This is a genomic window from Streptomyces sp. NPDC042371 (assembly GCF_056437465.1).
Window position 1 is genome coordinate 449,827 of sequence record NZ_JBWKAP010000008.1, and the last position, 57,127, is coordinate 506,953.

49 protein-coding genes and 1 tRNA gene (2 of these 50 running past the window's edge) are annotated in these 57,127 nt (G+C 70.5%); 26 read left to right on the plus strand and 24 right to left on the minus strand.

All coding sequences use genetic code 11. The features are described 5' to 3' along the window. From AC068B_RS26360 to AC068B_RS26395, 8 genes are all read right to left on the minus strand, one after another. A protein-coding gene (locus AC068B_RS26360) for a GntR family transcriptional regulator (protein ID WP_478674107.1) crosses the window boundary here: on the minus strand, positions 1-783 show its 5' portion. Its footprint begins 6 nt before the window's first position; 783 of the gene's 789 nt are visible here — the first part of the coding sequence; its start codon is at positions 781-783; its stop codon lies beyond the left edge, outside the window. Positions 784-1,177: 394 nt separating this feature from the next. Further along, positions 1,178-5,329, minus strand: a complete 4,152-nt coding sequence (locus AC068B_RS26365) for an nSTAND1 domain-containing NTPase (protein ID WP_478674108.1) — start codon at positions 5,327-5,329, stop codon at positions 1,178-1,180. Between the two features lie 771 nt (positions 5,330-6,100). After that, the gene (locus tag AC068B_RS26370) at positions 6,101-6,478 is read right to left on the minus strand and encodes an STAS domain-containing protein (RefSeq protein ID WP_478674109.1); all 378 of its coding nucleotides are present in this window, start codon (positions 6,476-6,478) and stop codon (positions 6,101-6,103) included. A gap of 870 nt (positions 6,479-7,348) precedes the next feature. Beyond that, positions 7,349-7,801: a DUF5994 family protein gene (locus AC068B_RS26375; RefSeq protein WP_478674110.1), complete on the minus strand. Its 453-nt coding sequence runs from the start codon at positions 7,799-7,801 to the stop codon at positions 7,349-7,351. A gap of 36 nt (positions 7,802-7,837) precedes the next feature. After that, positions 7,838-8,842 carry an acyl-CoA desaturase gene (locus tag AC068B_RS26380; RefSeq protein ID WP_478674111.1) on the minus strand — a complete coding sequence of 335 codons (1,005 nt, stop codon included), beginning with the start codon at positions 8,840-8,842 and terminating at the stop codon, positions 7,838-7,840. A 78-nt stretch (positions 8,843-8,920) separates the two neighbouring features. Next, the gene (locus AC068B_RS26385) at positions 8,921-9,271 is read right to left on the minus strand and encodes a hypothetical protein (RefSeq protein WP_478674112.1); all 351 of its coding nucleotides are present in this window, start codon (positions 9,269-9,271) and stop codon (positions 8,921-8,923) included. 278 nt (positions 9,272-9,549) lie between these two features. Then, positions 9,550-10,122, minus strand: a complete 573-nt coding sequence (locus tag AC068B_RS26390; protein ID WP_478674113.1) for a DUF5994 family protein — start codon at positions 10,120-10,122, stop codon at positions 9,550-9,552. Positions 10,123-11,319: 1,197 nt separating this feature from the next. Next, the gene (locus AC068B_RS26395; RefSeq protein WP_478674114.1) at positions 11,320-11,769 is read right to left on the minus strand and encodes an STAS domain-containing protein; all 450 of its coding nucleotides are present in this window, start codon (positions 11,767-11,769) and stop codon (positions 11,320-11,322) included. A gap of 457 nt (positions 11,770-12,226) precedes the next feature. Here AC068B_RS26395 and AC068B_RS26400 point away from each other — a divergent pair, with 457 nt between their 5' ends. After that, positions 12,227-12,943: a LuxR C-terminal-related transcriptional regulator gene (locus AC068B_RS26400; RefSeq protein WP_478674115.1), complete on the plus strand. Its 717-nt coding sequence runs from the start codon at positions 12,227-12,229 to the stop codon at positions 12,941-12,943. A gap of 219 nt (positions 12,944-13,162) precedes the next feature. Here AC068B_RS26400 and AC068B_RS26405 read toward each other — a convergent pair. The 3 genes from AC068B_RS26405 to AC068B_RS26415 form a co-directional block, all read right to left on the minus strand. After that, positions 13,163-13,236: transfer RNA gene (locus AC068B_RS26405), tRNA-Pro, on the minus strand. Positions 13,237-13,287: 51 nt separating this feature from the next. After that, positions 13,288-14,034, minus strand: coding sequence for a Pr6Pr family membrane protein (locus AC068B_RS26410; RefSeq protein WP_478674116.1), 747 nt, complete (start codon positions 14,032-14,034; stop codon positions 13,288-13,290). A gap of 69 nt (positions 14,035-14,103) precedes the next feature. Further along, positions 14,104-15,030, minus strand: coding sequence for a metallophosphoesterase (locus AC068B_RS26415; RefSeq protein ID WP_478674117.1), 927 nt, complete (start codon positions 15,028-15,030; stop codon positions 14,104-14,106). A gap of 160 nt (positions 15,031-15,190) precedes the next feature. Between AC068B_RS26415 and AC068B_RS26420 the strand changes: the two genes are divergently transcribed. Further along, positions 15,191-15,655, plus strand: a complete 465-nt coding sequence (locus AC068B_RS26420; RefSeq protein WP_478674118.1) for a GatB/YqeY domain-containing protein — start codon at positions 15,191-15,193, stop codon at positions 15,653-15,655. Between the two features lie 99 nt (positions 15,656-15,754). Here the strand turns inward: AC068B_RS26420 and AC068B_RS26425 are convergent, their stop codons facing one another. After that, the gene (locus AC068B_RS26425) at positions 15,755-18,049 is read right to left on the minus strand and encodes a transglycosylase domain-containing protein (RefSeq protein WP_478674119.1); all 2,295 of its coding nucleotides are present in this window, start codon (positions 18,047-18,049) and stop codon (positions 15,755-15,757) included. A gap of 384 nt (positions 18,050-18,433) precedes the next feature. On the opposite strand from AC068B_RS26425, the gene AC068B_RS26430 reads away from it, so the two are divergent. Beyond that, positions 18,434-18,778, plus strand: coding sequence for a WhiB family transcriptional regulator (locus AC068B_RS26430; protein ID WP_030782081.1), 345 nt, complete (start codon positions 18,434-18,436; stop codon positions 18,776-18,778). Positions 18,779-18,858: 80 nt separating this feature from the next. Here the strand turns inward: AC068B_RS26430 and bagB are convergent, their stop codons facing one another. Together bagB and bagA are read right to left on the minus strand one after the other, a co-directional pair. Continuing rightward, the gene (gene bagB, locus AC068B_RS26435) at positions 18,859-20,229 is read right to left on the minus strand and encodes an ATPase BagB (protein ID WP_478674120.1); all 1,371 of its coding nucleotides are present in this window, start codon (positions 20,227-20,229) and stop codon (positions 18,859-18,861) included. Further along, on the minus strand, positions 20,226-21,206 hold the full coding sequence (bagA, locus tag AC068B_RS26440) for an ATPase BagA (RefSeq protein ID WP_356260258.1): 981 nt from the start codon (positions 21,204-21,206) through the stop codon (positions 20,226-20,228). Before bagA ends, bagB begins: the two co-directional genes overlap by 4 nt. Positions 21,207-21,288: 82 nt before the next feature. On the opposite strand from bagA, the gene AC068B_RS26445 reads away from it, so the two are divergent. From AC068B_RS26445 to AC068B_RS26460, 4 genes are all read left to right on the plus strand, one after another. Then, a complete protein-coding gene (locus AC068B_RS26445; protein WP_003975360.1) occupies positions 21,289-21,450 on the plus strand; it encodes a Sp36 family protein in 162 nt (53 codons plus the stop codon). Further along, positions 21,447-21,917, plus strand: a complete 471-nt coding sequence (locus AC068B_RS26450) for a RidA family protein (protein ID WP_365359804.1) — start codon at positions 21,447-21,449, stop codon at positions 21,915-21,917. Before AC068B_RS26445 ends, AC068B_RS26450 begins: the two co-directional genes overlap by 4 nt. A 140-nt stretch (positions 21,918-22,057) precedes the next feature. Continuing rightward, a complete protein-coding gene (locus AC068B_RS26455; RefSeq protein WP_478674121.1) occupies positions 22,058-22,942 on the plus strand; it encodes an NUDIX hydrolase in 885 nt (294 codons plus the stop codon). 583 nt (positions 22,943-23,525) lie between these two features. Then, entirely contained in the window at positions 23,526-24,356 is an 831-nt protein-coding gene (locus AC068B_RS26460) for an MBL fold metallo-hydrolase (protein WP_478674122.1), read from the plus strand. Positions 24,357-24,450: 94 nt separating this feature from the next. Here the strand turns inward: AC068B_RS26460 and AC068B_RS26465 are convergent, their stop codons facing one another. Further along, entirely contained in the window at positions 24,451-25,125 is a 675-nt protein-coding gene (locus AC068B_RS26465; RefSeq protein ID WP_055553109.1) for a Crp/Fnr family transcriptional regulator, read from the minus strand. Between the two features lie 359 nt (positions 25,126-25,484). Between AC068B_RS26465 and nth the strand changes: the two genes are divergently transcribed. The 3 genes from nth (at position 25,485) to AC068B_RS26480 (ending at position 28,723) form a co-directional block, all read left to right on the plus strand. Next, on the plus strand, positions 25,485-26,594 hold the full coding sequence (gene nth, locus AC068B_RS26470; RefSeq protein ID WP_478674123.1) for an endonuclease III: 1,110 nt from the start codon (positions 25,485-25,487) through the stop codon (positions 26,592-26,594). Between the two features lie 100 nt (positions 26,595-26,694). Next, complete coding sequence (locus AC068B_RS26475; protein WP_478674175.1) at positions 26,695-27,468, plus strand: NUDIX hydrolase; 774 nt, start codon at positions 26,695-26,697, stop codon at positions 27,466-27,468. A gap of 49 nt (positions 27,469-27,517) precedes the next feature. Then, positions 27,518-28,723: a MarP family serine protease gene (locus tag AC068B_RS26480; protein WP_478674124.1), complete on the plus strand. Its 1,206-nt coding sequence runs from the start codon at positions 27,518-27,520 to the stop codon at positions 28,721-28,723. 30 nt (positions 28,724-28,753) lie between these two features. On the opposite strand, the gene AC068B_RS26485 is transcribed toward AC068B_RS26480, so the two are convergent. From AC068B_RS26485 to AC068B_RS26510, 6 genes are all read right to left on the minus strand, one after another. Beyond that, the gene (locus AC068B_RS26485) at positions 28,754-28,942 is read right to left on the minus strand and encodes a hypothetical protein (RefSeq protein ID WP_079075134.1); all 189 of its coding nucleotides are present in this window, start codon (positions 28,940-28,942) and stop codon (positions 28,754-28,756) included. 356 nt (positions 28,943-29,298) lie between these two features. Continuing rightward, a complete protein-coding gene (locus AC068B_RS26490; protein WP_356266340.1) occupies positions 29,299-30,240 on the minus strand; it encodes an alpha/beta fold hydrolase in 942 nt (313 codons plus the stop codon). Then, complete coding sequence (locus AC068B_RS26495; RefSeq protein WP_356266338.1) at positions 30,237-30,734, minus strand: phage holin family protein; 498 nt, start codon at positions 30,732-30,734, stop codon at positions 30,237-30,239. Before AC068B_RS26495 ends, AC068B_RS26490 begins: the two co-directional genes overlap by 4 nt. Before the next feature lie 52 nt (positions 30,735-30,786). Then, positions 30,787-32,193, minus strand: a complete 1,407-nt coding sequence (gene nhaA / locus AC068B_RS26500) for a Na+/H+ antiporter NhaA (protein ID WP_478674125.1) — start codon at positions 32,191-32,193, stop codon at positions 30,787-30,789. Between the two features lie 237 nt (positions 32,194-32,430). Continuing rightward, complete coding sequence (gene acs, locus AC068B_RS26505; protein WP_478674126.1) at positions 32,431-34,389, minus strand: acetate--CoA ligase; 1,959 nt, start codon at positions 34,387-34,389, stop codon at positions 32,431-32,433. 108 nt (positions 34,390-34,497) lie between these two features. Beyond that, the gene (locus AC068B_RS26510; RefSeq protein WP_478674127.1) at positions 34,498-36,888 is read right to left on the minus strand and encodes a bifunctional SulP family inorganic anion transporter/carbonic anhydrase; all 2,391 of its coding nucleotides are present in this window, start codon (positions 36,886-36,888) and stop codon (positions 34,498-34,500) included. Between the two features lie 296 nt (positions 36,889-37,184). Between AC068B_RS26510 and AC068B_RS26515 the strand changes: the two genes are divergently transcribed. After that, complete coding sequence (locus tag AC068B_RS26515) at positions 37,185-38,456, plus strand: polysaccharide deacetylase family protein (RefSeq protein ID WP_478674128.1); 1,272 nt, start codon at positions 37,185-37,187, stop codon at positions 38,454-38,456. Between the two features lie 15 nt (positions 38,457-38,471). Here the strand turns inward: AC068B_RS26515 and AC068B_RS26520 are convergent, their stop codons facing one another. After that, entirely contained in the window at positions 38,472-39,452 is a 981-nt protein-coding gene (locus AC068B_RS26520; protein ID WP_478674129.1) for an ATP-binding protein, read from the minus strand. Positions 39,453-39,553: 101 nt separating this feature from the next. Here AC068B_RS26520 and AC068B_RS26525 point away from each other — a divergent pair, with 101 nt between their 5' ends. Then, a complete protein-coding gene (locus AC068B_RS26525; protein WP_478674130.1) occupies positions 39,554-40,390 on the plus strand; it encodes a Fic family protein in 837 nt (278 codons plus the stop codon). A 387-nt stretch (positions 40,391-40,777) separates the two neighbouring features. Here AC068B_RS26525 and AC068B_RS26530 read toward each other — a convergent pair whose 3' ends face one another. Continuing rightward, positions 40,778-41,602, minus strand: coding sequence for an HAD family hydrolase (locus AC068B_RS26530; RefSeq protein ID WP_478674131.1), 825 nt, complete (start codon positions 41,600-41,602; stop codon positions 40,778-40,780). Between the two features lie 531 nt (positions 41,603-42,133). On the opposite strand from AC068B_RS26530, the gene ssd reads away from it, so the two are divergent. The 7 genes from ssd to AC068B_RS26565 all read left to right on the plus strand — a co-directional run bounded on the left by ssd (position 42,134) and on the right by AC068B_RS26565 (position 47,195). Beyond that, on the plus strand, positions 42,134-43,246 hold the full coding sequence (gene ssd / locus AC068B_RS26535; RefSeq protein WP_478674132.1) for a septum site-determining protein Ssd: 1,113 nt from the start codon (positions 42,134-42,136) through the stop codon (positions 43,244-43,246). Further along, complete coding sequence (locus AC068B_RS26540; protein WP_478674133.1) at positions 43,243-44,418, plus strand: TadA family conjugal transfer-associated ATPase; 1,176 nt, start codon at positions 43,243-43,245, stop codon at positions 44,416-44,418. Before ssd ends, AC068B_RS26540 begins: the two co-directional genes overlap by 4 nt. Then, entirely contained in the window at positions 44,418-45,284 is an 867-nt protein-coding gene (locus tag AC068B_RS26545) for a type II secretion system F family protein (RefSeq protein WP_478674176.1), read from the plus strand. The genes AC068B_RS26540 and AC068B_RS26545 overlap by 1 nt, the downstream gene beginning before the upstream one ends. Then, positions 45,281-46,075, plus strand: a complete 795-nt coding sequence (locus AC068B_RS26550) for a type II secretion system F family protein (RefSeq protein ID WP_478674134.1) — start codon at positions 45,281-45,283, stop codon at positions 46,073-46,075. Before AC068B_RS26545 ends, AC068B_RS26550 begins: the two co-directional genes overlap by 4 nt. Before the next feature lie 130 nt (positions 46,076-46,205). Then, complete coding sequence (locus AC068B_RS26555; RefSeq protein ID WP_244177928.1) at positions 46,206-46,343, plus strand: DUF4244 domain-containing protein; 138 nt, start codon at positions 46,206-46,208, stop codon at positions 46,341-46,343. Then, positions 46,330-46,737 (plus strand): TadE family type IV pilus minor pilin, encoded by a 408-nt coding sequence (locus AC068B_RS26560; protein ID WP_478674135.1) that lies wholly within the window; start codon positions 46,330-46,332, stop codon positions 46,735-46,737. The genes AC068B_RS26555 and AC068B_RS26560 overlap by 14 nt, the downstream gene beginning before the upstream one ends. Further along, positions 46,734-47,195 carry an Rv3654c family TadE-like protein gene (locus AC068B_RS26565; protein WP_478674136.1) on the plus strand — a complete coding sequence of 154 codons (462 nt, stop codon included), beginning with the start codon at positions 46,734-46,736 and terminating at the stop codon, positions 47,193-47,195. The genes AC068B_RS26560 and AC068B_RS26565 overlap by 4 nt, the downstream gene beginning before the upstream one ends. 188 nt (positions 47,196-47,383) lie before the next feature. On the opposite strand, the gene AC068B_RS26570 is transcribed toward AC068B_RS26565, so the two are convergent. Continuing rightward, positions 47,384-49,837, minus strand: a complete 2,454-nt coding sequence (locus AC068B_RS26570; RefSeq protein WP_478674137.1) for a DEAD/DEAH box helicase — start codon at positions 49,835-49,837, stop codon at positions 47,384-47,386. An 80-nt stretch (positions 49,838-49,917) separates the two neighbouring features. On the opposite strand from AC068B_RS26570, the gene bldG reads away from it, so the two are divergent. The 7 genes from bldG to topA form a co-directional block, all read left to right on the plus strand. Beyond that, entirely contained in the window at positions 49,918-50,259 is a 342-nt protein-coding gene (bldG, locus tag AC068B_RS26575) for an anti-sigma factor antagonist BldG (RefSeq protein WP_003975386.1), read from the plus strand. Positions 50,260-50,391: 132 nt separating this feature from the next. After that, positions 50,392-50,832, plus strand: coding sequence for an ATP-binding protein (locus AC068B_RS26580; protein ID WP_478674138.1), 441 nt, complete (start codon positions 50,392-50,394; stop codon positions 50,830-50,832). 512 nt (positions 50,833-51,344) lie between these two features. Further along, positions 51,345-53,747 carry a sodium-translocating pyrophosphatase gene (locus AC068B_RS26585; RefSeq protein WP_478674139.1) on the plus strand — a complete coding sequence of 801 codons (2,403 nt, stop codon included), beginning with the start codon at positions 51,345-51,347 and terminating at the stop codon, positions 53,745-53,747. A 232-nt stretch (positions 53,748-53,979) separates the two neighbouring features. After that, positions 53,980-54,564, plus strand: a complete 585-nt coding sequence (locus AC068B_RS26590; protein WP_478674140.1) for a small secreted protein — start codon at positions 53,980-53,982, stop codon at positions 54,562-54,564. A 159-nt stretch (positions 54,565-54,723) separates the two neighbouring features. Next, positions 54,724-56,238 carry a DUF7059 domain-containing protein gene (locus AC068B_RS26595; protein WP_478674141.1) on the plus strand — a complete coding sequence of 505 codons (1,515 nt, stop codon included), beginning with the start codon at positions 54,724-54,726 and terminating at the stop codon, positions 56,236-56,238. 173 nt (positions 56,239-56,411) lie between these two features. Beyond that, the gene (locus AC068B_RS26600) at positions 56,412-56,609 is read left to right on the plus strand and encodes a hypothetical protein (protein WP_055567456.1); all 198 of its coding nucleotides are present in this window, start codon (positions 56,412-56,414) and stop codon (positions 56,607-56,609) included. A gap of 442 nt (positions 56,610-57,051) precedes the next feature. After that, positions 57,052-57,127, plus strand: partial view of a type I DNA topoisomerase gene (gene topA, locus AC068B_RS26605; RefSeq protein WP_478674142.1) — the 5' portion only. The gene runs 2,750 nt beyond the window's last position; 76 of the gene's 2,826 nt are visible here — the first part of the coding sequence; the start codon lies at positions 57,052-57,054; its stop codon lies beyond the right edge, outside the window.

A 57,127-nucleotide genomic window follows, 5' to 3' on the forward strand; every position in this document is an offset into this window, starting at 1 on the left:
CCTTTCCAGTGGAGTGGTGAAGACGGCTTCCGTGCGGTCGCCGGGCAGGGTGACGTGGGCGATCTCGACGACGCGGCCGTCCGTGGCGTACGACGTCTTGCGGAGCAGCAGCACGGAGGTGCCGGGCGGCAGCTCAAGCTCCGCGGCCTCCTCCGGCGTGGGCGGCCGGGCGGTGAGGCGCTCCTCGACGCGGTCCAGCTCGATGCCCACGGTGGACAGCTGGTTCTGCGTGCCGCCGGGCCACGGCTCCTTGGTGTCGTCCAGGAGGTCCGGGTTCCGGGCCACCAGGTCGCGGAGCAGGTAGGAGGTCGCCAGGTTGAAGGGGGCGCTCTCGGCGGCGTACCGCGTCCGGTAGGAACGCTCGATCAGGGGCGTCCCCTCGGGGACGGCGAAGGCCGACGCGAGGTGTTCGTCCGCGCGGATCTCGCGGTACGCGGCGTGGAAGACGAGGTCCTGCAGTTCGAGCCCGGTGTCCCGCTCGGTGGCCCCGGTGCGCGCCCTGCGCTGCTGCGGCTGGTGCACGCGGCTCTTCTCCCACTGGTGGCGGGAGTTGTCGCGGACGACGCCCGCGCGGGGTCTGCGGACGAAGTTGCCGCGACCGTGTTCCTTCTCGATCAGCCCTTCCTCGCGCAGGAGGCGGAGCGCGTCGCGGAGCGTCGGAACGCTGCGCCGGTACTGCTCGGCGAGCTTCGTCTCGGCGGGCAGCCGCTCTCCTGGCCGCAGCAGGCCCGCGCGGATCGAGCGGCGGATGTCGTCCGCTATCTGCTCGTATGCCTTCGGCATCGCGCTCACCATCCGTCGTCGGGGCCCGAGGCCACACCCTACGACTCCTAAAGAGGAGTTGACGAGCTCGACGGAAAGTTTCGGTACGAAACGATCTCGCGCGTTAAAGGTGGAGAGCTGAAAGGGGCAGAGCGATCACCCGGGGAAAGCGCCGAGGCAAGCCTTCACAAATGGAAGGGCCCGATCGCTGGCGACGGGGGATGCACCAGCGATCGGGCTCTGTTCCAAGAGTAACAAGACTGAATGCATAGTGGGAGTCAACTCCGCGAGTAAAGTATGGAGTTGTGATCGGGATCACGTAGCCCGTCGGACGGACGACAAGGCAGGCAGCGTGCCCGAACGGGCAAGTCCCTGGCCGGAAAGGGGTCGGCCGGGGGCGGAAACGGGCGGCCCGTTACTCGTCGCACGGCGGCTCGTACGAGAGGCGGGGCAGATACTCATCCCATTTCTCCCGCGTCAGAACACCTCTAGTGGTCGAGCAAATGCGGTTAACGGCATCCTCGGTGTCCAAGTTCCACAACCGGACGGTATCGGTGCCGCTCGCCACTCCCAGCATCTGGCTGTGCGGGCTGAACGACAGGAAACTGCCCATCTTGGTGTTGGGGCTCATCGACTGGCCGATGGGAGAGGCGTCGGTGGGGTCGGAGACGTTCCAGAGGCGGACCGTGTTGTCGTTGCCGCCGGTGGCCAGGGTGTGCCCGTCCGCGGAGAACGACAGCGACACGACCGCGTCGGTGTGGCCCGCCAGGGAGGCGTCGAGCCTGGCAGGACCACCGGGATCCTCGATGTTCCAGAGCCGGACCGTGCCGTCGTCGCTGCCACTGGCCAGCGTGCGGCCGTCCGGGCTGTAGACGACCGTGTTCACGGGACCCTGATGTCCCTTGAGGGGCGCACGGAACGGGGTGGCGCGCCGTGGATCGCTCACGTTCCAGAGCCGGACGGTGCCGTCCGCACTGCCGCTGACCAGCGTGCGCCTGTCCTTGCCGAACGCGAGCGAGTTGACGTACCCCTGGTGCCCGGTGAGCGGCGTGCCCAGCCTGTGCGGGCGGGCGGGCGAGGTGACGTCCCACAGCTGGATGGTGCGGTCGGTGTAGGGGGTCGCGAGCGTGCGCCCGTCCCTGCTGAAGGCCAGCGCGGCCGCGAACCGCGTCCGCAGCCGGACGGGCGGCCCGTAGGGGACGGGGTGCTTGGGGTCGGCGACGTTCCACAACTGCACGGCACGGTTGCCCGTGAGCATCGCGAGCGTCCGGCCGTCCGGTGAGAACACCGGCGCCCGGGCGTTGCCCTCCGCGGGCTGGAACGGCTTGCCCAGCGGCACCGGACGGTCGGGCCGCGCCACGTTCCACAGCCGGACCTTCTCGTCCCGCGAGCCCGTGGCGAGCACCTTCCCGTCGGGGCGGAACGCGCCGATGCGGCCGAGCATGTCCCCCGCGGAAATCGACCACAGCCGGACCTTGTTGTCGCCGCTCCCGGTGGCGAGGGTCCGTCCGTCGGGGCTGAACCCGAGTGCGTACATCTCCCCGCTGCTGCCCGCGAGGGGCTCGCCGACCTGCGAAGGATGCTCGGGGTCGCGGATGTTCCACAGGCTCGCCGTGCTGTCCGCGCTCGCGGCCGCGAGCATGGTGCCCGCCGGATTGAAGGCCACCGACCACAGCGGCCCGGTGTGCCCGGTCAGCGGGGTGCCGAGCGCCTTGCCGCGCGCCGGTTCTGAGACGTCCCAGAGCCGGATCGTGTTGTCCGCGCCGCCACTGGCGAGCGTGGCGTCGTCGGGGCTGAAGGCCACGGAGTGGACCGTGGTCGAGTGCCCCGTCAGCACCTTCTTGACGGGCTCGGGCCGACGCGGATCGGCCGTGCTCCACAGCCTGATCGTGCCGTCGTCCCCGCCCGCGGCCAGCGTCCGTCCGTCGTGGCTGAACGCCACCGAGCGCACGGCTTCGGTGTGCCCCTTCAGCGTGGCGATCCGCTTCGGCCGCCGCGGCTCGTCCACGTCCCACAGCCGCACGGTCCGGTCCTCGTTGGCGGCGGCCAGCGTGCGCCCGTCCGGACTGAAGGCGAGCAGATAGATGGCCCCGCCCTCCCCGGTCACGGGGCTGCCGAGGAGCCGCGGATGGCGCGGGTCCCGCACGTTCCACAGCCGGATCGTGCCGTCGTCCGACGCGCTGGCCAGCGTGTTGCCGTCCGGGCTGAAGACCGCGGTGCTCACCCAGCTCTTGTGGCCGGTGAGGGGCTTGCCCAGCGGCTCGGGGCGCGCCGGGTCCGAGAGGTCCCACAGGCGTACGGTCCGGTCGTAGCTGGCGGTCGCCAGGACCCGTCCGTTCGGGCTGAACGAGGTGAGGTAGACGGCGCCCTTGTGGCCGAGGAGCGGTGTGGCGAGCGGCGCGTTCACGATGGAGATCAGCCGGTTCTGCGTGCCCTTGTCGCCGGGCCGCAGGTGGTGCGCCACCAGGTCGAGTTGCGCGGAGAGGGACGGGTCCGTGTGCTGGGCGCGGTCCGCCTCGGCGACCACCTGCTCGAACACCGCGTCGTCCCGCTGCTGCCTGGCGACCACCGCCGACACGACGGCCACCATCGCCAGGACGACCAGGGTCGCCACCGCGCCCCGGCTGATCCAGACCATGCGCCTGCGCAGCCTCGCCGAAGCGGCCAGGAACTCCATGGCGCTCCGGGTCAGATACGTGTCTCCCGCGCCCCCCGCCCAGGAGCGGGCCTGCTCAAGCCGGGAGCCCCGGTAGAGCAGCGACGAGTCGCGCTCCGAGTCCTCCCAGGACTTGCCGTCCTCCTCGAGCCGCTGCCGCAGCAGATGGTCGTTCCTGTCCTCGTCGATCCAGTCCCGCAGGCGCGGCCAGGCGTGCAGCAGCGCCTCGTGCGTGATCTCCACGGTCTCCGCGTCGAGGGTCACGAGCCGGGCGCGGACCAGCGCTTCGAGGGACTCCTCCGTCTTGTGCGGGTCGGTCGACTCCTCCGCAAGCTGTCGTCGTGTGCCCCGGCGCCGGGTGGCCTGCGTGTCCTCGCCCAGCCGGACGAGCCGCAGCAGGAGCAGCCTCGCGGCGGTGCGGGCCGCCGGGTCGAGCCCGGACCAGGCGCGCTCGGCGGTCGCCGCCACCGCGCCCTGGATGCCGCCCGCCGCGCGGTACCCGGCCAGGGTCAGCCGTCCCGTCTTCCGCCGCTGCCAGGTGGCGAGCAGGGCGTGCGACAGCAGCGGAAGCACTCCCGCGTCGTGCGCCCCGCGGGGTCCGTCCGTGCTCACTTCCCGGACGATCAGCTCGGCGAGCCCGGGTTCGAGTTCGAGCCCCACGGCCTTCGCGGGCCCGGTCACGGCCTTGCGCAGCTCCGAGGTGGTCAGCGGGCCGAGCACCATGTGCCGGTGCTGCAGCGCGTCGGCCAGCTCGGGATAGGAGAGGCACTCCTCGTAGAAGTCGGCGCGTATCCCGAGGACGACGAGCGCGGGGGCCCGGGTGTCGCCGTCGGCGGGGGAGCAGGCGGCGTGGAGCACGTGGATGAAGGCGCGCCGGTCGGCTTCGTCGGGGCAGAGAGTGAAGGTCTCTTCGAACTGGTCGACGATTATTACGGGGCGGGTGGGGTGTACGGGGCGTATGGGGCGTACGGAATGGTCGTCCTGTACAGATTCGCCAGGTTGGTCGGATGTGCTGGATCGGTCAGGCTGATCGGAGGGACGACCGGAGTCGACTCTCTCGCCCGCCGAGCGCTCCCCCCAAGCGGCGATGGCGTCGCGCACGGCCCGCGCGCACGTGTCACCCTCGGCCGCCTCCTCCCCGGCGGGGACGACGCGCGCGAGCTCGGGGATGTGCCGGGTGAGCTCCGTGAGGGGATCGGCGCCGGGCACGAGCTGAAGGACGGGCCCGGCACCCCAGTCGTCGCCGCTCTCCTCGTCCCCGGTGAGGAGAGCACCGTTCTGAAGGGTGGGCACAAGACCGGCGTTGAGCAGGGAGGACTTCCCCGCGCCGGACGCGCCCACGAGCATGACCAGACCGCCCGACTCCGCGGCACGCAGCTGGGCGACGAGGGCGTCGGTGCTCCGCTCCCGCCCGAAGAACCACTGGGCGTCCTGCTGCCGGTACGAGGCGAGCCCCCGGTACGGACAGACGCTCGGAACGGCCGTCGCGTCACTCCCGGCCCCGTCCCCGCTGCTCCCCTTCGGGTCCCGGTTCTCCGGGGCGCCGTCGGCGCCTGCCGTCCGGACGCCGACGGGATCGGCCACCGCGCGCTCCCACAGGCGGTGCCACTGGGCCATGTCGTAAAGACCCGCGGACACCGGCGCGGGCCGCTCGCGCCGCGCTTCGGGGATGAGGACGTGGAGCACCGCGGCGAGTGCGGCGAACTGGGCGGGCACGTTCTTGGCCCGTCGCCAGTCGCTGATCCGCTGGGCGGACACGCGTACAGGTCGGCCGCGCTCGTCGACTCGCTGGAGGCGGACGACCGCTTCGGCGACACGCTTGAGGGGCGGGTTGCCGGCTTCCTTGTACAGCAGCGCGAGACGTTCCGCGAAGCTCGTGCGTGCCCCTGAGTCGGAACTCAAGGCCTCCACCCCTTACTTCCGCCGCACTTGGTCATCCGGACCGGAAAACTCACTTTATACGGCTGACCTGCGGCGAAGGAGTCCGGACGGATCCGGAACCTCCTCCGAGGGACCCTCAGCTGGCAGGATCTCATCGCAGTAGCGAACCAACCACGCAGCGTCCTGGCTGGTCACCGGCTCACGGCTCGCCGAGGCGGCGCACAGCACCGATCGTTCTGAGCCTGGCTGTGCCGGGGTGACGACAGGATCGTCGTGTGGGTCCCGAAGACTCGTGCAGACGGCCATACCCGGACCGCATTCACATCGAACGCGGATCCGGATTTTCCCTGATCCGCGCCGATACGCGGGAGCACCACGCGTCGGCGCCGTCCGCGTCGATCGGTGCCGGTCCCCACGAGGGGAGGGACCGGCACCGATACGACGCGGAGTACCGCCGGATCACGAGCCTCCTCGCGTTTGTGGAGTGAGGCCCGATCGGGCTCGGAACTCCGCCCGCATCGCCCGCACCGCCCGCACCGCTCGTATCGTCCGCATCGCGCGCTACGCCTCGGCCACCGTCCGGGCGACGATCGTTGCCGCAGGCGGATCCTCACGGACCAGCCCGGCGGACTGCCCCGCATAGAGCGCCATCGTGTCCACATCGCCTGTCATGCCGACCAGCGGTACGGCGTCCTCGTACGGCCTGAGCCCCGAGGGCGAGCGCCGCGGCCGGCCCCCGGCCGTCGGAGATCCCTCCGGCGGCGGTCGAGGAGGTCCGCGTGCGCGTCGGATGCGCGCCGGTCAGGCTGCTGCCTTCGGTGGTACGGGTACGGGTACGGGTTCTGGCAGCCGGTTCAGGATGTCGAAGCCCGGTCCTAGGCAGGGGTGGTTGAGCAGGCGAAGGGTCCAGGGGTGGGTGCAGACCAGGCGCAGGCGTCCGTGTCGGTGCCCGGTTCGGTCGCGGGCGCGGTTGAGGAGTCGTACGGCGGTGCCGTCGATGAACTCCACGGCGCGCAGGTCGATCAGCAGGTCGGCATCGCCGGTGTGGGTGAGGGCGTCGAGGTGCCGGGTGATGTCGGGGGCGGTGTGGATGTCGATTTCTCCGCACAGGACCACGAGGGTGCAGTCTCCGTGGGGGCGGACTTCTCGGACGCAGACCATTGCGGCGGGCGGGGGCATGGCGACCCTCTTCTCCGGAGGCGGATGTCCATCAGGACCGGGACCAACGGGATCTGGGTCGGCACTTCAAGGTAATGGGCTGTATCGGCCTGCCGATGGGTTGTGCCGAAGAGGCGCGGGCGTGTGGGCCTTGCTGCTAAAGAGCCTGTGCTGAACGTCGGTAGCCGTGGGGCGGGGCGGCTGCCGGAGCGGCCTGCCCGGATGACGCTGTGAGAGGAATCCCGCCACGGTGCGGCGCATGCCGGGGGCTTAGTCCACTCGGGCCGGGGAGAGTGGAAGCACGGGCCGGTTTCGGCCCGCTGGCTCTGCACGGTCTCTGGTGGATGCGCCATCCGCCGATGACCGGCGCACACCCTTGATGCCTCTGGACTCCGTGTCCACCATTCGACTCTCGCGGGAGGGAGCCGAGCACCCTGTGCTGAGCGGGGAGTGCTGGCACTGGCAGGGCATGGAGCACGGCTGGCGCCGCAGGCCGGGCGCCCGGTGTAGGCCGTGCGCGTGAGTACGCGGCTCCGGCCACTCGGCAGGCGCGGTTGCCGCGTACCTCACCACGACCGGTGCGCCCGCCCAGCTCCAACGGGCGGCCACACTCCGGACGCCACCGCTCCACCGGCGGGCCGACGTACCTGGACACACCACCCTCAGACGTGCCGGGCGGTGCTGTCCCCGTCGTCGTCCAGGTGCAGCCGCCGGGCCAGCACGGCATGGGCGACGGCCAGGGGGCCGGGCTGACCCCGGAACGGGTTCAGAGCCCGATCACCTGGTCACCTGGTCACCTGGTCACCTGCCGAGACAGCGGCGGAGAGCGCCGTCGTGTGGTGTCCACGAATTCCGCGGGGGCAACCCTTTGCGGCCCGTGTGGCGATGCGATCACGGTGGCGTGGGCATCGAGCCTGCGGTGGCCGACGCCGTGTCGTGGTGCGGCAGAGGCGGCAGGGCGGTGGCGGAGGCCATCAGGCGCAGTGCCTCGGCCTCTTCGGTTTGCGGAGGTACGACCACGAGGTCCCACCTGCCCATGCCGGGCGCGAGCAGGCAGGCCGTGGGTGGGGCTTGTGAGGAGGTCGAGTGATGCAGATGCAGTACGTGATTGGCGACGAGCATCCGTCCGGGGAAGGCGGACCACAGGGTGCCGTTCACCGTGACGTGGATGATCCGCGACCAGGCGTGCGGCAACGCCGGGAGCAGATCGGGCAGTTCGACGGTCAGGTCGTCCGTGCGGGGCCACCAGGCACCGTCGATCCGGTGAGGGCCGCCGTCGGATGGGGTCAGGCGCAGACGCGTGCTTGGCAGGGGCAGGTCGGGGGTGCCGAGCGCGATGGTCATGGGGATCTCCTGCGTGGGGTCTGGGTACTTGTGACTTCAGGCGCGCCGTGTGGCGACGCGGTCGGGGGTGGGCCAGCGCACGTCCCTTACCCAGCCGACGTGTTCGAGGAGACGGATGACGGCGGCGGAGGGGTCGATCTGGCCGCGGTCGACGCCGTGGCGTGCGCTCGTCGGGTCCGCGTGGTGGAGGTTGTGCCAGCTTTCGCCGAAGGAGATCAGGGCCAGGGGCCACAGGTTGGTGGCCCGGTCGTGGCGCCGGGTGCGGAAGGGGCGCTCGCCGACCAGGTGGCACAGGGAGTTGACGCTCCACGTCACGTGGTGGAGCAGGGCAATGCGCACAAGTCCTGCCCACAGCAGGGCCGTTGTCGCGTGAACCCAGGTTCCGCCGATGGCCCACCCGAGGCCGAAGGGCAGGGCCAGCGTGAGGAGGCACAGGGCCGGGAAGGCGCGGGAGACCGCGCGGATGTCCGGGTCGGCCAGCAGGTCGGGCGCGTACCGTTCCGCCGGTGTGGGGTCGTCGCGGAACAGCCAGCCGACATGGGAGTGGGCCAGCCCGCGGAGCTGGCCGCGCAGATGGGTGCCGTAACGGTAGGGCGAGTGGGGGTCGCCGGGACGGTCGGTGAAGGCGTGGTGGCGGCGGTGCGTGGCGACCCAGCCGATGACGTCCCCCTGGAAGCTCATCGACCCGGCCACGGTCAGCGCGATGCGCACGGGGCGTGCGGCCGTGTAGCCGCCGTGGGTGAGGCCGCGGTGGAACCCGACGGAGATGCCCAGGCCCGTGACCGTGTAGAGGATGAGGGCGAGCGCGACGTCGGCGGGGTGTATGAGGCTTCCCCACAACAGCCAGACGCCGAGGCCGAGTGCGAGGAAGGGGAGGGTGACGATCGCGCCGGTGACGGCCACGTACAGCCGGTCGCCGCCGCTGCGCGCCGTCGCCGGGCCGTCGTCGGCGGGGAAGGGCGCCGATCCGTCGTACGCGTCGGACGCGGCGGCGTCCCGCGGCGCGGTCAGGGTGCGGTGGACGGTGGAACTGGGGTGCATGCGGGGCTCCTTGACCTCGGTCTCGATGGAGACGGCCGGGGTCACGGGCCGGTTGAGCATGCGATGCGAGGCCGGGGGTCAGCCGGTCTCGTCGGGGTGCGTACGTCGTGCCTGCGAGTGGCTGTCGGCCAGCCAGGTCCGGGGAGTCGGCGTGGGCGTGCGCGTGCGCAGGGTGTCGACGGTCAGGTGGAGGCGGGTGCCGCCTGCCTCGTCGTCCGCCGGGTAGCTGCGGGGCTCGTCACAGACGAGGGCCCGGCTCAGGACCTGTGCGACCTGCCTGGCCGCATCGGGGTCCGCGGCGACGATGCGGACCTCGACGCGGCCGTCGGGCGACGGCCGCGCGCTGTCCCCGGCACCCGGTGAGGTTCCGGTCGGGCTCTGGGCGCGTCCGGCACGGTCGGGCGCCGGCGTCGCCGCACTCTCTGTCATGCCTTCCGGCCCTTCGTGGCCCTGGTGCTCCTGCGTCGCGGGCGGAGGCGCCCGCGGCCTCCATCCCGGTGGTCACGGCGGCTGATCCCGCCCTGCGGAGCAGCGGTGACGGGCTGTGACCGCGTGCCGGTGGGGGCACGGCGGCCGGGCGGACGACGGCTGTACTGGCGTGCCGCGGTCCGGTCGGTGTGCGGGTCATTGAGGAGACGGGGCATCAGCGCTCCCAGAGCGATCATCGAGAGTACGACGGAGAGAGCGGTGGTCGTGTTCATGGCCCGTCACCACCCGGCGGTCATGCCGACGGGCAGGGCCACGGCGCCGCCCTCCGACTCCCAGGCCTCTGCCTGGGTTCGGGCCGGTGGGTCCGCCGCGGCCGGGGCTGCGGGATGGCGCTCCAGCTCGTCGGCGATGAGCGCACTGCCCGTACGGACGATCCGCAGGTCGCAGGCGGCGGCCATGAGTCGCGCGGCAGCTGCGGCGCTGGTCTCCGGAGGGATGATCAGCAGGTCCCAGCGCCCGACGTGGTAGGAGAGCAGCAGCAGTTGGTGCGGGTCCTGCTCGGCGCGGAACCAACCCACCTTGACCACGCGGCCGTTGACGGGGACCTTGCGCGGTACGACCGGCCAGTGCGTCGGGTTGATCGTGACTCGCGTGATGCGACCCCACAGGGGATCCAACGCTTCGGTCAGAGCGGGAAGTTCACGGGCGAAGTCACGGGAGCGCGGCCACCAGGCTCCGTCGAGCAACCCGGTGCGCGGGCCCGGAGGTTTGACGGACAGTCGCAACGGCGGGTGGCCGGGAGGCTTGGCGATGGACGCGGGCGGCGGGGGTCGTGCGATGAGCACCGTCATGGTGTCGACCTGTCCCCGGGTCTGCGGCGCTCGGCCCGGTGCTGACGAACCGAGAGAGATACCGGCATGGAAGCCGGTCAAGGAATGCTCTCGATACGGCCGAGCGTACTCCTGCGGCAGCCCCGACCGCGACCACCTGGACGCTCCCTATGCCTACGCCTACGGTGCGGTCAAGGCCGGGGGTCGTCCGTCAACGGACCGGAACCATAGGGCGGGGGAGGCTGATCGGACGAGGCCGCTGGGGAGAACGGAGCCTCGCCGGGGGCTTCGGCCACCGCATGCGGAGGCAGTACGCGGTCCTCCCACCAGGCCAGGCCCATGACGGCGCACAGCAGAATGAAGGGTACGAGGAGGACCAGCGCGTACATGGACATCGCCTGCCGTCGGGCACCTGCGAGAGGGGGCGAGCAGCGGATCGTTGCCCGCACGGGGCACATGGAGACGGAGCCGGGCTCGCACGGCGACGGCGGGCCGGCGCACTCGTGACGCGGTGGGATTGCGGAGCCGATACGCAGGAGGCGCCCTTCGAGGAGCGCGCCGACTGCTCGACACCACCGGGGGCCGGGGCGGCACGGCGGACACTAGTCCCCGGCGCTGGTCCTGGACAGGCGCCAAACGGCCATCTGCGCCGGGCCGTACGCGTTGGCGTCGGACGGGCCGGGCACCTTGGTCCACCACGGGACGCGGTCTTCGGGGGAAGAGCAGCTCCCAGGATTCTCTCAGCGCCGGATGCTGCGACTCCCGAACTGGTGCGAAGAGCGCTCGGAAATCGGGCCGTTCGCTGACTCTCACCCGCTGACCTGCCGGTCTTGAGCCTTTCGTCTTGCGGATCAGTTCCAGTGCGGAGGTGAAGGGGTGGTGGGCGCTGTCCGAAGGTGCCGTCCACCGTTCTGGGGTGGGCAGGCATGTGAAGCCGGGGCCGGGAGGCGATGAAGCGGCGGCCGCCACCGCTTCGTCGGCGAGGGTGGCGGCCGCCGGTGCGAGGAATCGCGCTCTCCCTAGGGCGCGAGTTCTCGCTGGGATGGTCCTCGGGCCACCTGGGGCGAGCGGGAGTTCGCCCCACTCGGGCGGGCTTGAGGACGGGGCTGGGGGCTGCGGATCGGTCGCGGGCTTTGTGGCCTGGTCGCCTTCGGGCTGCTGCCGGTGCCCTGGGGCGTTGTGCTCGGGGGTCTGCACGTAGGCGCCTTGGTGATCTCCTCAGGCCGTCAGGTGCGGTGGAAGGGTTTCGAGCAGGCAGAAGTCGGTTCCGGTGCCGGTGAGTCGCAGGATTCTGCCGACCTGATGGGTGTCGGGCAGGACGCGCAGGGTGCCGCCGCGCTCCAGGACGCGGACCCGGATCCGCAGGAGCAGTTGCAGCCCGCATACGTCCACGAAGGTCACCTCGCTCAGGTCCATGACGATGGACGGCCGCTCGACGGGGGTCAGCAGGTCCATCTGCGGTGTCAGCCGGGTGTACGCCACGAGGTCCAGTTCCCCGTGGAGTTCGACGACGTGCACGTCGTTCACCGCTCGTATCCGCATCCCGAAGAGCTCCGGCTGACGACCCGTGGCGCCCCGGCCTTCCGCTGCGGCGCAGATGCCGTCGCCGAACGCGAGGGGCCGCCGGAGCAGATCCCCCTGCCGGTGGCTTCCGTGCGCCGCGTTCACCGCACCACCCAGGCTGTGAGCCGCACGGGCCGACGCGTATCTGTCCCGGAGCGACCGGGCCTCGGAGGGTGTGCAGGAAGGACCGGAGCGACTGACCAGGACAAGGCTTCTCCTTTGGCGGGCGGTGGCGCGCATCTGCGGCTCCGTCCCTCAAGCCCGAACGTGGCAGGAACCCTGTCAGTGAATCCTTTCCCCGCGACTGGCCGGTATGGGGCGGACCTGGGGATTCAGCGGGGTGTGCGCCCGCCCTCCATTCGGGGGGGGGTGCCCTCTACATGCCGCCGTGGAGGCCCAGTTCGCCCAGGTCGGCCCGTGAGATCGGCCCGGGTGCGGGCCCTACGGAGTAGAGTCGAACCCCGAGACCTTTGACGTGTCCGGCGGTTGCCCTGGCTTGGGAAAGCCTCCGTCGCAACCGGCCATCTCCGAGATCTGCCGCCCTCCAGCCAGGAGTCCGGACATGGCACCCGACACCACACCCGTCACCACACCCCTCACCGTCGTCCTCGCCACCGACAGCTTCCTGATCGGGGACGGCCTCGCCGCGCTGCTCGCCGACGCCCCCGACATCAAGATCGTGGGCCGGGTCCGCCACCCCGACGACCTGGTGGCCGAGGTCGAGGGCCATGAACCGGACGCGGTCATCATCAGTCTGCGCACACCCGTCGTCACCACCATGGCCACCCTCGAAGCGGCCCGCCGCCTGCGCACCGACCATCCGGGTGTCGGCATCGTCGTCATCTCCGACCGCGGCAACGGCTTCGCCCTGGAGCTCCTGCGCGGCGGCGCCTCACGTATCGCCTACCTCCTGGATGACCGGATCCCGGGCATCGACACCGTGCTCGGCGCGTTGCGGGACATCCGTGCCGGCCAGACCGTCCTGGACCCGAGCATCGTGGACTCCCTGGTGACGCGCCGGGACGGCATCGCCATCGACGACCTGACCCTGCGCGAGATCGACGTCCTGGAGCACATCTCCCACGGGCTGTCCAACCGGGGTATCGCCGCCGCGCTCTTCATCTCGGTCAAGGCCGTCGAGAAGTACGTCAGCGGCATCTTCCGCAAGCTCGGACTCACCGACCAGCTCCTGGTCGACCGTCGGGTCACCGCGGCGCTCACTTTCCTGAGTGCCCAGAACGACGGAGGCTCCATGCCCCAGCGGACACCGATCCACTGATCCGCTGCCCCCGCGGTGGTGGTTCAAGGCTAGACGTGGCCACTGACGGTGAGCCCGCGTTTCCGTACGAAGCATCGTTGCGGGGGTGGCCGACGCCAGACGGTCGGGTGGGGAGCCGCATCTCGAAGTCGGCTCCCAGAGCTCCCAAACTGGTCCCCCAACGCAAACCAGGCCCGGTACTGATTTCTCAGTACCGGGCCTGACCTGGTATTTCAGCTGTCGGGGTGGCGGGATTTGAACCCACGACCTCTTCGTCCCGAACGAAGCGCGCTGCCAAGCTGCGCTACACCCCGATGTCGTTGCTCCACTGGCCTGCCGGGCAGGTCGTGGCGACATCGATTACTTTAGCGGACCGGCGCCCGGAGACGAAATCCGGTTTTCGGGGGACCGCTCCCGCGGCCCCGTGGGTCGGGTCGGACGCGGTCGAGGCCGACGAGCAGGAGGGCCAGCGCGTAGAAGGCCAGGCCGAAGATGACGGAGTTGCCGAGGACCCCGGCGTAGCCGTGCAGGTCGACGTCGAGGAACGGGTAGGGGTAGCGGGCCGTCGAGCCGGGGGTCATGATCGCGCCGCGGGCGAGGGCGAAGCCGAGGTAGGCGAGTGGGTAGAGCAGCCACAGCCCCGCGTCGCGGGGTCGCAGGCCGCCCGGCCTGGTCAGCAGCAGCCAGTCCAGGGCCACGGCGATCGGCGTCACCGTGTGCAGGAGCTGGTTGGAGAGGGAGTGCCAGCCCGAGAGGGCGGTGCCCTCGGTCATCGAAAAGCCGCTCGCGTCGTTGGCCAGCACGAAGTGGTAGACGAGACCGGTGATCGCGATGAAGAGGAGCGTGCCGCCCGTCACCCGTGGCGGCAGCGGCGGCCGCCCCTCCCGGGCCCGCCACGCCGAAAGACCGAGCACCACCGCCACCAGCACATTGCTCTGGACCGTGAAGTAGCTGAGGACGCGCAGCGGGCTGCCGGTGGCGAGGTCGATGACGACCCCCGTCACCGCGGCGAGCACGATCAGCGCGCGGAAGACGGCCACGAAGGGACGGCGTACGGGCGGTACGACCGCCTCCGCAGGGACCCCCGTGGAAGAAGAAGTCGGCGCGATCATGCTTCCACGGTAAACACGCCCCCGGTCAGTCGCGCGCCGTCAGCGTCGCCTCGCGCCCTCAGCCCCGCCTCAGCCCCGCGCCGTCAGCGTCAGCAACGTCACTTCCGGCGGGCACGCGAACCGCATCGGCGTGTAGCGGTTCGCCCCGCACCCGGCCGACACGTGGAGGTACGAGGTCCGTCCCTCGGCCTCATGCCTGGAGAGGCCCTTCACGCGGTCCGTGTCCAGGTCGCAGTTGGTGACCAGGGCGCCGTAGAAGGGGATGCAGATCTGCCCGCCGTGCGTGTGGCCCGCGAGGATCAGCGGGTAGCCGTCGGCCGTGAAGGCGTCCAGCGAGCGCAGGTACGGGGCGTGCACGATGCCCATCGAGAAGTCCGCGCCCGCCTCCGGGCCGCCCGCCACGTCCGCGTACCGGTCGCGCTTGATGTGCGGGTCGTCCACGCCGGTGAACGCGATCTCGTAGCCGTCGATCTTCAGCGAGCCCCGCGTGTTCGTGAGGTTCAGCCAGCCCGCCGCGTCGAAGCCGTCGCGCAGGCCCTCCCAGGGGTTGCGAGGGACGCCGACGGCGGGTGCGTTGCCGTTCAGGCCGTGCTTGCCCTGGACCTTCTCGACCAGATAGCGGCCGGGGTTGCGCGGCTTCGGGCCGTAGTAGTCGTTCGAACCGAACACGTACGCCCCGGGGAACTCCATCAGGGGCCCGAGCGCGTCCAGCGTCTCCGGGACGCCCTCCGGGTCGGACAGGTTGTCGCCCGTGTTGATCACGAAGTCGGGCCGCAGGCCCGCCAGCGAGCGCAGCCACCGCTGCTTCTTGCGCTGCCCGGACACCATGTGGATGTCGGAGACCTGGAGGACCCGCAAGGAACGCATCCCCGGCGGCAGCACGGGCACCATGACCCGCCTCACCCGGAAGGAACGGGGCTCGATGCCCACCGAGTAGGCGAGGCCTGCCGCGGCCGTCGCCGTGATGCCGAGGGGTACTGCGTATCGCGCGCGCATCCCCCCATCGTGTCAGACCCCCGGCCCCCGCAATCCGCCAGGCGTTGGGGGGGCGCCCCGGGGCAACCGGCCGCAGCCGACGGGCAATCAGCGGGCAACCAGCCCGCACCCCAAGGAAATCCGTGGGCGGAGGATCGTCCGCACCTGCCACAATCAACCCATGACCACGCTCAAGTCGAAGCTGCAGGAAGACCTCACCGCCGCGATCCGGGGGCGCGACGAGCTGCGCTCCTCGACGCTCCGGCTGACCCTCACCGCGATCACGAAGGAGGAGGTCTCGGGCAAGACGGCCCGCGAGCTCTCCGACGACGAGGTGCAGAAGGTGATCGCCCGCGAGGCCAAGAAGCGCCGTGAGGCCGCGGAGGCCTTCGCCGACGGCGGCCGCGCCGAGCAGGCTGCGAAGGAGAAGGCGGAGGGCGAGATCCTCGCCGAGTACCTGCCGAAGCAGCTCACCGACGACGAGCTCCACGAGATCGTGGCCCAGGCCGTCCAGGAGGCCAAGGCCGCCGGTGCCGAGGGCCCGCGCGCCATGGGCCAGGTCATGAAGATCGTGAACCCGAAGGTCGCGGGCCTGGCTGAGGGCGGCCGCGTCGCCGCCACGGTCAAGAAGCTCCTCGCGGGCTGAAAGCCCGCCACCACGGCAGTACGTAGATGAGGGCGCCCCCTGAAGCAGGGGGCGCCCTCATCTACGTACTGGAGGAACCAGAGAGGAACCAGCAGCGCGCTACCGCGGCCAGCCGCCGCCGATCCCGCCACCGTTCCCGTTCCCCCCGTTTCCGTTCCCACCGTTCCCGTTCCCGCCGAGGACGTCCGGCGGGATCGTGATGTCGGGCCACGGGTTGTCGTCGTGGCCGCCGCCACCGTTTCCGTTGCCGCCGCCGTCACCGCCCGGCCTGCCGTCGTCGTCCCCGCCGTCGTCCCCGCCGTGGTCCCGGTCCCGGTCACGGCCCTTGCCCTTGTCCCCGCCGGGGATGTGGACGGTGTTGAAGTTCGGCGCAGGCTTGCCCGCGAGGGCGCCGCTCATCGCGTCGCGCCAGATCGGGCCCGGCACCTCGCCACCGAAGACCTTGCCGTAGGGGACTCCGCCAATGGTGATGTCGACCATCTGCCGCTTGTGCATCGGGTCGCCGACCCAGACCGCGCCCGACATGTTCGGGGTGTAGCCCACGAACCAGGCGGCGTAGCGGAAGTCGGTCGTACCGGTCTTGCCCGCGCTGGAGCGGGAGCCGAGACCGGCCTGCTTGCCCGTACCGTCCTCGACCACGCCCTTCAGGAGCGTGTTGATGGTGTCGGCGGTCCGCTCGGACATCGCGCGCGAGCACGTCGACTTCGGCACCGGCAGCGACTTGCCGCCGAGCGTCGCGATCGACTCGATGGCGATCGGCGTGCAGTACGTGCCGCGCGAGGCGAACGTCGCGTACGCGCCCGCCATCGTCAGCGGCGACATCTCCTGCGTGCCCAGCGCGATCGACGGCGCCTGGATCATCTCCTTGCCGTCGGCGCGCTCGACGCCCATCTTGGCGGCGAGCTTCGTCACCGGGCAGATGCCGATGTCGCCGATGAGCTGCACGTAGTAGGTGTTGACCGACTTCGCGGTCGCTTCCCGCATGCCGTACGGACCGACCTCGGTCTCGTTCTCGTTGGTCAGCTTCGCGCCGCCCGAGTTCACCCAGTCCTTGCCGTCGCACGCGGCGACGCGCTGCGGATAGGGCATCTCGTACGGGGACGAGTAGCTCTGACCGGCCGACTTGCCGCCTTCCAGGGCGGCCGCCGCGACGATCGGCTTGAACGTCGAACCGGGCTGATAGCCCGCGCCGCCGCCCATGGAGTCGTCCACGGAGAGGTTGATCGTGGTCTCGTCCTTCTTGAAGCCGTAGGGACGGGACTGGCCCATGCCCAGGATCTTGCCCGTGCCCGGCTCGACGATGGTGGCGGCGGTCGCCACGTCGTCGGTCTTGTTCACGTGATTCTTTATCGACGCCTGCACCGAGTCCTGCGCCTGCGGATCCAGCGTCGTACGGACCTTCAGACCGCCCCGGTTCCAGACCTTGGCCCGGTCCTCCTTGGTCTTGCCGAAGACCGGGTCGTTGAGGAACACCTCGCGCACGTAGTCACAGAAGAAGCCCGCGCCGCTGACCGAGGTGATGCAGCCGTTCTTGGGGCGGCTCACCTTCAGCCCGAGCTCGGTCTTCTTGGCCTCGTCGGCCTGGCCCTGCGAGATGTCGTGCGTGTCGGCCATCCGCTGCAGCACCACGTTGCGCCGCTTGGTGGCCTCGGCCGCGTCGTTCACCGGGTCGTACCTGCTGGGCGACTGCACGATGCCCGCGAGGAGCGCGGCCTCCTGGACCTTCAGGTCCTTGGCGTGCTTGGAGAAGTACCGCTGGGCCGCGGCCTCGATGCCGTACGCCTGCTGACCGAAGTAGGTGATGTTCAGGTAGTTCTTGAGGATGCGCTTCTTGCCCAGCTTGTCCTCGACCTGAATCGCGTACTTCAGCTCGCGGACCTTGCGGCCGATCGTCTGCTGGGTGGCCTCGGCGACCTTCGTCGGGTCGTCACCGGCCTCCTCCACGAAGACGTTCTTCACGTACTGCTGCGTGAGCGTGGACGCGCCCTGCGAGACGCCGCCGCTCTGCGCGTTCTGGTTGACCGCGCGGAGGATGCCCTTGAGGTCGACCGCGCCGTGCTCGTAGAAGCGGGCGTCCTCGATCGCGACGATCGCCTTCTGCATGTACGGCGAGATGTCCTTGAGCGGGACGACCGTACGGTCACGCGAGTAGACCGTGGCGATCGATCCGCCCTTGTTGTCCAGGATCGTGGTGCGCTGACTGAGCGGCGGCTGCTTGAGGTTGGCGGGGATCTCGTCGAACCCCTCGACCGAGCCCTTGGCCGCGAGGCCCAGCGCTCCGGCCGCGGGCAGGGCGATCCCGGCCAGCACCGCACCCGCCAGGACGCTGACTCCGAGGAACTTCGCGGCCTGCTGAGTTGGTGACAGACCACCGCCCGAGCGCTTCTTTCCCATGGGGGCAGCCTACGTTCTGATTCGCCGGACAGGCCTTAATGCCTTGGCCTAAGCTGCTCCCAACTGTCACAGCAGTGTGGTTCGGCAACAAGCCCTGCATCGCTCCCGAATCCGACGGAATCATGTCCGAATTCGCCTCATGTGGCGCTCGGCGTCCGTTGTGACTCAACTGAACTGTCCCGGAATGCCGGGTTCCTCACGGATGTCGCCCGCTCACTCCGTCGGGTGATCTGCCGCTTACGCATAGTCCGTTCGGGCCATCCAAGATTGGGCCCGAAGGGGGTGTTGCGCTGTGCCCACCTTCCGTAACGTCCTCAACTGGCGGCGGTGCATATGCCGCTGCCGCCGTGGGGGAGCCTCGATTCGGGAGAGGACGGCGCCGGTATGGGCTGGGTAACCGACTGGAGTGCGCAGGCGGCCTGCCGCACTACCGATCCGGATGAACTGTTCGTTCAAGGAGCAGCGCAGAACAGGGCCAAGGCGGTGTGCACCGGATGTCCGGTGCGGACCGAGTGCCTGGCCGACGCGCTGGACAATCGCGTCGAGTTCGGCGTGTGGGGTGGCATGACGGAGCGAGAGCGTCGCGCATTGCTGCGCAGGCGTCCCACCGTCACCTCATGGCGCAGGCTCCTGGAGACTGCGCGCTCCGAGTACGAGCGTGGCGCGGGCCTGCTGCCCGTGGACTTGGAGGACGAGGAGACGTACGAGAGCTACGCCGCGGTCGGGTAGGCCGTCGGGGCGAGATGAACACACGGGCGGGGCGCTGAGCCCCGCGACCGGGCATCCGGGCCGATGAACCCCACGTTCCGTCAGCCTGCCAGCCGGTCCCCTACGGCCCGGAGCCCAGCAAGGTCATGCACGTCGCCGGGCAGCGCGGCCACTTCGGCCACCGCCACCTCGGGGTGGAGCGCGGTGAAGCGGTCACGCGTGCGCTGCTCACGGGCGAGCAGCTGCATGCGCTCCGCGTGCAGACGCAACAGACCCGCGGTCAACTGCTCGACGGACGGGTCCTCGGAAGGCTCGGGGTCCTCGGGAAGCTCGGTGTCCTTCGGGGCCTCGGAAGGTGCTGGGTTCGCCGAGCCGGAAGGCGCGGGATTCTCTGAAGTGGCGGAAATCTCGGGGGAGTTACGAACTCCTACCTTCCCGTCCTCCTGATCCACAATGCCGCTCTCCTCAAGATTTTCCGCGGCGGCCAGCGCCCGCTCGGCCGACAGCTGAGCGGCGCCGCTGCCGTGCACGCGGTTCAGCACGAGACCCGCAAGCGGCATGTCGTCCGCGGCCAGGCGCTCCACGAAGTACGCGGCCTCCCGCAGCGCGTCCCGCTCCGGCGAGGCGACCACCAGGAACGCCGTGCCGGGCGCCTGCAGCAGTCGGTACGTGGCATCGGCCCGGGTGCGGAAACCGCCGAACATGCTGTCCATGGCCGTCACGAACATCTGCACGTCACGCAGCAGCTGACCGCCGAGCAGCTTGCCGAGGGCCCCCGTCATCATCGACATCCCAGCGTTCAGGAACTTCATCCCGGCCCGGCCGCCCACCTTCGCCGGGGCCATCAGGAGCCGGATCAGCTTCCCGTCCAGGAAGGACCCGAGGCGCTTGGGGGCGTCGAGGAAGTCAAGCGCCGAGCGCGAGGGCGGCGTGTCCACGACGATCAGATCCCACTCGTCCCGGGACCGCAGCTGCCCCAGCTTCTCCATCGCCATGTACTCCTGCGTGCCCGCGAAGCCCGCGGAGAGCGACTGGTAGAAGGGGTTGTTGAGGATCGCCTTGGCGCGCTCCTTGTCCGTGTGTGCCTCCACGATCTCATCGAAGGTGCGCTTCATGTCGAGCATCATGGCGTGCAGCTCGCCGGAGCCGGTGCCGGAGCCCGCCGACCCGTCGATGGACTTCACCCGCCGCGGCACGTTGTCGAGCGAGTCGATGCCCATGGACTGCGCGAGCCTGCGCGCCGGGTCGATGGTGAGCACGACGACCTTGCGGCCCCGCTCCGCCGCGCGCAGCCCGATGGCCGCCGCCGTGGTCGTCTTGCCGACGCCTCCGGAGCCGCAGCACACCACGATCCGCGTCTTCGGATCGTCGATCAGGGCGTCCACGTCCAGCGTGCGGTCGGGGCCCAGGGGCCGTGCCGTTTCCTGGGGCGTGTGGTCCCTGGTCGTGCGGTCCCTGGTCTCCCTGGTCATGCGATCCCTTGCTTCCGCAGTGCCGTGGCGAGCTCGTAGAGGCCCGCGAGGTCCATCCCGCCCGCGAGCAGCGGGAGTTCGTGCAGGGGCCGGCCGAACTCGGCCAGCTGGGCACGCTGGTCGCGCTCCAGGGCGTACCGCTCGGCGTACTCCGCGGCCTGCTCCAGGAGCGGATCGACCAGCCGCTCCGCGCCCCCGCCGCGCCGCGCCCCGCCGAGCCCGGCGGCGGACAGCGTCTTGGCGATGGCCGTACGGGGCGTGCGGTCGAGGCCCAGCTCCAGGGAGGCGTCGCCCAGCAGGGCCGGGCGCACCATGTTGACGATGACCCGCCCCACGGGCAGCTGCGCGGCCTGCAGCTCGGCGATCCCGTCCGCGGTCTCCTGGACCGGCATCTCCTCGAGCAGGGTCACCAGGTGCACGGCCGTCTCGGGCGACTTCAGGACCCGCATGACGGCCTGCGCCTGATTGTGTATCGGCCCGATCTTCGCGAGCCCTGCGACCTCGTCGTTCACGTTCAGGAAGCGCGTGATGCGACCGGTCGGCGGGGCGTCCATCACGACGCAGTCGTACGTGTACCGCCCGCGCTTGTCCTTCCGGCGCACGGCCTCACAGGCCTTGCCGGTCAGCAGCACGTCCCGGAGTCCCGGCGCGATGGTGGTCGCGAAGTCGATGGCCCCGAGCTTCTTCAGGGCGCGTCCCGCACCTCCCAGTTTGTAGAACATCTGGAGGTAGTCGAGCAGCGCGAGCTCGGGATCGATGGCGAGGGCATACACCTCCCCGCCCCCGGGAGCGACGGCGATCTTCCGCTCCTCATAGGGCAGCGCTTCGGTTTCGAAGAGCTGCGCGATGCCCTGCCTGCCCTCGACCTCCACGAGGAGGGTGCGTTTGCCCTCCGTCGCGAGGGCGAGCGCGAGGGCTGCGGCCACCGTGGTCTTGCCGGTACCGCCCTTGCCACTGACGACCTGGAGCCTGCTCACCCTTCCGAGCCTAACCAGTCGCCGCCCGGACTACGCAGGAGCCCACCCTGAGCAGCTCCTCACAGCGACTACAGTCGGCCATATGACCAAGTGGGAATACGCAACCGTGCCTCTGCTCGTCCACGCCACGAAGCAGATTCTGGACACCTGGGGCGAGGACGGCTGGGAGCTCGTCCAGGTCGTCCCCGGGCCGAACAACCCCGAGCAGCTCGTGGCCTACCTGAAGCGGGAGAAGCAGGCATGAGCGGTGCAGTCGAGGCCCGCCTCGCCGAGCTCGGACTGACGCTGCCGGAGGTCGTGCCGCCGCTGGCGTCCTACCAGCCTGCCGTCCAGTCGGGCGTGTACGTCTACACCGCGGGCCAGCTCCCGATGGTGGAGGGCAAGCTCGCGGTGACCGGCAAGGTCGGCGCCGAGGTGACCCCGGAGGAGGCCAAGGACCTGGCCCGCACCTGCGCGCTCAACGCGCTGGCCGCGGTCAAGTCGGTCGCCGGTGACCTGGACCGCATCGCGCGCGTCGTGAAGGTCGTCGGCTTCGTCGCGTCGGCCCCGGACTTCACGGGCCAGCCCGGCGTGATCAACGGCGCGAGCGAGCTCCTCGGCGAGGTCCTCGGTGACAAGGGCGTGCACGCCCGCAGCGCCGTGGGTGTCGCCGTGCTGCCGCTGGACGCTCCGGTCGAGGTCGAGTTCCAGGTGGAACTGACGGAGGCGTGAGCGGTTCGGTGAGCTGTTTCTCGGGTGGCTTTCTGAGTGATTTTCGGCCGTTCGGGGGTGCCGGTATTGCGTACCGGGGCCCCTGTGGGCACCGGTAGTTGCCTCTCGAACATCAGCTCGCCAGGGGATAGCCTCCGCCCATGGCAAATGGGCAGTGGTACCCCCCGGAGTGGCCCGACCGCATTCGTGCCCTCGCGAGCGGTGAGCTGACACCGGCGACTCCGCGCCGCGCCGCCACCGTCATGCTGCTCAGGGACGGGCGGGACGAGGCGGGGAACGGCGCGCCGGAAGTACACATGCTGCGCAGACGCGCCTCCATGGCCTTCGCCGGAGGCGCGTACGCGTATCCGGGCGGCGGCGTCGACCCGCGCGACGACGATCACCTGGTGCGCTGGGCGGGCCCCACGCGCGCGTCCTGGGCGGCCCGCCTCGGCGTCGACGACGAGGCCGCGGCCCAGGCGATCGTCTGTGCCGCGGTCCGCGAGACGTACGAGGAAGCGGGCGTCCTGCTCGCCGGGTCCGGCCCGGAGACGGTCGTCGGCGACACCACCGGCGACGACTGGGAGACGGACCGCGAGGCCCTGGTGGCCCGCGACCTCTCCTTTGCCGAGTTCCTGAACCGCAGGAACCTTTGCCTGCGCAGCGATCTGCTGGCCGCGTGGGCGCGCTGGATCACTCCGGAGTTCGAGCCCAGGCGCTACGACACGTTCTTCTTCGTGGCCGCGCTGCCCGAGGGCCAGCGCACGCGCAACGCCTCCACGGAGGCCGACCGCACGGTCTGGATCCGCCCTTCGGAGGCGGCCGCCCGGTACGACGACGGCGAACTCCTGATGATGCCGCCCACCATCGCGACCCTGCGGGCCCTGAGCCCCCACCAGTCGCCCCGCGCGGCCCTCGCCGCGGCCCCGTCCCAGGACATGACTCCGGTGCTGGCCCAAGCCCGCCTGGAGAACGACACGCTGGTGCTCTCCTGGCCGGGCCACGACGAGTTCACCAAACGGGTGGGGGCGGGCGGCGAGCAGTGAGGGCGAGCGGTGCGAAGGGGCACCCCCGCGCGACCCTCACCGTCCCACACGCGCTCCCTCACTGCCCCGCACCGGCCCGCGTGGCTCCGCATGGGTCCGCGACAGCCTCTGCACTGGTCCGGGTGGCTCCGCATGGGTCCGCGACGGCCTCTGCACTGGTCCGGGTGGCTCCGCATGGGTCCGCGACGGCCTCTGCACTGGTCCGGGTGGTTCCGCATGGGTCCGCGACGGCCTCTGCACTGGTCCGGGTGGTTCCGCATGGGTCCGCGACGGCCTCTGCACTGGTCCGCGTGGCTCCGCATGGGTCCGCGACGGCCTCTGCACTGGCCCGCGTGCCTCTGCACCGGTCCGCAACCGCCCCGCAACGGCGCCCGCACCGCCCCGCAACCGCCCCCTCACCGCCCCGCGCGGCTCCGCACCGGTCCGCAACGGCCGCCGCACCAGCCCGCAACCGCCCCTCACCGCCCCGCGCGGCTCCGCGCCCACCGCCCACCCGCGCCGTAGACGAACTTGATCCGCCCCGACCCGCCCCGACCCGCCCCAGGCCCCTCCAGGGCCCGCTCCCGACAGGAGTCACCCCCGCATGACCGATGCCGCCGCCCTCCCCGGCCAGCCGCGCGGCGGAGTCCTCAGCGGCCCCGCCACCACCCGCGCGGTCAACGTCCTCGCGCCCAACCCCTCGGCGATGACCCTGGACGGCACGAACACCTGGATCGTCTCCGAGCCCGACTCCCCGCTGGCCGTGGTCATCGACCCGGGCCCGCTGGACGACGCCCACTTGAGCCACGTCATCGAGACGGCCGAGAAGATGGGCAAGCACGTGGCCCTGACCCTGCTCACCCACGGCCACCCCGACCACGCCGAGGGCGCCGCCCGCTTCGCCGAGCTGACCCGCACCCCCGTGCGCGCCCTGGACCCCGCCCTGCGCCTCGGCGACGAGGGCCTTGCGGCCGGTGACGTCATCACCACGGGAGGCCTGGAGATGCCCGTCGTGGCGACCCCCGGCCACACGGCGGACTCGCTCTGCTTCCACCTCCCCGCGGACCGCGCGGTCCTGACGGGCGACACGATCCTCGGCCGCGGCACGACGGTCGTGGCGCACCCCGACGGCCGCCTGGGCGACTACCTGGACTCCCTGCGGCGGCTGCGCTCCCTGACGGTCGACGACGGCGTCCACACGGTCCTGCCGGGCCACGGGCCGGTCCTGGAGGACGCACAAGGGGCCGTCGAGTTCTACCTGGCGCACCGCGCCACGCGCCTGGCCCAGGTCGAGACGGCCGTGGAGAACGGCCACGTGGAGGCCTCCGACGTCGTCGCGCACGTGTACGCCGACGTGGACCGCTCACTGTGGCCCGCGGCGGAGCTCTCGGTCAGGGCGCAGCTGGACTACTTGCGGGAGCACGGGCTGATCTGACGAGCCCGAGCCCGTGCCGAGCCCGGTGGGTTCGGAAAGCGCGAATGGGTCCCGCCTCCCAGGAGGCGGGACCCATCGACGTACGGATACAGCGTCAGCGCGACCGCTTGGCCAGCCGCTCCACGTCCAGCAGGATCACGGCACGGGCCTCCAGCCGCAGCCAACCGCGACCGGCGAAGTCCGCGAGCGCCTTGTTGACCGTCTCGCGGGAGGCGCCGACCAGCTGGGCCAGCTCTTCCTGCGTGAGGTCGTGCACGACGTGGATGCCCTCCTCGGACTGCACGCCGAAGCGGCGCGACAGGTCGAGGAGCGCGCGGGCCACGCGGCCGGGCACGTCGGAGAAGACCAGGTCGGACATCTGGTCGTTGGTCTTGCGCAGGCGCCGGGCGACGGCGCGCAGCAGCGCGGATGCCACCTCGGGGCGGGCGTTCAGCCAGGGCTGGAGGTCGCCGTGGCCCAGGCCGAGCAGCTTCACCTCGGTGAGGGCGGAGGCGGTCGCCGTCCGCGGGCCCGGGTCGAAGAGCGAAAGCTCACCGATGAGCTCGCCGGGGCCGAGCACCGCAAGCATGTTCTCGCGCCCGTCGGGCGAGGTGCGGTGCAGCTTCACCTTGCCTTCGGTGACCACGTAGAGGCGGTCGCCCGGGTCTCCCTCATGGAAAAGGGCGTCTCCGCGCGCGAGCGTCACCTCACTCATGGAGCCGCGAAGCTCCGCGGCCTGCTCGTCATCGAGCGCCGCGAAGAGCGGGGCGCGCCGCAGAACGTCGTCCACGAGTTCTCTCCTTGTCGACCTGCTCAGGGGATCTTGATTCCCCCGCATATCAGGGGTCCGTGTTCCCCATTTTGCCGGACGGTCCAAACAGTGTGATCAGTCACAAGTCTGCCGCACCGGCGTCGCAAGCTGTGCGGGAGGGGGCCAATTGGGGGCCGATCCATGGGGTCAAGGACGAATGTCAGTGCCGGGCTCTAGGCTGGCCGGGTGTCCAAAAAGCCGGTGAGAGCGCAGGCCGAGGGGGCTGGGAAGGTGGCCGCACCCCGTAATTCCGCTGTGGGCGAACATGCGTCCTACGCCCCTGGCAAAGCGACAAATCAGACAGCTTCCCTGATGTCTCCGGCGATGAGGTCGTCCCTGTGAACGCGAAGAAGACGACGGCGAAGGCCGTCGCCAAGAAGGCGCCCGCCAAGAAGACTGCGGCCCCGGCGAAGAGGGCGGCCGCAGCCAAGAAGGCGTCGATCAAGACGACGGCGGCAGCCAAGACGACGGCGACCAAGACGACGGCGACCACGACCACGGCGGCAGCCAAGACGACGGCCGCGACCAAGAAGGCAGCCTCGGCGAAGAAGGCAGCCCTGGCAAAGAAGGCAGCCCCGGCGAAGAAGACGACGGCCGCGACCAAGACGACGGCCGCAACCAAGAAGTCCGCCGCAGCCAAGAAGCCCCCGGCCGCCACTGCCTCCGCCGCTCCCACCGGCCCGCAGGAGTCCCGCACCGCCCTAGTCCGCCGAGCCCGGCGGATCAACCGCGAGCTCGCCGAGGTGTATTCGTACGCACACCCGGAGCTGGACTTCGAGAACCCCTTCGAGCTCCTGGTCGCCACGGTCCTCTCCGCCCAGACCACCGACCTGCGCGTGAACCAGACGACCCCGCGCCTCTTCGCCAAGTACCCGACTCCGGAGGACCTGGCCGCGGCCGTCCCCGAGGAGGTCGAGGAGCTGATCAGGCCGACCGGGTTCTTCCGCGCCAAGACCAAGTCGATCATGGGCCTGGCGAAGGCGCTGCGGGACGACTTCGGCGGCGAGGTCCCCGGCCGCATAGACGATCTCGTGAAGCTGCCCGGAGTGGGCCGCAAGACCGCCTTCGTCGTGCTGGGCAACGCCTTCGGCGTCCCCGGCATCACCGTGGACACCCACTTCGGCCGCCTGGTCCGCCGCTGGAAGTGGACCGCGGAGACCGACCCGGAGAAGGTCGAGACGGCCGTCGCCGAGCTCTTCCCGAAGAGCGAGTGGACGATGCTCTCGCACCGCGTGATCTTCCACGGCCGCCGCATCTGCCACTCCCGCAAGCCCGCCTGCGGTGCCTGCCCGATCGCCCCGCTCTGTCCGTCGTACGGGGAGGGCGAGACGGACCCGGAGAAGGCGAAGAAGCTGCTCAAGTACGAGATGGGCGGCCTCCCGGGCCAGCGCCTGAAGCCGCCGCCGGACTATCCCGGCAAGCCGGCGCCTCCGCTCGCCACGGGATGAGGTGACGGCGACGCAGGGTGGAACGAACCGCAGGGGAGAGAGCGTTGTCCAGAGACGGACGGGGGTGCCGATGACGCACGCGAGCGAGACGACGAACGCCATGGACGGCGACACGAGCCGGGTGACCCACGCGGGCGAGGCGCGCCACGCGGGCGGGGCGCCCCACGCGGGCCAGGTGCCTTCTGCGGGGCGGGCGTCCCATGAAGGCCACCCGTTGCTCAGTACCGCAGGCCTGCCCTCCTGGCTCGACCCGGTCGTCCACGCCGCCGAGACCGTCCAGCCGCTTCAGCTGAGCCGTTTCCTGCCTCCGGAGAGCGGTGCCGGGCGGCAGTCCGCCGTGCTCATCCTCTTCGGAGAGGGCGATCAGGGTCCCGAGTTGCTCCTGATGGAGCGGGCCGGGTCCCTCCGGTCGCACGCCGGTCAGCCCTCCTTCCCCGGCGGCGCGCTCGACCCCGAGGACGGCGACCCCCAGGGCGAGGGGCCGCTGCGGGCCGCGCTGCGCGAGGCCGAGGAGGAGACGGGGCTCGACCCCGGGGGCGTTCAGCTCTTCGCCGAGCTGCCTCGGCTCTTCATCCCCGTGAGCGACTTCGTCGTGACGCCCGTCCTCGGCTGGTGGCGCACCCCGACGCCGGTAGGCGTCGTCGATCCGAACGAGACGGCCCGGGTCTTCACGGTTCCCGTGGCCGATCTCACGGACCCGGAGAATCGGGCGACGGCGGTGCACCCCAGCGGTCACCACGGTCCCGCCTTCCTCGTCGAGTCCGCCCTGGTCTGGGGTTTCACGGCCGGAGTGATCGATAGAATCCTGCACTTCGCGGGCTGGGAGCGCCCCTGGGACCGCAGCAGGCAGGTCCCGCTCGACTGGCGCGCATGACAAGGTTGCGGGGAACGGGCGACCGCGATGCGAGGCGAGGATTGAATCGGTGAACGTGCTGGACGTCCTGCTGCTGCTCGCCGCCGTGTGGTTCGCTGTCGTGGGGTACCGCCAGGGCTTCGTGGTCGGCATCCTCTCGGTGATCGGCTTCCTGGGCGGCGGTCTCGTCGCCGTCTATCTCCTGCCGATCGTCTGGGACGCCCTCACGGACGACGACGCGGGCACGGTGAGCACGACCGCGGCGGTGGTCGCCGTCGTCATCGTGATCGTCTGCGCCTCGATCGGGCAGGCCTTCACCACCCACCTCGGCAACAAGCTGCGCAGATACATCACCTGGCAGCCGGCCCGGGCGCTGGACGCGACGGGCGGCGCCCTGGTCAACGTCGTGGCGATGCTCCTCGTCGCCTGGCTGATCGGCTCCGCCCTCGCGGGCACCACGCTGCCGACGCTGGGCAAGGAAGTGCGCAACTCCAAGGTGCTGCTCGGCGTCTCCCGCACCCTGCCCAACCAGGCCGACACGTGGTTCAACGACTTCTCGTCGGTCCTCGCGCAGAACGGTTTCCCGCAGGTCTTCAGCCCGTTCTCGAACGAGCCGATCAAGGACGTCCAGCCGCCGGACCCCAAGCTCGCCAAGAGCGAGGTCGCCACGAAGGCCAAGCGCTCCATCGTGAAGGTCCGCGGTGAGGCCCGCAGTTGCGGCAAGGTCCTCGAAGGCACCGGCTTCGTCTTCGCGGACCGCCGCGTGATGACGAACGCGCACGTGGTCGGCGGCGTGGACGAGCCGACGGTCCAGGTAGGCGATCACAACCAGGTGTACGACGCGAAGGTCGTGCTCTACGACTGGGAGCGGGACATCGCCGTACTGGACGTGCCCACGCTGAAGGCGCCGCCCCTGCAGTTCACGTCCAAGGACGCGACCAGCGGCGCGGGCGCCATCGTCGCGGGCTTCCCCGAGGACGGGCCCTACGACGTCCGTCCCGCGCGCGTGCGCGGCCGCATCACGGCCAAGGGCCCGGACATCTACCACCGCGGCACCGTGCGCCGTGATGTGTACTCGCTCTACGCGACCGTCCGCCAGGGCAACTCCGGCGGCCCGCTGCTCACGCCCGACGGCAAGGTCTACGGCGTGGTCTTCGCGAAGTCCCTCGACGACCCGGACACCGGCTATGCACTGACGGCGGACGAGGTGCGCGCGGACATCGAGCGGGGCCGCACCGCCAACCAAGAGGTCGACAGCGAGGGCTGCGCGCTCTAGAGCGGCGGCCGGGGGGCCCGGAGAACGGGGTCAGTCGCGCGTGTGCCGCAGCCGCGCGGAGACCCAGCGGGCCCTGCGGCGGAGAATGCGGGGAATGCCCATTTCTTGAGGGGGGCCGTGGTGGCCCGGATCCTGTGGCCCGCCCCTCTCACGGCTGTTCAGCGCTGTGGCCGAGCGGCGATTGCGTGCTACGTCACTGTAGTCGTGCGTCCAGCCCATACCCCGACGTCTGCCCGTGCCTCATGGTCGGTAATCGCGCACAGGGGCCCCAATTGGCCTATGCGCGAGGCAATTGGCGTTCGTAGGACATGCGTTCGCACAGGGCTCGGGAAAACCTCGGAAATCTCCACGCCCCACCCCGCGAAACCCCGCGAACCTTCAGAGCCTGTGTCATAACCCCGGCCGGGTGGGCGTCGTCTGGCACGCACTCCCCCAAGGCCTGAAAGGCCAGGGGGGACCCCCATGCCGCGTTGCCGCAACGTCCTAGTAGCTCCGCTACGAGGACGCTCCGGCGCCTTGCGATCGCACGCACCAGACGACGCCCACTGATCCGACCGGGGTTATGACACAGGCTCTCACCGATCCGGCTCGGGATCCTTCAGCCAGTTCACCAGCTCCGTGGAGAACGCCACCGGGTCCTCCTCGTGCGGGAAGTGCCCGAGACCGTCGAACAGCCGCCAACGGTAGGGCGCTTCGACGTACTCGCCCGATCCCGCCGCGCTCCTCGTCCGCATCACCGGGTCGAGCGAGCCGTGCAGATGCAGCGTCGGCACCCGCACCGGCCGCTTCATGCGGCGGTTGAACTGGATGCCGTCGGGCCGCGCCATCGACCGCACCATCCAGCGGTACGGCTCGACCGAGCAGTGCGCCGTCGACGGGATGCACATGGCGCGCCGGTACGTCTCGACCGCCTCGTCGTCCGGCAGGCCGGGGCCTGACCAGTCCCGCACCAGACGGCCCACCAGGGCCCCGTCATCGGCCACGAGTTGACGCTCCGGCACCCAGGGCCGCTGGAAGCCCCACACGTACGAGGCCGAGGCGGTCTGCTTGCGGTCCGACAGCATCGCCGAGCGCCAGCGCCGCGGGTGCGGCATCGAGGAGACGGCGAGGCGGCGCACCAGCTTGGGCCGCATCACGGCCGCCGTCCACGCGAGGTACCCGCCCAGGTCGTGCCCGACGAGCGCGGCGTCCGGCTCGCCGAGGGAACGCACGACGCCGGTGATGTCGAGGGCGAGGTTCGCCGGGTCGTAGCCGCGGGGCGTGCGGTCGCTGCCGCCCACGCCCCGCAGGTCCATCGCGACGGCCCGGAAACCCGCGTCGGCGAGCGCCACCATCTGGTGCCGCCACGTCCACCAGAACTGCGGGAAGCCGTGCAGGAGCAGGACCAGTGGCCCGTCCCCCATCTCGGCGATGTGGAAGCGCGCGCCGTTGGCGGCCACATCCCGGTGGGTCCAGGGTCCCTCGATGCGTACGACCGAGGCGGAGGGTTGGGCCGATGGGGCGGCGGGGTCCGTCATGAGGACGAGCGTGCCACAGTGGCCCCCGTCTCACCGATTCGGACGTCGACTGCACCCGCAGGGTTCACCGCGCGGGGATGCGGCTTGACGTTCCCCAGTACGGCAGCCGTCTCCTTGGCCGAAGCGGCGACCTTCTGCGGACCCTTGCCCTTCTTGGCCTTCTTCGCGAAGACGACGCCGATCAGCGCCAGCAGCCCGGCCACCAGCACATTGGCGGCGAAGGACAGCAGGAAGCAGACGGCGAGGTTCCAGCCGCTCCAGGTCCGGATGCCGTACGCCAGCGCGAAGCTCAGCATGGGCAGCGAGAAGATGAGGACCGCACCGGCCGCGGCGAACGCGCCACCGCCGATCGCGCCGCGCTTGACGTCCTGTCGCAGCTGAGCCTTGGCCAGCGCGATCTCGTCGTGCACCAGCGCGGACATCTCACCGGTCGCCGTGGCGACCAGTTGGCCGAGGCTGCGCTCGGCGCCGACGGGGCCGTCGGGTGAGCTCATCGCGTTCTCCCCTTTTTCTCTTCTGATCTCTTCTGAGATATGTCTGCTCAGATCATGCCGGACCGTTGCCATCCTCGCGTTCCCCACCCGCTACTTCGGCAAGCCTCCGGTGCTCCGCGGCCTTCTTCTCATAGATGGCGGCCATGCGGTGGTGGTACTCCGGGTCGTCCATCTCGTAGATGTCGGGGACACCGCTGAGGTCGTCGTCGCGCTCCTCGTCCTCGCACAGCTTGCGGTACTTGGCGTTGCGCATCTTAAGGAGGATCCCGGAGAGCAGGGCCGCGATGAGGGAGCCGGCCAGGACGGCCGCCTTGATCTCGTCGGTGAGCAGCGGATCCTCGGTGAAGGCGAGCTCGCCGATCAGCAGCGAGACGGTGAAGCCGATGCCCGCCAGTGAGGCGACGGCGAACACGTCAGGCCAGGCCAGGTCGTCGTTCAGCTCCGCCTTGGTGAAGCGCGCCGCGAGCCAGGTGCCGCCGAAGATGCCGACCGCCTTGCCGACGATCAGGCCGAGGACCACACCGAGCGTCTCCGGCTTGGTGAACACATCGCCGAGCGCGCCGCCCGTGACCACCACTCCCGCGCTGAACAGGGCGAACAGCGGCACGGCCAGGCCCGCGGAGAGGGGACGTACGAGATGTTCGATGTGCTCGCCGGGGGAGTGCTCCTCGCTCTCGTCCTCCTTGTGGCAGCGCAGCATCAGGCCCATGGCGACGCCCGCGATGGTGGCGTGGATGCCGCTGTTGTACATCAGGCCCCAGATGGCGAGCGCCAGCGGAACGTAGATGTACCAGCCCCGGACCCGCTTCCTGAGCAGCAGCCAGAACACGACGAGGCCGAGGACGGCGCCGCCGAGCGCGGCGAAGTTCAGGTCGCTGGTGAAGAAGACCGCGATGATCAGGATCGCGAAGAGGTCGTCGACGACGGCGAGGGTCAGCAGGAAGGCGCGCAGCGCGGACGGCAGCGAGGTGCCGATGACGGCGAGGACCGCGAGCGCGAAGGCGATGTCGGTGGCGGTCGGCACGGCCCAGCCGTCCATCGAGCCGCCGCCGACGGTGTTGGTGAGGACGTACACGAGCGCGGGCACGGCCATGCCGCAGAGCGCCGCGACGACGGGCAGGGCCGCCGCCTTGGGGTCGCGCAGATCGCCCGCGACCAGCTCGCGCTTGAGTTCGATGCCCGCCACGAAGAAGAAGACGGCGAGCAGGCCGTCGGCCGCCCAGTGCTGGATGGAGAGGTCAAGCCCGAGGGAGCCGGGGCCGAGGTGGAAGTTCCGTATGGAGTCGTAGGAGCCACCGGCCGTATTTGCCCAGATCAGGGCGGCGACCGCGGCGACGAGCAGCAGTACGCCGCCGACGGTCTCGGTGCGCAGGGCTTCCGCGACGAAGTTCCGCTCGGGGAGTGAGAGGCGTCCGAGCACCTTGCGGTCGTTGCTGCGGTGGGGGGCGGGCGCGGTCACGAGATTCGACCTCCGGTCGGGTGGGCAGGGCAGAGCACATGCCGACCAGACTTCCCGGCGCACCTAGGTACTTCTCGTTGCGTCCCGTTGCGTTCTTGACGCGCTGTTGACGCGATTCTTAGCTTACCTAACGTACGCCCGGACGTATCCGGTGATCTTCACCTTAAGCACAGAGGAGCCGCCCGGCGCGCTGCCGGACGGCTCCTTGTGCGTACGTGAACCCGCTGCTTGCCGGGGTCAGTCCTCGCTCGGCGCGGCCGGGAGCTTGGTCTGGATGAGATCCATCACGGAGGAGTCGGCGAGCGTGGTGACGTCACCCACCGCGCGGTTCTCCGCGACGTCCCGCAGCAGTCGGCGCATGATCTTGCCGGACCGGGTCTTCGGCAGCTCGGCCACCGGAAGGACCCGCTTCGGCTTGGCGATCGGGCCGAGCGTGGCACCCACGTGGTTGCGCAGCTCCGCGACGAGCCCCTCGTCGTCGGCGTTCGCCGTGCCCCGGAGGATCACGAAGGCGACGATGGCCTGTCCGGTGGTCTCGTCCGCCGCGCCCACGACCGCCGCTTCGGCGACCGCCGGGTGCGAGACGAGCGCCGACTCGACCTCCGTGGTGGAGATGTTGTGCCCGGAGACGAGCATCACGTCGTCCACGCGGCCGAGCAGCCAGATGTCGCCGTCGTCGTCCTTCTTGGCGCCGTCACCGGCGAAGTACTTGCCCTCGAAACGCGACCAGTACGTGTCGATGAACCGCTGGTCGTCGCCCCAGATGGTGCGCAGCATCGACGGCCACGGCTCGGTCAGGACGAGATAGCCACCGCCGCCGTTCGGCACCTCGTTCGCCTCGTCGTCGACGACGGTGGCGGAGATGCCCGGCAGGGCGCGCTGGGCGCTGCCCGGCTTGGTCTCGGTCACGCCCGGCAGCGGCGAGATCATCATCGCGCCGGTCTCGGTCTGCCACCAGGTGTCCACGATGGGGCACGTGTCGCCGCCGATGTTCTTCCGGTACCAGACCCAGGCCTCGGGGTTGATCGGCTCACCGACCGACCCGAGCACCCGCAGGCTGCTGAGGTCGAACTTCGCGGGGATGTCGTCGCCCCACTTCATGAACGTACGAATGGCCGTGGGCGCCGTGTACAGGATGGTGACCTTGTACTTCTGGACGATCTCCCAGAAGCGGCCCTGGTGCGGGGTGTCGGGGGTGCCCTCGTACATCACCTGGGTCGCGCCGTTCGCCAGCGGTCCGTACGTGATGTACGAGTGGCCGGTGACCCAGCCGATGTCGGCCGTGCACCAGTAGACGTCGGTCTCGGGCTTGAGGTCGAAGACGGCGTGGTGGGTGTACGCCGCCTGCGTGAGGTACCCGCCGGAGGTGTGCAGGATGCCCTTCGGCTTACCCGTGGTGCCCGAGGTGTAGAGGATGAAGAGCGGGTGCTCCGCGTCGAAGGCCTCGGGGGTGTGCTCCGCGGACTGCTTCTGGGTGATCTCGTGCCACCACACGTCGCGGCCCTCGGTCCATGCCACGTCCTGCTTGGTGCGCTGGACGACGAGGACGTGCCGGACGCCGTCGACGCGGCTGACGGCCTCGTCCACGGCGGTCTTGAGAGCGGAGGGCTTGCCCCGGCGGTACCCGCCGTCGGAGGTGATGACGACCTTGGCGTCGGCGTCCTCGATGCGCTTGGCGATCGCGTCGGCGGAGAAGCCGCCGAAGACCACCGAGTGGGCGGCGCCGATGCGGGCACAGGCCAGCATCGCGATGACCGCCTCGGGGATCATCGGCAGATAGACGGCGACCCGGTCGCCCTTCTGGACGCCCAGCTCGGTCAGCGCGTTGGCAGCCCGGCTGACCTCGTCCTTCAGCTCCGCATAGGTGATGGCCCGGCTGTCGCCGGGCTCACCCTCGAAGTGGATCGCGACACGGTCGCCGTTGCCCGCCTCGACGTGGCGGTCGACGCAGTTGTACGCGACGTTGAGCTTCCCGTCGGCGAACCACTTGGCGAACGGCGGGTTCGACCAGTCGAGCGTCTCGGTCGGCTCCGTGGCCCAGGTCAGCCGACGGGCCTGCTCGGCCCAGAAGCCGAGCCGGTCAGCCTTGGCCTGCTCGTACGCCTCCGCCGTGACGTTGGCGGAGGCTGCCAGCTCCGCCGGCGGCGCGAAGCGACGCTCCTCCTTCAGAAGGTTGGCCAGGCTTTCGTTGCTCACGACATCTCCCTTGCACTGCTTTGCCGGAGGCGACCGTTGTGTCCGAAGCCACAGCTCATCAGACACAACCCGTGGTGACAAGGGCCTGCCGAAAATTGGTTTAGACCTTTACCCGGAGGGGGTCCGCTGGACCTCGGCATGCGCTGTGGGTGCCACCTGATCGAAGACCTCGTCGGGAACCGGCTCGGCACCGCTGCCCTCCGTCAACAGATAGGCCTGCGCCTCTCCGACGTGGAAGTACATACCGTGCAGCTCAAGATCACCTTCGGCAAGTCGGCGCGCCACCGACTCATGCGCCCTCAAGTGCTCCAGTTGCTGCACCACATTGGTGAGGCAGAGCTGCTCGACCGCGTCGGCGGGCGCGCGACCGGCGAGGCGCGCCCATGCCCTGTCCTGCGCGCCCATGCGCTCCAGGCTCGGCAGGCCGTGCCGCAGCCACCGCTTCAGCGGGGTCTGGGCGCCGCCCGGCGGGGTGGTGAGCAGCGCCTGCATGGCGCCGCATCCGGAGTGCCCGCACACGGTGATGGACCGGACCTTGAGCACATCCACCGCGTACTCGATGGCGGCGCCCACGGAGTCGTCCCCGCTCTCCGCGCCCGGCAGCGGCACCAGATTGCCCACATTGCGGACGACGAAGAGATCACCGGGGCCGCTCGACGTGATCATCGATGTGACGACCCGGGAGTCCGCGCAGGTCAGGAAGAGCTGTGCGGGCTGCTGCCCCTCGCGCGCGAGCCTGGCCAGCTCGCCGCGCACATGAGGCGCCGTGTTCCGCTGGAAGGCGCTGATCCCGCTCGCCAGTTGGTGTCCGCTGGGCCGCCTCCCCTCCTGTCCTTCCTGCCGCTCCTCCTGGGGCCGGTCGCAGTGGTGGTTGCGCCACGGCGCCCACGGCCTGCAACAGGAGTGGGACGCACCCACCAGCTCCCGGCTGCGCGGACCCGAGCCCCCGGCGGGGACGGCGATACGGGTCCCGGCGCGTCCTGTGACCTCGACGCTGCCGCCGTGCGCGGTGTGCGCGTCCTGCCAGCACTGCAGCGATTCGTACGCGGCATGGTCCATGAAGGACCCGTCCAACTCCACCATCACATCGGCCCCGTGGGGCACCTGGTGCAGCGCCTTGCTGAGCCGCGGCACCGCGAGGAACGTCAGCTGTCCGCGCACCCGCACGTGATGGACGCCTGCGTCCACGCAGTGGGTGATCCGGGTGCGGGCGAGCCGGTGCAGCGAGACGCCCACGGCGACGGCGACGCCGAGCGCCACACCTTCCAGGACGCCGAGGAAGACCACGCCGAGGCTGGTCACCGCATAGACGACGATCTCGCGGTGGCGGGTGATGGTGCGGATGTGGTTCAGGCTGACCATCTGGATGCCCACGACCATGACGAGGGCGGCCAGGGCGGCCAGGGGGATCAGCTCCAGGACGGGGACCAGGAGCAGCGCTGCCACTACTACCCAAACGCCGTGCAGCATCGTGGAGTTCCTGCTGACGGCGCCCGCGCGGATGTTGGCCATGCTGCGCACGGCGACTCCGGCGACGGGGAGCCCGCCGAGCGCTCCGGACACGATGTTCGCCGCGCCCTGGCCGAGCAGCTCGCGGTCGAGGTCGGAGCGGCGCACGCCCGGGTGCAGCTCGGCCTGCCCGGCGATGACCTTGTCCACGGCGACGGCGCCGAGCAGCGACTGCACGCTGCAGACCAGCGTGATGGTGAGGACGGCGGCGACGAGCCCGAGTGCGGGCCCTTCCGGCAGTCCGGCCAGCGCGTGGCTGCGCCAGGACGGCAGGTCGACCTCGTCGACTCGGAGTCCGGCGAGCGCGGAGACGGCCGTCGCGACGGCGACGGAGACGAGGGCCGCGGGCAGGACGCGGGTAAAGCGCCCCACCTTCCCAGGAATCCGTGGCCAGAGCAGCAGGATCGCGAGGGTCAGCAGGCTGATCGTCAGGGCGGCCGGATGCAGGTCGGCCAGCTGGGCCGGGAGCGCCTTGAGGTTGTCGAGCACGGAGCTCTGCGGGGTGCTGCCGAGCACGATGTGCAGCTGGGCGACGGCGATGGTGATCCCGATGCCGGTCAGCATGCCGTGTACGACGGCGGGGCTGACGGCGAGCGCGGTGCGGGCCACGTGCAGGCAGCCGAGGCCGAGTTGGGCGAGTCCGGCGAGGACGGTGATGGCGCAGGTGGTGCGCCATCCGTACCGGTGGATGAGGTCGGCGGTGACGACGGTGAGACCGGCGGCGGGGCCGCTGACCTGCAGCGGTGATCCGCCGAGCGCTCCGGCGAGGATGCCGCCGACAGCGGCGGCGACGAGGCCCGCCTGGAGCGGCGCTCCGGTGGCGAGGGCGATGCCCAGCGACAGCGGCAGGGCGATCAGGAAGACGGCGACCGACGCGGAGAGGTCGGCACCGGCGATGCGGAACCTCTTGCCGGGCGGTGGGGCGTGGGGGTTGTTGGCGCGTGGCGTGTGAGCCGAGTCAGGGGTGCGAGTGGGGATGCAGGCAGACATGTTTCCCGTCTCCTCCGGGGCAGCGCGGTCGCGGGACAAGGGGTCCTCCGAAGGTCTCCGGAGGGCAGATCGCGGCCGTGGGTCACGGCGTGCAGCGGCGGGATTTCTCAACTCTCGGTAAACGGATCGTAATCCAGAGTAAAGGTCTGGGAGGGATTTTTATGGCAAATGGTGCAATCGGTCACCCTGATGAGTGAATAAAGAATTTAATCGGCTCGTCGGAACATCAGATTCCGGACACCGTGCGAGGTTCGGTCCGAACTGTCCCAACTTGCACGGAAGTAGGTGGGCGGAACATGGCCGCCACCCGGAGGATCACCGCGAGCCTGACCGCCCTCGTGGCGTGCGGAGCGGCACTGGCCGGCTGCGCCGACGGCAGCACCGGTGCGAAGGAAGGCGCCCAGGGCGCGAAGAAGGGGGCCGGTGCCCCTGCCCCCAAGAGCGCCGTCCGCATGATCGGTGACGGCTCCACGGCCTTCACCGGGAAACAGCCGAACCTGCCCAGACCCGCGCGCCTGAAGCCGGGCCAGAAGCCGCCGCAGTTCGTCGTCTTCTCCTGGGACGGGGCGGGCGAGGACAGTCAGAAGCTGTTCTCGCACTTCCGCAAGGTCGCCAAGCGGAACGACGCGACGATGACCTACTTCCTCAGCGGCGTGTACATGCTCCCGGAGGGCAAGCGGAGCCTCTACAAGCCGCCGCAGCACATGGCAGGAAGCTCGGACATCGGCTTCAACGACCGCAAGGGAATCAAGGACACCGTGGACCAGCTCCGCGGGGCCTGGCTCGAGGGCAATGAAGTCGGCACCCACTTCAACGGCCACTTCTGCGGCGCCGGCCGCGGGGTGGGCGAGTGGTCCGTCGAGGACTGGAAGAGCGAGATCAACCAGGCCAAGTCCTTCGTGAAGGCCTGGAAGACGAACACGGGCATGAAGAAGGCGCACCCCCTGCCCTTCGACTACGACAAGGAACTGGTCGGCGCCCGCACGCCCTGCCTCGAAGGCCAGAAGAACTTCATGCGCGCGGCCCGCGAGCTGGGCTTCCGCTACGACACCAGCGGCGTCAACAACCAGCTCTGGCCCAAGAAGAAGGAAGGCCTGTGGGACCTGTCGATGCAGCTCGTCCCGGTGCCGGGCCGCAAGTTCGAGACGCTCACGATGGACTACAACTTCATGGTCAACCAGTCCGGTTCGACCTCGCACGGCGACCCGTCTCAGCACGAGTACTGGGGCGACCAGATGCGTGACGGCCTGCTCCAGGGCTTCGACCGCGCCTACAAGGGCAACCGTGCGCCGCTGATCATCGGCAACCACTTCGAGTCCTGGAACGGCGGCACGTACATGCGCGCCGTCGAGGAGACCATCGAAACGGTCTGCACCAAGCGCGACGTGCGCTGTGTCTCCTTCCGCCAGCTCGCGGACTGGCTCGACGCGCAGGACCCGAAGGTGCTGGCGAAGCTTACCGGGCTGCCGGTCGGCAAGGCGCCGAAGGAAGGCTGGGCGGCATTCCTCTCCGCCCAGCCCGCCCCGGCCCCGAAGGGCGTCCCGGGCGCTCCGGCGGCCAAGCAGTAGCACCCGGCGGCCTGTTCAGGCTGTGGCGGTCATGCGCTCGCGCAGCACGAAGGCGGGGTCGACCTGGGCAGCCAGGTCGGCCCCCGTCCGCTCGTTGCCCCAACTCTGCGCGTTCTTCAGGTGGAAGTGGACCATCTGGCTCGTGTACCGCTCCCAGTCCCGGTGCTCGTACGAGGCGTCGACCGCTGTCTGCAGCGCGCGGAGGGAGCGGCGGTTCTCCTCCTCCAGGAGCTCGAAGCGGGGTGGGCGGCCCTTCTCCATGGCGCGCACCCAGTCCGAGTGCCCGACGGTCACCAGGAGGTCGTCGCCGACCTGCTCGCGCAGGAAGTCGATGTCGTCCTGGCCCTGCACCTTGTTGCCGACGACCGCGAGGCTCACGCCGAAGTCCCGGGCGTACTCCTTGTACTGGCGATAGACGGAGACCCCCTTCTTCGTCGGCTCGGCCACCAGGAACGTCATGTCGAAGCGCGTGAACATGCCGGAGGCGAAGGAGTCCGAGCCTGCGGTCATATCCACGACCGCGTACTCGTCACGGCCGTCGACCAGGTGGTTCAGGCAGAGCTCCACCGCTCCCGTCTTGGAGTGGTAGCAGGCGACACCGAGGTCGGCTTCGGTGAACTGCCCGGTGACCATCAAACGGACGGTGGCGTCGTCGAGTTCCACGGGCCGCGCGCATGCGTCGAACACCGGGTTCTCCTCGCGCACCCGCAGGAGCCGTGAGCCCTCTCCGGGGGGCGTCGTCTTGATCATCGTGTCCGAGGAGGCGATCCGCGGATTGGAGCCCCGCAGGTAGTCCTTGATCAGAGGCAGCCGCGCGCCCAGGGCAGGCAGCTCGGCGGCCGCCGCCTCGTCGAGGCCCAGGGCGGGGCCCAGGTGCTGGTTGATGTCGGCGTCGACCGCGATGACGGGTGCGCCGGTGCTTGCGAGGTGGCGGATGAAGAGCGAGGACAGCGTGGTCTTGCCGCTGCCGCCCTTCCCGACGAAAGCGATTTTCATAACCACGTAGCGTAGCGGCTCGATCACCGTGGGTGCGCCATGTGCGTGAAGAAGACCACTCCTTCGTGGAGGGGAGCCCGGAAGTACGTAGGGTCGTACTCATGAGTACGACAGCCGATCCTTCCCCAAGCAGGGGAGACCCCATTGCGGCCCTCGGGGCACTCCCCGGCGTGGCCGACTCCGTGGACTCCGTGCGCAAGGCCGTGGACCGGGTCTACGGACACCGGGTCATGCGACGCCGCAGCAACGAGATCACCTCCGAGGCGGCGCTGCGCGGCGCCCGGGGCTCCGCGGCGCTCTCCGGCGCCGATTGGGCGCTCGAAGAAGTGCGTCGGCGCACCGACTTCAGCGGTGACGGGGAGGAGCGCACCGTCGGCGCGGCCCTGCGGCTGACCGCGGAGGCGGGCCAACTCCTGTCCATCTGGAGGCAGTCGCCGCTGCGGGTCCTGGCGCGCCTGCACCTGGTCGCCGCGGCCGACTCCGGGGAGGGCGCGGGCCGACCGCGTCTTGCGGGCGAGCCCGTCGACGAGCCGTTGATCGAGCTTCCGCTGCCGGACGCGGAGGAGGTGGCGGGCCGCCTGGAGGGCCTGTCGCAGCTGATCATCGCGGGCAGCGCGGCGCCTGCGCTGGTGACGGCGGCCGTCGTCCACGGCGAACTGATCAGCCTGCGCCCCTTCGGCTCGCACAACGGCCTGGTCGCGCGCGCGGCCGAGCGCATCGTCCTGGTGGGCAGCGGCCTCGACCCGAAGTCGGTCTGCCCGGCCGAGGCGGGATACGCGGAGCTGGGGCGGGCGGCCTATGTGGCGGCCCTCGACGGCTATGCGTCCGGCAGGCCGGAGGGCATGGCGGCCTGGATCGCCCACTGCGGCAAGGCGGTCGAGCTCGGCGTCAGGGAGTCGACGGCGGTCTGTGAGGCGCTGCAGCGCGGCGCGGCGTGAGGGACTGGCCGGGAAGGGCCTGAACAGGGTTGCGGCGGTACGGAATCCGTACCGCCGCTGGCATGTTCACCGGGTTACCAAGCGTCCTCGAAGTGTTGCCCATCAGGTCGGGACATTGCCCGTCACCTGGTGCGGCTGGCCCGTAATCGACGGGTCGACGTCGCGTGGGTGCTCGGTGTTCATGCTTCGGTCCGTGGGGCCTTTGCTGCGTTTGAAGGTGATCCTCTCGGATGTCCCTGGTCTCGCGGGCCGTTGACTCCTTTGTACTCCTGTCCTGGGATAAGCGGAAGTGCTGGCCGCACTTCTTTACTTTTAGGTTCAAACAGGAGCGAATCAGACAAGTCGGTCGGGCAGGTGCCAGCTGGGCTTTCGGGGCGTCGGGCTCGGTCAGCCGGTGGCCGCGCGGCGTCGGCTGGCGAACCAGACCAGACCCGCCGTGGCCGCCGCGGCACCCACCGCGGCAGCGGCGACGAGGGCGGGCCTGGGCGGCGCGGGCAGGCGCTGCTTCAGGCGCACCGGACGGTGGAAGTCGAGGATCGGCCACGCGCGCGTGAGGGCCTCACGGCGCAGCGTGCGGTCCGGGTTGACCGCGAAGGGGTGCCCCACCGACTCCAGCATCGGCAGATCGGTCGCCGAGTCGCTGTAGGCGTAGCAGCGGTCGAGGTCGTACCCCTCCGACTGGGCGAGCTCCTTGACCGCCTCCGCCTTGGTGGGGCCGTACGCGTAGTACTCCACCTCGCCCGTGAAGCATCCGTCGTCCCCGACCACCATGCGGGTCGCCACCACCCGGTCCGCGCCGAGGAGCTCCCCGATCGGCTCGACGACCTCGGCGCCCGACGTGGAGACGATGACGACGTCGCGGCCCGCGGTGTGGTGCTCCTCGATGAGGGACGCCGCCTCGTCGTAGATGATCGGGTCGATCAGGTCGTGCAGGGTCTCGGCGACGATCTCTTTGACCTGTTCCACGTTCCACCCGCGGCACAGCGCGGACAGGTAGGAACGCATCCGTTCCATCTGGTCGTGGTCGGCGCCGCCCGCGAGGAACACGAACTGCGCGTACGCGGTGCGCAGTACCGCTCTGCGGTTGATCAGGCCGCCTTGGTAGAACGACTTGCTGAAGGTGAGAGTGCTCGACTTCGCAATGACCGTCTTGTCCAGGTCAAAGAACGCGGCAGTGCGGGGCAAGGAGTGGTTTTCCACGAGGCCGAGCATAGGCGCCCACCATTCGGCGTAAGCTGAGGCGCGTGGGTTTGCCTGAGAAGGCTCTCGGGTACACCATGGAAGTCACGGATCGTTCGCGACCGTGCTAACCCGGTCTGGCTCCTCCCCCCCCGAGTCGGACCGTGGGGACGACCCCCGCTCTCCCCCCCGGCGGGGGTCGTCGCATGTCCGGATGGGTTTTTGAACCCTCCGCTGATCCTCTTCCGGCCCTTGAGCCGTTCTCATCTCCTTCTCGACCTTCTCGCGCCCTGCCCAAGATTCGTCACGGAGCGTAGTCGTAGGGCTGCTCTGCGGAAGTCATCGTGAAGGCAGTGCGATGTCACCGGTATGGGTGATGGAGATATTCACAGGCGCCGTCTTGTCCACAGTTATTGACCAAGATCCACATGTTTTCCGCCGCCGCCGCACGCTGATTCCGCCCGTTCCACTCGCGAAGTTCATGGCCGGATTGCTTTGCCGGTTCTTCGCGGATGACGAGCGCGGCATTCACAGGAGTCATGTGCCAAGAGGGGGACGGGGATCGTGGGCGGAGTCATTTCGAGTGACGTGGCCGCGCAGGCCGAGGCGCGGCAGGGCGGACCGCTGATCGTCACGGAGGACGTGGAGCTGCTGGATGACCTGCTGCGGCTATGCGCCGCGGCGGGAGCGCTGCCCGAGGTGCACCACGGAGGGCCCGAGCGCAGGATGAGCTGGGACACCGCCCCGCTCGTCCTGGTCGGGGACGACGCGGCGGACCGGGTGCGCGGAGCCGTGCGGCGGCGCGGAGTCGTGTTGGTGGGGCGGGATCAGGACGATCCCGGTGTCTGGCAGCGGGCGGTGGAGATCGGCGCCGATCACGTGCTGGTCCTGCCGGACGGCGAGCAGTGGCTCGTGGACCGCATCGCCGACGTGGCCGAGGGCGTGGGCCGCCCCGCGCTCACCGTCGGGGTCATCGGCGGCCGAGGCGGCGCCGGGGCCTCCACCCTGGCCTGCGCCCTCGCCGTCACGGCGGCCAGGGAGGGGCGGCGCACGATGCTCGTCGACGCGGACCCGCTGGGCGGCGGCCTCGACATCCTCCTCGGCGCCGAGAGCACCGAAGGGCTCCGCTGGCCTGCCTTCGCCGCTTCGCGGGGCAGGGTCGGCGGAGGCGCGCTCGAGGAGTCGCTGCCACACGTCCATGCGCTGCGGATCCTGAGCTGGGACCGGGGAGAGGCGGTCGCGGTCGCCCCCGAAGCCGTGCGGGCGGTCGTCGCGGCGGCCCGCAGGCGCGGCGGCGCGGTGGTCGTCGACCTGCCCCGCCGGGTGGACGAGGCGGTTGCCGAGGCGCTGGCCCAGGTGGACCTGGGGCTCCTCGTGGTGCCCGCGGAGCTGCGGGCGGTCGCGGGGGCACGCCGCGTGGCCTCGGCTGCGGGCATGGCGCTGCGGGACCTGCGGGTGGTCGCGGCGCGGGGTCCGGCGCCCGGCGGGCTCGACCCCGAGGAGGTCGGGGGACTGCTCGGACTGCCGCTGGCCGGTGAAGTGCCCTGGGAGCCGGGGCTTGCGGAGGCGCAGGCCGCGGGATCGCCGCCGGGGGGCGCCGCACGCGGGCCGCTCGCACGGTTCTGCACCGCCTTCTGGAGCCGTCTGCCGGCCGACGCCGTGGGAGGGGGCGTATGAGCGCGGTGGTCGGGGCCCGGATGCTGGACGGAGTGCGGCAGTGGCTTGCGGAGAGCGGGATGGAGCCGACCCCCGCCCGGGTCGCCGAAGCGCTGCGGGCCCAGGGCCGGGTGCTCGGTGACACCGAGATCCTCGGCGCTGCGGCACAGCTGCGCTCCGAGCTGGTCGGGGCGGGCCCTCTGGAGCCGCTGCTCGCGGATGCCTCCGTGACCGACGTGCTGGTCTCCGCGCCCGACCGGGTGTGGGTGGACCGGGGCGGCGGCCTGGAGCTCACGGGCATCACGTTCCCGGACGCAGCCGCGCTGCGTCGGCTCGCACAGCGCCTGGCGGCCGTGGCGGGCCGCCGCCTCGACGACGCGCGGCCCTGGGTGGACGCACGCCTCCCGGACGGCACCCGCCTGCATGCGGTCCTGCCGCCGGTGGCGGTGGGCTCGACCTGCCTCTCCCTGCGGGTCGTGCGCCCCCGGGCCTTCACCCTCGCGGAGCTGGTCGAGGCGGGCACCATCCCGCCGGGCGGCGACCGGATCCTGCGGGCCCTGCTCGACGCCCGCCTGTCCTTCCTGATCAGCGGCGGCACCGGCACCGGTAAGACGACGCTGCTGAGCGCGCTGCTGGGTCTGGTGGGCCCGAAGGAGCGGATCGTACTGGCCGAGGACTCCGCGGAGTTGAAGCCCGACCACCCGCACGTGGTGCGCCTGGAGTCCAGGCCCGCGAACCAGGAAGGGGCAGGCTTGGTCGGCCTGGACGACCTGGTGCGCCAGGCCCTGCGGATGCGTCCGGACCGCCTGGTCGTGGGGGAGGTGCGGGGCGCGGAGGTGGTGCACCTGCTGGCCGCGCTGAACACGGGACACGAGGGAGGCTGCGGCACGGTCCATGCCAACGCCGCAGGGGACGTGCCCGCCCGCCTGGAGGCCCTGGGCACGACCGCGGGTCTCGACCGGGCGGCCCTGCACAGCCAGTTGGCGGCCGCCTTGTCGGTGGTGATCCATCTCGTACGCGACCGGACGGGCCGCCGCCGCATGGCGGAGGTGCACGTCCTGGAGCGAGCCGCCTCAGGCCTGGTGGTGACGGTACCCGCGCTGAGATGGGGCGTGCGGGCTTTCACCCAGGAGCAGGGCTGGAACCACCTGAACACCCTCCTCGCGGCCGGAGACGGGGGCGAGGACCGATGATGACCACCACCCTGTGGACAGCGGCGACGGCGATGTGCGCCGGAAGCGCAGCCTGGCTGATGGCCCGACGGAACCACGAAGCCCACCGCTCGCAAAAGCTCTTCCCGCCCCAAACACAACAGCCGCCCCGAGCCCAGACCTGGCACCGGCTGATCGCATCGCTCCGTGGCCGGTTGCACCCTGAATGGTGGTGCCTGGTGGCCGGGTTGGCGGTGGCGCTGCTGGGGGAGTCAGTGGTGCCGCTCGTCGTGGGTGCGGCCGGGGTGCCGTTGGCGGCGCGGGTGCGGCGGGCGCGGGAGGCGCGCGTGGACCGGGAGCGGCGCGACGACGCGGTGATCGCACTGTGCGGGGAGCTCGCGGGTGAGGTGCGGGCGGGCCGTCAGCCCGGGGAGGCGCTGCGACTGACTCTCCGCGAGCCTGCCGACGCGGGTGTCGGCCCTGGAACCGCCCGGAGCGCGGTGCTGGCGGCGGCGCGATTCGGCGGAGACGTGCCGGGGGCACTGCGGGCGGCGGCTCAAGAGCCCGGCGCCGAAGGCCTGCGGGGGCTGGCGGCGTGCTGGCGCGTCGCGGTGGACCGAGGCGCGGGCCTGGCCGTGGGCCTGGAGCGCTTGGAGGACGCACTGCGCTCCGAACGCGATCAACGCGCCGACCTGAGAGCTCAGTTGGCAGGCGCCCGGTCGACCGCCGTGATGCTGGCGGCCCTCCCGTTGCTGGGGCTGCTGATGGGCGGCGCACTGGGAGCGGACCCGCTGCACGTGCTGCTCCACACCGGCCCGGGACTGGCATGCCTCGCAATGGGCGGAGTCCTGGAGGGCGTCGGGGTGTGGTGGGCGCTGCGCATCATGCGCGGGGCGGAGGAGCGATGAACGTTGTCCACAGGCTGGGGGTGATCGTGTGGGTATCGACGGCCCTGCTCTGGCTGGCACTGACGGCGCTGGCTGCCCGAAGGGAAAGAGCACAGCGACAGCGCGCAGAAAGCGCCCTGCCCACGACAAGGCCCCCAGCACGCCACCCCAGAAAACCATGGCCGAACCGCCTCGGGGGCAAACGGGATTGGCTCCTGGCATCCGGCACGGCGAGCGCCACGTACGCACTGCTCACTGGCCTGCCCGGCGTGCTGTTAGCGGCGGCCGTCGGATACCTCACCTGGCGCCACTTCCACCGGAAGTACGCGACCCCACAAAGCCAGAAACTCACGAACGAATCAGCACGAGAAGCGGCACACCAACTCCCCCTGGCGGCAGATCTCCTGGCGGCCTGCATCGCATCCGGGGCGAGCCCCATGGCGGCGGCCCAGGCCGTAGGGGAGTCCTTGCGGGGCCCGATCGGCGCGCGCCTGTCCCGAGGTGCGGCGGAGGTGCGCCTAGGCGGCGAACCGTCAAACGCATGGGCCCAGTTGGCCGCGATCCAAGGCGCCGCACCATTGGCCCGCCTCCTGGAGCGCGCGGGGGACTCCGGCGCACCGACCGCGGACCCAGTGGCCCGCCTGGCCGCGGACGCGAGGGCCGAGCGCACCAGAGCGGCGACGGCCGGAGCACGCCGAGCGGCGGTCCTGATGACGGCCCCGGTGGGCCTGTGCTTCCTACCGGCGTTCGTGGCGGTCGGAGTGCTGCCGGTGGTCATGGGCCTGGCAGACGGCTTGCTGAGCACGGGCTGACCAAGACCAAGACAGAACACGGGCCGGTACCGAGAAGAACCCAACAACGGAGGTAGCAATGCGGGGGCGGATGATGCGAGGGCTGCGCGGTCTGAGGCGACGGGTGAGTGCGCTGGACCGGGATGCAGGGATGGTCACGTCCGAGTACGCCATGGGCTTGATCGCGGCGGTGGGTTTCGCCGGCTTGCTCTACAAGGTGGTGACGAGCGGGCAGGTCAAGGCGGCGCTGCAGGCGCTGGTGGAGAAGGCACTCGATGTCCCGTTCTGAGGCAGAGCGAAGGCGACATCGCACCGGTCTCCAAACCCCTTTCTCAGACCGGGGTTTCGTGACGGCGGAGGCGGCCGTGGTGCTGCCGACCCTGGTGCTCTTCACCATGGCGCTGCTCTGGACGCTGCTGGCGGCGTCCGCGCAGATCCAGTGCGTGGACGCCGCCAGGGCCGGGGCGCGGGCGGCGGCCCGACAGGACCCGGACGACGCGGCCGCGGCTGCGGCCCGACAGGCGGCGCCGCGCGGGGCACACGTGTCCGTGCGGCGAGAGGACGACCTCGTGCGGGTCGAGGTGGTGGCGGATGCGCCGGGCCCCGAGGTGCTGGGCCTGGGCCTGCGCCTGCGGTCCGAAGCAGTGGCGCTGGCCGAGGAGACGGTGGGGGTGGCCGTATGAGAGCCGCCGGGTGGCGAGGTGCGGGCCGCGATCGAGGGGCCGCCACGGTGTGGGTGGTCGTCGCGATGGCCGTACTAGGCGCGATCTGCGGCGCGGTGCTCGCGATGACTCAGGTCGTCGTGGCCCGGCACCGGGCGGGCGGCGCGGCGGACCTGGCGGCACTCGCGGCGGCGGACCGATGGCCGACGGGCTCCACGGAGGCGTGCGCGGGGGCTGTGCGGGTGGCTGAGGAGCAGGGGGCGCGGGTCCTGCGGTGCGCGGTGCGGGGCGAGATCTCCGAGGTCACGGCCGCGTCCTCTGCGGGCCCCTTCACCGCGACGGCCCGCGCGCGGGCGGGCCCGGCAACGTCACGGGTGGCCCTGCGCCGTCCGGCAGGCGTAGGAGCCCAAGCCCGCCGCTCTGCGGCGGATGTTCCCCACCCACGCACCCGTTTGCCCCGCGACGTCCAGCGGGAGTAGGGGCCCGAGGTTGCCCCCCCACCGGCCTGCAGTCGCAAGCGCGCCGGAGGGGACGTGGGGGTATGTGCGCACGGAGCACCGAGCTGACCGTGACGCTCGGAGACGTGTGGCGTGGCGCAGGGATAGCGAGTACGTACATCCCCCCGCGGCCCCGCACCCACAAGCAGACGGCAGGCGCAGACGCCCGCCTAAGGCGCCCCCGCATCCCGCAACAGAACCGAAAGGAGCCGCACAGCCCCCCGCTTGTGCAGGGGATCGTTGCCGTTGCCGCACTTGGGGGACTGGATGCACGAAGGGCATCCCGCCTCGCACTCGCAGGACGCGATCGCCTGGCGCGTGGCCGTCAGCCACTCCCGAGCCGTATGGAAGGCCCGCTCGGCGAAGCCCGCCCCGCCGGGGTGCCCGTCGTACACGAAGACCGTGGGAAGGAGCGTGTCCGGGTGCAGCGGCACGGAGACGCCGCCGATGTCCCACCGGTCGCACGTGGCGAAGAGCGGAAGCATGCCGATGGACGCGTGTTCGGCGGCGTGCAGCGCACCGCCGAGGATCTCGGGATTGATGCGCGCGGCGTCGAGCTGGTCCTCGGTCACGGTCCACCACACCGCGCGCGTACGGAGCGTACGAGGAGGGAGGTCCAGCTTGGTCTCGCCGAGGACCTCGCCAGTGATGACGCGACGACGCAGGAAGGAGACGACTTGGTTGGTGACTTCGACGGAGCCGTAGCAGAGCCGCCCCGCGCCCCACGGAACCTCGGTGTCCGTCTCCAGGATGGAGATCGCCGTCGTGTCGCGCGCGGTCGTCGAGTAGGGCGGCGCGGCCTCCTCGACGAGGGCCACCGAGTCCTCCAGGTCGAGTTGGCGCACGAGATACGTGAGCCCCTGGTGGAGATGGACCGCGCCTTCGTGCACGGTCGTGTGCGCGGCGGACGCGTCCACCGTGCCGAGCAGTCGGCCCGTGCCCTCCTCGACGATCTGGACGGGCTTGCCGCCCTCGCCGCGGATGTCGGTCAGGTCGGCGGCCCGCTCCCGGCGGGTCCAGTGCCAGGCCTTCGTGCGGCGGCGGAGCAGCTTCGCGGCTTCCAGCTGGGGGAGGAGCTCTTCGGTGGTGGGGCCGAAGAGGGCGAAGTCCTCCTCGACCAACGGGAGTTCGGAGGCGGCGGCGCAGAGGTGAGGCGCGAGGACGTACGGGTTGTCGGGGTCGAGGACCGTGGATTCGACGGGCTGCTGGAACAGCGCTTCGGGATGGTGGACGAGATACGTGTCCAGCGGATCGTCCCGGGCGACGAGGACGGCCAGCGCGCCCTGCGCCGACCGCCCGGCCCGTCCGGCCTGCTGCCAGAGCGAGGCCCGCGTCCCCGGGTAACCGGCGATGACGACCGCGTCCAACCCGGAGACGTCCACGCCGAGTTCGAGTGCGGTGGTGGCGGCGAGGCCGAGGAGTTCGCCGGAGTGCAGGGCGCGCTCCAGGGCGCGGCGCTCCTCCGGGAGGTAGCCGCCGCGATAGGCGGCGACGCGGCGGGGGAGGGAGCGGTCGACCTCGGCGAGGCGTTCCTGGGCGATCACGGCGATCAGTTCGGCGCCGCGCCGGGAGCGTACGAAGGCGACCGAGCGGACTCCTTGGACGGTGAGATCGGTGAGGAGGTCGGCGGTCTCGGCGGTGGCGGTGCGGCGGACCGGAGCGCCCTTCTCGCCGTGGAGTTCGGTGAGCGGGGGTTCCCAGAGGGCGAAGACGAGGTCGCCGCGGGGCGAGGCGTCGTCGGCGACCTCCTGCACGGGCAGGCCGGTGAGACGCTCCGCGGACGCCGCGGGATCGGCGCAGGTGGCGGAGGCGAGGAGGAAGACGGGCTCGGAGCCGTAGCGGGCGCAGAGGCGGCGCAGGCGGCGCAGGACCTGGGCGACGTGGGAGCCGAAGACACCGCGGTAGGTGTGGCATTCGTCGATGACGACGTAGCGCAGGGAGCGCAGGAAGGAGGACCAGCGCGGGTGGGAGGGGAGTATTCCGCGGTGCAGCATGTCGGGGTTGGTCAGGACGTAGTTGGCGTACTGCCGGACCCACTCGCGTTCCTCGAAGGGGGTGTCGCCGTCGTAGACGGCGGGGCGCACCGCGTTGCCGAGCGGGGCCGCGAGCTCGCGGACGGCACGGCGCTGGTCGGCGGCGAGGGCCTTCGTGGGGGCGAGGTACAGGGCGGTGGTGCCGCGGCCGTTGGGCGCTTCTGAGCCGTCCAGGAGGGCGGAGAGGACCGGGGTGAGGTAGGCCAGGGACTTGCCGGATGCGGTGCCGGTGGCGACGACCACGGACTCCCCGTCCAGGGCGTGCTCGGCGGCCAGCGCCTGATGGGCCCATGGGTGCTCGATGCCCGCGGCCTGGACGGCGGATATGACCTCGGATCGGATGCGGTCGGGCCAGACTGCATACCGGGCCTCACGTGGGGGCAGGTGCTCCGTATGAGTGACGCGCGATGCACGGCTCGGCCCCGCGGTGAGCCGGTCAAGAACGGTCCGCGGGGACGTGCGTGCCGGGGCGCCCGAAGAGGGTCCTCCGGGAGGAGAAATTTTGGCCATCGGCACCGAGTGTGTCACTGGCGGGATGGACAATGGTCCGAAGGCGTCGTGCACGCCTGCCGGTAAGTGATTGAATGCCATCGCGGCTGGCGATCCGTCCTGGGGGCTCTGCCGAGGTGTCCCGAGGGATGACCGCTCGATAGCAAGGTGCTGGAGGATCCGTGGACCTGTCCCTGTCGACCCGTACCGTCGGCGATCGTACGGTCGTCGAGGTCGGTGGCGAAATCGATGTTTATACCGCGCCCAAGCTGCGCGAGCAGTTGGTCGAGCTGGTGAACGACGGCAGTTTTCATCTTGTCGTCGACATGGAGGGCGTGGACTTCCTCGACTCCACCGGACTCGGCGTGCTGGTCGGCGGCCTGAAGCGGGTGCGTGCCCATGAGGGCTCGCTGCGCCTGGTCTGCAACCAGGAGCGCATTCTCAAGATCTTCCGTATCACCGGCCTGACCAAGGTGTTCCCCATCCACACCTCGGTTGAGGAAGCGGTCGCGGCCACCGACTGAGTGGCCATCGGCTGAACGTTGGTCGGCATGTCGGTCGGTCGAAGGTTGGCTGGCTGAATGTCGGCCGTACAGCAGGGGACCGGGCCTGCGGCCCGGCCCCCTGACAGCACGTGCGTTTGTCGAGGGGGATGCATGGCCACCGTTGAGCTCCGCTTCAGCGCGCTGCCCGAGCACGTCAGGACCGCCCGTCTGGTGGCGGCCGCGGTGGCGCGCAGGGCCGGGGTGGACGAGGCCGTTCTCGACGAGGTCAGGCTCGCGGTCGGCGAGGCCTGCACTCGCGCCGTCGGGCTGCATCAGAGCAGCGGAGTGACGGCGCCGGTGCGGGTGGCGCTGATCGAGGACGAGAAGCAGTTCTCCATCGAGGTCGGCGACGAGGCCCCCCGTGTGGCGCCCGGTGACCGGGTGCCCGGCTCGCGTCTCGACGACGGTGGGGAGGCGGAGGCCGAGGGCGAGGACGAGATGGGCCTCGCGGTCATCAGCGGCCTCGTGGACGACGTGGAGGTCACGGCAGGCGAGGCCGGTGGCCTGATCCGCATGAGCTGGCCGACGACGCCAGCGCCCCTCGTGCCCTGAAGCTCCGCCCCTGCCCCGCTCCGTCCCGCCCCTGCCCCGCTCTGCCCCGCCCCGCTCCACGGTTCCCCGTTGCACGGCTCCCCGCCTCGCAGCTCACCGCCTCACAGCACCCCGCTCTGCGGAATCCCGTCCCGTGGCGTCCCGCTTCCCGTTCCAGGACTACCCGTTCCACGACTTCCCGCCCCGCGGTCCAGCCTTGACGTGTCCCGTTCCGTCCCGGCCCACCCTCCGGCGTAAGCCCTCCGGCGCTGCCCGCCCCGCCGCACCGACAGGCCCCGTCACCACCGCGGTGAACTGGGCCTTTTCTTTTTCTGATCATTTATGGCCCTAGATCGACGATCTACCGTCAACGGTTTTGAGGCATTACCGCTTTCGGGGCCAATCCCTGCGTGCGATCATTTGCTGAGAAGCAATCTCAGGTCAATTCCGTTTGTGGCGCTCTGTTTTGATCAGGTTCCGCTCCCTACAATCCGTCCACATCTTGAGCTCAGCCCCAGCGTCAAGGAGGACGAATGGCGGGGCTTTCTACCCCTCATCAGTTTGACCATCCCTCAACCTTCGCAGCCGCAGTCCTGACAGACGACAACCGTCTCATCGTGATGGTGATCGCGGCCGTCGCGCTCGCGGCGCTCGTCGTCGCAGGTGTGCTCGTACGACAAGTACTCGCGGCAGGCGAGGGCACCGACAGCATGAAGAAGATCGCGGCAGCGGTCCAGGAAGGCGCGAATGCCTATCTGGGTCGGCAGATGCGCACTCTCGGCGCATTCGCCGTCGTGGTGTTCTTCCTGCTCATGCTGCTGCCCGCGGACGACTGGAATCAGCGCGCCGGAAGATCGATCTTCTTCTTGGTCGGAGCGGCGTTCTCGGCGACCACCGGCTATATCGGTATGTGGCTCGCCGTACGCAGCAATGTGCGCGTCGCAGCCGCCGCCCGAGAGGCCACTCCGGCAGAAGGTGAACCCGAAAAGGATCTCACCGCTGTCTCGCACAAGGCCATGAAGATCGCTTTCCGCACAGGCGGCGTTGTCGGCATGTTCACGGTGGGGCTCGGTCTTCTGGGCGCCTCCTGTGTGGTGCTCGTCTACGCGGCCGACGCGCCGAAGGTGCTCGAAGGCTTCGGCCTCGGCGCCGCGCTGATCGCGATGTTCATGCGTGTCGGCGGCGGCATCTTCACCAAGGCCGCCGACGTCGGCGCCGACCTGGTCGGCAAGGTCGAGCAGGGCATTCCGGAGGACGATCCGCGCAATGCCGCGACCATCGCCGACAACGTGGGCGACAACGTCGGCGACTGCGCCGGTATGGCCGCCGACCTCTTCGAGTCGTATGCCGTGACGCTCGTCGCCGCGCTGATCCTCGGCAAGGTGGCGTTCGGCGACTCCGGGCTCGCCTTCCCCCTGCTCGTTCCGGCCATCGGGGTCGTGACGGCGATGATCGGCATCTTCGCGGTGGCGCCCCGGCGCTCCGACCGCAGCGGGATGAGCGCCATCAACCGCGGATTCTTCATCTCCGCGGTCATCTCGCTCGTCCTCGTGGCCGTGGCGGTCTTCGTCTACCTGCCGTCCACGTACGCCGACCTGGACGGGGTCACGGACGCGGCGATCAAGGGCCACGACGGCGATCCGCGGATCCTCGCGCTTGTCGCCGTCGCCATCGGCATCGTGATGGCCGCGCTGATCCAGCAGCTCACCGGCTACTTCACCGAGACCAACCGGCGTCCCGTGCAGGACATCGGCAAGACCTCGCTCACCGGCCCGGCCACCGTCGTCCTCGCCGGTATCTCCCTCGGTCTGGAATCGGCGGTCTACACCGCGCTGCTGATCGGGCTCGGCGTGTACGGGGCGTTCCTGCTCGGCGGCACGTCGATCATGCTCGCCCTGTTCGCGGTGGCGCTCGCCGGTACCGGCCTGCTCACCACGGTCGGCGTCATCGTCGCCATGGACACCTTCGGTCCCGTCTCCGACAACGCGCAGGGCATCGCCGAGATGTCCGGTGACGTCGAGGGTGCGGGCGCGCAGGTGCTCACCGACCTGGACGCGGTCGGCAACACCACCAAGGCCATCACCAAGGGCATCGCCATCGCGACCGCGGTCCTCGCGGCGTCGGCGCTCTTCGGGTCGTATCGCGACGCCATCGCGACCGCGGCCAAGGACGTCGGCGAGAAGATGGGCGACGGCGCCCCGATGAACCTGGTGATGGACATCTCGCAGCCCAACAACCTGGTGGGCCTGATCCTCGGCGCCGCGGTCGTCTTCCTCTTCTCGGGGCTTGCGATCAACGCGGTGTCGCGGTCGGCGGGCGCCGTGGTCTACGAGGTGCGGCGGCAGTTCCGCGAGCACCCCGGGATCATGGACTACAGCGAGGAACCGGAGTACGGACGCGTCGTCGACATCTGCACCAAGGACGCGCTGCGCGAGCTGGCCACACCGGGTCTGCTCGCCGTGCTCACGCCGATCGCGGTCGGCTTCTCGCTCGGCGTCGGCGCGCTCGGCTCGTTCCTGGCGGGCGCGATCGGCACGGGCACGCTCATGGCGGTCTTCCTCGCCAACTCCGGTGGTGCCTGGGACAACGCCAAGAAGCTCGTCGAGGACGGGCACCACGGCGGCAAGGGCAGCGAGGCGCATGCCGCGACCGTCATCGGTGACACGGTCGGCGACCCGTTCAAGGACACCGCGGGTCCCGCGATCAACCCCCTGCTGAAGGTGATGAACCTGGTGGCGCTGCTCATCGCGCCCGCGGTGGTCAAGTTCAGCTACGGGGACGACGCCAGTGTCGGGATGCGGGTGCTGATCGCGGCGCTCTCCATCGTGGTCATCATCGGCGCGGTCTACGTCTCCAAGCGGCGCGGCATCGCCGTGGGGGACGAGGGCAACTCCGAGCGGGTGGCCAAACCGGCCGACCCGGCGGTGGTCTCGTGACTGGTTGACCCGGTGATTCGGTGACTCCGAGTCGGGCTCTGCCCAACACGCGGGCGGACGGCGCTTTTTGATGCGCCGTCCGCCCGTCGGCGTGTACGGGGCGAGTCGTGAGCCTTATCTCGCGCTCCTCACCCTTACGCCGCTTGGTGCAAATGGCTGCAATAGCGGATGTACCAGGCCCCCGGCATGCGGATGTAGCCCAGTTGGCGTGTAAGTTCCGGGGCCGAGAGCCATGGAAGGGACCAATCCGGTGAACAAGAAGCTTGCAGCCGCACTGTCCGGCGGTGCGGTACTGGTACTCGCTTTGTCTGGGTGCAGCGACGACGGCAACAAGAAGCTGGACGACTGGGCCAAGAAGGTCTGTGACTCGGTGCAGCCGCAGTCGAAGAAGATCGCGGACGCCAACACCGCGATCCAGAAGGAGACCTCTGACAACAGCGCGCCGGCCGACGTCCAGAAGACCGACTCCAAGGCGTTCCAGGACATGTCCGACGCCTACAAGTCGATGGGCGACGCCGTGAAGAACGCGGGCGCGCCCCCGGTCGACGACGGCAAGAAGAAGACGGACGACGCCGTCAAGGAACTGAACGCCATCTCCAAGTCGTACGGCGACCTGAAGAAGCAGGTCGACGGCCTGGACACCAAGAACCAGGCGGACTTCGCCGACGGCCTCAAGGACGTCGCGGGCGACCTGGACAAGCTGAGCAAGAGCGGTAGCGAGGCGCTGGAGAAGCTCCAGGAGGGGGAGGTCGGCAAGGCGATGCGCAAGCAGGAAAGCTGCAAGAGCGCGTCCGCCACGCCCTCCGCCAAGAGCTGACCCCGAGTTGATCCCGGGCTGATCCCGGGCTGATCCCGAGCTCACTCCGGGGCAACTGCGAGCCGACTCCTTCGGCCGTACGTTCCCGATGCTCCCGATGCCCTCGGCACCCAGGCGGTGCCGAGGGCATCGGCGCGCCCGGCGGGCCACAATGGAGGGGTGAGTAACGCCAGCCTTCCCCTGCCCTCGTCCGACCGCGCCGATGTCGCCGCCGCCCTGCGCGACGCGCTGCTCGCCGCCGACTTCACCGCCGACGGGCTGCTCGACCTGCTCGGCGCCCCCGCCTACACCGCGCTCGCACGCAGTGAGACCGTGCCCGCGCTGCGGGCCACGCGCGGGGACGGGGCCCTCCCGGCGCTCGTACGCCTCTTCCTGCTGCAGGAATCGGTGCCCCACGCGCGCGTGGCGGACGTTCTGCCCGTCGACGTACTCCTGGAGAGCGACTGGCTGGCCGAGCGGGACGGTGAGCTGTGGGCGACGGTGGACGTGCGGCCGTACGGCGGACCGAGCGGTGAGGACTGGTTCATCGTCTCCGACCTGGGCTGCGCGGTCGGCGGCGCGGGCGGCATCGGCAAGCACGAGGAAGGCGTCGTCCTCGGGGTGGGCGGCGCGTCCACCACCCTGGCGGGCATCACCGTGCGCGGGCCCGTCGCGAGCGCCCTCGACCTGGGCACCGGTTCCGGCATCCAGGCCCTGCACGCCGCGCAGCACGCCACGCGCGTGACCGCGACCGACCTCAACCCCCGTGCCCTGCGGTTCACCCGGCTCACCCTGGCGCTGTCCGGCGCCCCGGAGGCGGACCTGCGGGAGGGCTCGCTCTTCGAGCCGGTGGCGGACGAGACGTACGACCTGATCGTGTCCAACCCGCCCTTCGTGATCTCGCCGGGGGCCCGCCTCACGTACCGGGACGGCGGCATGGGCGGGGACGATCTGTGCCGGTCGCTCGTTCAGGAGGCGGGGGAGCGGTTGAACGAAGGGGGGTACGCGCACTTCCTGGCCAACTGGCAGCACGTGGAGGGCGAGGAGTGGCAGGACCGGCTGCGGTCCTGGGTGCCGCGCGACTGCGATGCCTGGATCGTGCAGCGCGAGGTGCAGGACATCACGCAGTACGCCGAGCTCTGGCTGCGGGACGCGGGGGACCACCGCACGGACTCCGCGGAGTACGCCGCGCGGTACGACGCATGGCTGGACGAGTTCGAGGCGCGGGGCACGCGCGCCGTCGGATTCGGCTGGATCACGCTCAGGAAGACGGCCGCCGCCGAGCCGTCCGTCACCGTCGAGGAGTGGCCGCACCCCGTCGAGCAGCCGCTCGGCGACACGGTGCGGGAGTTCTTCGAGCGGCAGGAGTACCTGCGTGCGCACGACGACGCCGCGCTGCTCGCCGCGCACTTCAAGCTCGCCGACGAGGTCGTGCAGGAGCAGGTCGGACTGCCGGGCGCCGAGGACCCGGAGCACGTCGTGCTGCGCCAGCACCGCGGGATGCGGCGGGCCACCAAGGTGGACACGGTGGGCGCCGGGTTCGCGGGTGTCTGTGACGGCTCGCTGAGCGCCGGACGGATCCTGGACGCCATCGCGCAACTGGTCCAGGAGGACCCGGTGTTGTTGCGGGACCGGACGCCCGCGCAGATCAGGCTCCTCGTGCAGCAGGGCTTTCTGCTTCCTGCGGGGGCGTAGCCGCTCTGCGCATCGCGCCCGATCGAAGAGGGAGAATCAGCCAACTTCCCGCCCGCACCGGGCATTTCGGATGCGACGCGGGCGGGCCGCTCGCCGTTCACCCCGATTTCGTACTCCCGATTCCCGTGCGTGTCAGCCTCCCGGCAGGGAACTCGGCACGGGGAGGCAAGGCCATGGAGAGCGGACCAGCGATCTTCGCCGGAACGGTGTTCGCACTGTTCGGCGCCGGACTGCTGATGTGGACCGGTGCGCGTGTCGCGCACCGCTCGCCGGTCGCCCAGGGTGTGAACCCCATCGCATCGGCGACGTTCGCGACGCTCGCGGGATCGGGCGCGCTGCTGCTCGGAGTGTGGTGCTTCACGCGGCTGTGAGACGGCTCGGGCGACACGGCGGAGCATTTGCTTCCGGTTGATCGGACACGCGTGGCACGGCCGCGGGACACCCGCGCCCAGGCAGGGCGGACCCTCTCTCCGAGGCCCTGCGGCCACCTGCTTCCCAGTGATCGCACAGGTGGCGCGCGGGCCCCGGCCACGCAGGGCGGCGAAACAGCGGGTCGCCACTCCGGGCGGCAGGAATGGCGGTAGTCGGGTTACCGTTCGAGTGGCCGTTGCGGGCTTTTCCCGTTTGACACGGGGGCGGGATGTACCGTCACACTCCGCAGCGACAGCGCAACGCAAGCCATGCGGGCACTGTCACCGCACTGCCACGAGCATTGCCACCGTGCAATGCGACTGGGCGGTGCCACGCGGCAGTGCGACCGATGCACTGCTGCCGCGCACTGCCACCGAGCGTCGACCGGAGAGAAGAGCGAAGTTGTCCCCGACCAGCGAGACCGCACAGGGCGGCCGCCGACTCGTCATCGTCGAGTCGCCTGCCAAGGCGAAGACGA

What these genes read in the sequence shown, in the direction of transcription:
- AC068B_RS26370 (WP_478674109.1), bottom strand. Translation starts at nt 6,478, where the DNA reads ATGCCCCCGCCCGCCGCAATGGTCTGCGTCCGAGAAGTCCGCCCCCAC.
- AC068B_RS26375 (WP_478674110.1), bottom strand. Translation starts at nt 7,801, where the DNA reads ATGACCATCGCGCTCGGCACCCCCGACCTGCCCCTGCCAAGCACGCGT.
- AC068B_RS26380 (WP_478674111.1), bottom strand. Translation starts at nt 8,842, where the DNA reads ATGCACCCCAGTTCCACCGTCCACCGCACCCTGACCGCGCCGCGGGAC.
- AC068B_RS26385 (WP_478674112.1), bottom strand. Translation starts at nt 9,271, where the DNA reads ATGACAGAGAGTGCGGCGACGCCGGCGCCCGACCGTGCCGGACGCGCC.
- AC068B_RS26390 (WP_478674113.1), bottom strand. Translation starts at nt 10,122, where the DNA reads ATGACGGTGCTCATCGCACGACCCCCGCCGCCCGCGTCCATCGCCAAG.
- AC068B_RS26400 (WP_478674115.1), top strand. Translation starts at nt 12,227, where the DNA reads ATGGCACCCGACACCACACCCGTCACCACACCCCTCACCGTCGTCCTC.
- AC068B_RS26410 (WP_478674116.1), bottom strand. Translation starts at nt 14,034, where the DNA reads ATGATCGCGCCGACTTCTTCTTCCACGGGGGTCCCTGCGGAGGCGGTC.
- AC068B_RS26415 (WP_478674117.1), bottom strand. Translation starts at nt 15,030, where the DNA reads ATGCGCGCGCGATACGCAGTACCCCTCGGCATCACGGCGACGGCCGCG.
- AC068B_RS26420 (WP_478674118.1), top strand. Translation starts at nt 15,191, where the DNA reads ATGACCACGCTCAAGTCGAAGCTGCAGGAAGACCTCACCGCCGCGATC.
- AC068B_RS26425 (WP_478674119.1), bottom strand. Translation starts at nt 18,049, where the DNA reads ATGGGAAAGAAGCGCTCGGGCGGTGGTCTGTCACCAACTCAGCAGGCC.
- AC068B_RS26430 (WP_030782081.1), top strand. Translation starts at nt 18,434, where the DNA reads ATGGGCTGGGTAACCGACTGGAGTGCGCAGGCGGCCTGCCGCACTACC.
- bagB (WP_478674120.1), bottom strand. Translation starts at nt 20,229, where the DNA reads ATGACCAGGGAGACCAGGGACCGCACGACCAGGGACCACACGCCCCAG.
- AC068B_RS26445 (WP_003975360.1), top strand. Translation starts at nt 21,289, where the DNA reads ATGACCAAGTGGGAATACGCAACCGTGCCTCTGCTCGTCCACGCCACG.
- AC068B_RS26450 (WP_365359804.1), top strand. Translation starts at nt 21,447, where the DNA reads ATGAGCGGTGCAGTCGAGGCCCGCCTCGCCGAGCTCGGACTGACGCTG.
- AC068B_RS26455 (WP_478674121.1), top strand. Translation starts at nt 22,058, where the DNA reads ATGGCAAATGGGCAGTGGTACCCCCCGGAGTGGCCCGACCGCATTCGT.
- AC068B_RS26460 (WP_478674122.1), top strand. Translation starts at nt 23,526, where the DNA reads ATGACCGATGCCGCCGCCCTCCCCGGCCAGCCGCGCGGCGGAGTCCTC.
- AC068B_RS26475 (WP_478674175.1), top strand. Translation starts at nt 26,695, where the DNA reads ATGGACGGCGACACGAGCCGGGTGACCCACGCGGGCGAGGCGCGCCAC.
- AC068B_RS26485 (WP_079075134.1), bottom strand. Translation starts at nt 28,942, where the DNA reads ATGGGCTGGACGCACGACTACAGTGACGTAGCACGCAATCGCCGCTCG.
- AC068B_RS26490 (WP_356266340.1), bottom strand. Translation starts at nt 30,240, where the DNA reads ATGACGGACCCCGCCGCCCCATCGGCCCAACCCTCCGCCTCGGTCGTA.
- AC068B_RS26495 (WP_356266338.1), bottom strand. Translation starts at nt 30,734, where the DNA reads ATGAGCTCACCCGACGGCCCCGTCGGCGCCGAGCGCAGCCTCGGCCAA.
- AC068B_RS26510 (WP_478674127.1), bottom strand. Translation starts at nt 36,888, where the DNA reads ATGTCTGCCTGCATCCCCACTCGCACCCCTGACTCGGCTCACACGCCA.
- AC068B_RS26515 (WP_478674128.1), top strand. Translation starts at nt 37,185, where the DNA reads ATGGCCGCCACCCGGAGGATCACCGCGAGCCTGACCGCCCTCGTGGCG.
- AC068B_RS26520 (WP_478674129.1), bottom strand. Translation starts at nt 39,452, where the DNA reads ATGAAAATCGCTTTCGTCGGGAAGGGCGGCAGCGGCAAGACCACGCTG.
- AC068B_RS26525 (WP_478674130.1), top strand. Translation starts at nt 39,554, where the DNA reads ATGAGTACGACAGCCGATCCTTCCCCAAGCAGGGGAGACCCCATTGCG.
- AC068B_RS26530 (WP_478674131.1), bottom strand. Translation starts at nt 41,602, where the DNA reads ATGCTCGGCCTCGTGGAAAACCACTCCTTGCCCCGCACTGCCGCGTTC.
- AC068B_RS26540 (WP_478674133.1), top strand. Translation starts at nt 43,243, where the DNA reads ATGAGCGCGGTGGTCGGGGCCCGGATGCTGGACGGAGTGCGGCAGTGG.
- AC068B_RS26545 (WP_478674176.1), top strand. Translation starts at nt 44,418, where the DNA reads ATGACCACCACCCTGTGGACAGCGGCGACGGCGATGTGCGCCGGAAGC.
- AC068B_RS26550 (WP_478674134.1), top strand. Translation starts at nt 45,281, where the DNA reads ATGAACGTTGTCCACAGGCTGGGGGTGATCGTGTGGGTATCGACGGCC.
- AC068B_RS26555 (WP_244177928.1), top strand. Translation starts at nt 46,206, where the DNA reads ATGGTCACGTCCGAGTACGCCATGGGCTTGATCGCGGCGGTGGGTTTC.
- AC068B_RS26560 (WP_478674135.1), top strand. Translation starts at nt 46,330, where the DNA reads ATGTCCCGTTCTGAGGCAGAGCGAAGGCGACATCGCACCGGTCTCCAA.
- AC068B_RS26565 (WP_478674136.1), top strand. Translation starts at nt 46,734, where the DNA reads ATGAGAGCCGCCGGGTGGCGAGGTGCGGGCCGCGATCGAGGGGCCGCC.
- AC068B_RS26570 (WP_478674137.1), bottom strand. Translation starts at nt 49,837, where the DNA reads ATGGCATTCAATCACTTACCGGCAGGCGTGCACGACGCCTTCGGACCA.
- AC068B_RS26580 (WP_478674138.1), top strand. Translation starts at nt 50,392, where the DNA reads ATGGCCACCGTTGAGCTCCGCTTCAGCGCGCTGCCCGAGCACGTCAGG.
- AC068B_RS26585 (WP_478674139.1), top strand. Translation starts at nt 51,345, where the DNA reads ATGGCGGGGCTTTCTACCCCTCATCAGTTTGACCATCCCTCAACCTTC.
- AC068B_RS26590 (WP_478674140.1), top strand. Translation starts at nt 53,980, where the DNA reads ATGGAAGGGACCAATCCGGTGAACAAGAAGCTTGCAGCCGCACTGTCC.
- AC068B_RS26600 (WP_055567456.1), top strand. Translation starts at nt 56,412, where the DNA reads ATGGAGAGCGGACCAGCGATCTTCGCCGGAACGGTGTTCGCACTGTTC.